The sequence below is a fragment of the Filifactor villosus genome (assembly GCF_042652965.1).
GTDB classification, from domain to species: Bacteria; Bacillota; Clostridia; order Peptostreptococcales; family Filifactoraceae; genus Filifactor; species Filifactor villosus.
Window position 1 is genome coordinate 57,672 of sequence record NZ_JBHSHL010000025.1, and the last position, 57,671, is coordinate 115,342.

Annotated in this window: 51 protein-coding genes and 1 other annotated feature; of the genes, 42 read left to right on the top strand and 9 right to left on the bottom strand. The window is 42.6% G+C overall.

What is annotated here, in order from left to right; all coding sequences use genetic code 11:
- Positions 1 to 83: 83 nt before the first annotated feature.
- The 15 genes from ACFO4R_RS07190 (at position 84) to ACFO4R_RS07260 (ending at position 16,424) form a co-directional block, all read left to right on the top strand.
- A complete protein-coding gene (locus ACFO4R_RS07190; protein WP_379788391.1) occupies positions 84 to 620 on the top strand; it encodes a heme-binding Shp domain-containing protein in 537 nt (178 codons plus the stop codon).
- A 166-nt stretch (positions 621 to 786) separates the two neighbouring features.
- A complete protein-coding gene (isdE, locus tag ACFO4R_RS07195) occupies positions 787 to 1,683 on the top strand; it encodes a heme ABC transporter substrate-binding protein IsdE (protein ID WP_379788392.1) in 897 nt (298 codons plus the stop codon).
- Between the two features lie 365 nt (positions 1,684 to 2,048).
- A complete protein-coding gene (gene yajC, locus ACFO4R_RS07200; RefSeq protein WP_379788393.1) occupies positions 2,049 to 2,321 on the top strand; it encodes a preprotein translocase subunit YajC in 273 nt (90 codons plus the stop codon).
- A gap of 372 nt (positions 2,322 to 2,693) precedes the next feature.
- A complete protein-coding gene (locus tag ACFO4R_RS07205) occupies positions 2,694 to 3,197 on the top strand; it encodes a gamma carbonic anhydrase family protein (protein WP_379788394.1) in 504 nt (167 codons plus the stop codon).
- Between the two features lie 23 nt (positions 3,198 to 3,220).
- Positions 3,221 to 5,359, top strand: coding sequence for a protein translocase subunit SecD (gene secD / locus ACFO4R_RS07210; RefSeq protein WP_379788395.1), 2,139 nt, complete (start codon positions 3,221 to 3,223; stop codon positions 5,357 to 5,359).
- A 5-nt stretch (positions 5,360 to 5,364) separates the two neighbouring features.
- Positions 5,365 to 5,505: a hypothetical protein gene (locus ACFO4R_RS07215; protein ID WP_379788396.1), complete on the top strand. Its 141-nt coding sequence runs from the start codon at positions 5,365 to 5,367 to the stop codon at positions 5,503 to 5,505.
- 697 nt (positions 5,506 to 6,202) lie between these two features.
- Entirely contained in the window at positions 6,203 to 6,757 is a 555-nt protein-coding gene (locus tag ACFO4R_RS07220) for a HutD/Ves family protein (protein ID WP_379788472.1), read from the top strand.
- A 193-nt stretch (positions 6,758 to 6,950) separates the two neighbouring features.
- Positions 6,951 to 8,219, top strand: a complete 1,269-nt coding sequence (locus ACFO4R_RS07225; RefSeq protein WP_379788397.1) for a biotin/lipoyl attachment domain-containing protein — start codon at positions 6,951 to 6,953, stop codon at positions 8,217 to 8,219.
- Complete coding sequence (locus ACFO4R_RS07230; protein ID WP_379788398.1) at positions 8,220 to 8,909, top strand: YggS family pyridoxal phosphate-dependent enzyme; 690 nt, start codon at positions 8,220 to 8,222, stop codon at positions 8,907 to 8,909. It begins immediately after the preceding gene.
- Positions 8,910 to 8,924: 15 nt separating this feature from the next.
- Positions 8,925 to 9,389, top strand: a complete 465-nt coding sequence (locus ACFO4R_RS07235) for a cell division protein SepF (protein WP_379788399.1) — start codon at positions 8,925 to 8,927, stop codon at positions 9,387 to 9,389.
- Positions 9,390 to 9,410: 21 nt separating this feature from the next.
- Entirely contained in the window at positions 9,411 to 9,683 is a 273-nt protein-coding gene (locus ACFO4R_RS07240) for a YggT family protein (RefSeq protein ID WP_379788401.1), read from the top strand.
- Between the two features lie 22 nt (positions 9,684 to 9,705).
- Positions 9,706 to 10,497, top strand: coding sequence for a YlmH family RNA-binding protein (locus ACFO4R_RS07245; RefSeq protein WP_379788402.1), 792 nt, complete (start codon positions 9,706 to 9,708; stop codon positions 10,495 to 10,497).
- Positions 10,498 to 10,863: 366 nt separating this feature from the next.
- Complete coding sequence (locus tag ACFO4R_RS07250) at positions 10,864 to 11,193, top strand: preprotein translocase subunit YajC (protein WP_379788403.1); 330 nt, start codon at positions 10,864 to 10,866, stop codon at positions 11,191 to 11,193.
- 993 nt (positions 11,194 to 12,186) lie between these two features.
- Positions 12,187 to 12,452: a binding site (T-box leader), on the top strand.
- Positions 12,453 to 12,490: 38 nt separating this feature from the next.
- Positions 12,491 to 15,604: an isoleucine--tRNA ligase gene (ileS, locus tag ACFO4R_RS07255; protein ID WP_379788404.1), complete on the top strand. Its 3,114-nt coding sequence runs from the start codon at positions 12,491 to 12,493 to the stop codon at positions 15,602 to 15,604.
- Positions 15,605 to 15,953: 349 nt separating this feature from the next.
- Complete coding sequence (locus ACFO4R_RS07260; RefSeq protein WP_379788405.1) at positions 15,954 to 16,424, top strand: glutathione peroxidase; 471 nt, start codon at positions 15,954 to 15,956, stop codon at positions 16,422 to 16,424.
- Between the two features lie 170 nt (positions 16,425 to 16,594).
- On the opposite strand, the gene ACFO4R_RS07265 is transcribed toward ACFO4R_RS07260, so the two are convergent.
- From ACFO4R_RS07265 to mutY, 3 genes are all read right to left on the bottom strand, one after another.
- Positions 16,595 to 17,110, bottom strand: a complete 516-nt coding sequence (locus ACFO4R_RS07265; RefSeq protein WP_379788406.1) for a YfbM family protein — start codon at positions 17,108 to 17,110, stop codon at positions 16,595 to 16,597.
- A 993-nt stretch (positions 17,111 to 18,103) separates the two neighbouring features.
- A complete protein-coding gene (locus ACFO4R_RS07270; RefSeq protein ID WP_379788407.1) occupies positions 18,104 to 18,658 on the bottom strand; it encodes an NUDIX hydrolase in 555 nt (184 codons plus the stop codon).
- Complete coding sequence (gene mutY, locus ACFO4R_RS07275) at positions 18,612 to 19,847, bottom strand: A/G-specific adenine glycosylase (RefSeq protein WP_379788408.1); 1,236 nt, start codon at positions 19,845 to 19,847, stop codon at positions 18,612 to 18,614. The genes ACFO4R_RS07270 and mutY overlap by 47 nt, the downstream gene beginning before the upstream one ends.
- Positions 19,848 to 20,038: 191 nt before the next feature.
- Here mutY and ACFO4R_RS07280 point away from each other — a divergent pair, with 191 nt between their 5' ends.
- From ACFO4R_RS07280 to ACFO4R_RS07340, 13 genes are all read left to right on the top strand, one after another.
- Entirely contained in the window at positions 20,039 to 20,431 is a 393-nt protein-coding gene (locus tag ACFO4R_RS07280; RefSeq protein WP_379788409.1) for a ferritin family protein, read from the top strand.
- A 34-nt stretch (positions 20,432 to 20,465) separates the two neighbouring features.
- Positions 20,466 to 21,263 (top strand): family 1 encapsulin nanocompartment shell protein, encoded by a 798-nt coding sequence (locus ACFO4R_RS07285; protein ID WP_379788410.1) that lies wholly within the window; start codon positions 20,466 to 20,468, stop codon positions 21,261 to 21,263.
- Positions 21,264 to 21,788: 525 nt separating this feature from the next.
- Entirely contained in the window at positions 21,789 to 23,147 is a 1,359-nt protein-coding gene (gene rsmB / locus ACFO4R_RS07290; RefSeq protein WP_379788411.1) for a 16S rRNA (cytosine(967)-C(5))-methyltransferase RsmB, read from the top strand.
- Positions 23,148 to 23,530: 383 nt separating this feature from the next.
- Entirely contained in the window at positions 23,531 to 24,565 is a 1,035-nt protein-coding gene (rlmN, locus tag ACFO4R_RS07295; protein ID WP_379788412.1) for a dual-specificity RNA methyltransferase RlmN, read from the top strand.
- A 6-nt stretch (positions 24,566 to 24,571) separates the two neighbouring features.
- Entirely contained in the window at positions 24,572 to 25,318 is a 747-nt protein-coding gene (locus tag ACFO4R_RS07300) for a Stp1/IreP family PP2C-type Ser/Thr phosphatase (protein ID WP_379788413.1), read from the top strand.
- Between the two features lie 23 nt (positions 25,319 to 25,341).
- On the top strand, positions 25,342 to 27,237 hold the full coding sequence (gene pknB, locus ACFO4R_RS07305; protein WP_379788414.1) for a Stk1 family PASTA domain-containing Ser/Thr kinase: 1,896 nt from the start codon (positions 25,342 to 25,344) through the stop codon (positions 27,235 to 27,237).
- A 15-nt stretch (positions 27,238 to 27,252) separates the two neighbouring features.
- Complete coding sequence (rsgA, locus tag ACFO4R_RS07310) at positions 27,253 to 28,140, top strand: ribosome small subunit-dependent GTPase A (protein WP_379788415.1); 888 nt, start codon at positions 27,253 to 27,255, stop codon at positions 28,138 to 28,140.
- A gap of 5 nt (positions 28,141 to 28,145) precedes the next feature.
- The gene (gene rpe, locus ACFO4R_RS07315; RefSeq protein ID WP_379788417.1) at positions 28,146 to 28,802 is read left to right on the top strand and encodes a ribulose-phosphate 3-epimerase; all 657 of its coding nucleotides are present in this window, start codon (positions 28,146 to 28,148) and stop codon (positions 28,800 to 28,802) included.
- Between the two features lie 483 nt (positions 28,803 to 29,285).
- On the top strand, positions 29,286 to 29,948 hold the full coding sequence (locus ACFO4R_RS07320) for a thiamine diphosphokinase (RefSeq protein ID WP_379788418.1): 663 nt from the start codon (positions 29,286 to 29,288) through the stop codon (positions 29,946 to 29,948).
- A gap of 275 nt (positions 29,949 to 30,223) precedes the next feature.
- Positions 30,224 to 31,657: a cryptochrome/photolyase family protein gene (locus ACFO4R_RS07325; RefSeq protein ID WP_379788419.1), complete on the top strand. Its 1,434-nt coding sequence runs from the start codon at positions 30,224 to 30,226 to the stop codon at positions 31,655 to 31,657.
- A 15-nt stretch (positions 31,658 to 31,672) separates the two neighbouring features.
- On the top strand, positions 31,673 to 32,620 hold the full coding sequence (locus ACFO4R_RS07330) for a YbgA family protein (protein ID WP_379788420.1): 948 nt from the start codon (positions 31,673 to 31,675) through the stop codon (positions 32,618 to 32,620).
- Positions 32,621 to 33,160: 540 nt separating this feature from the next.
- Positions 33,161 to 34,417 carry a homoserine dehydrogenase gene (locus ACFO4R_RS07335; protein ID WP_379788421.1) on the top strand — a complete coding sequence of 419 codons (1,257 nt, stop codon included), beginning with the start codon at positions 33,161 to 33,163 and terminating at the stop codon, positions 34,415 to 34,417.
- A 28-nt stretch (positions 34,418 to 34,445) separates the two neighbouring features.
- Complete coding sequence (locus ACFO4R_RS07340; RefSeq protein WP_379788422.1) at positions 34,446 to 35,633, top strand: M20 metallopeptidase family protein; 1,188 nt, start codon at positions 34,446 to 34,448, stop codon at positions 35,631 to 35,633.
- Between the two features lie 250 nt (positions 35,634 to 35,883).
- On the opposite strand, the gene ACFO4R_RS07345 is transcribed toward ACFO4R_RS07340, so the two are convergent.
- Positions 35,884 to 37,191 (bottom strand): NCS2 family permease, encoded by a 1,308-nt coding sequence (locus ACFO4R_RS07345; protein WP_379788423.1) that lies wholly within the window; start codon positions 37,189 to 37,191, stop codon positions 35,884 to 35,886.
- Positions 37,192 to 37,824: 633 nt separating this feature from the next.
- Between ACFO4R_RS07345 and ACFO4R_RS07350 the strand changes: the two genes are divergently transcribed.
- The gene (locus ACFO4R_RS07350) at positions 37,825 to 38,511 is read left to right on the top strand and encodes a YjjG family noncanonical pyrimidine nucleotidase (protein ID WP_379788424.1); all 687 of its coding nucleotides are present in this window, start codon (positions 37,825 to 37,827) and stop codon (positions 38,509 to 38,511) included.
- 227 nt (positions 38,512 to 38,738) lie between these two features.
- On the opposite strand, the gene ACFO4R_RS07355 is transcribed toward ACFO4R_RS07350, so the two are convergent.
- The 5 genes from ACFO4R_RS07355 to ACFO4R_RS07375 form a co-directional block, all read right to left on the bottom strand.
- A complete protein-coding gene (locus ACFO4R_RS07355) occupies positions 38,739 to 39,584 on the bottom strand; it encodes a hypothetical protein (protein WP_379788425.1) in 846 nt (281 codons plus the stop codon).
- Positions 39,585 to 39,794: 210 nt separating this feature from the next.
- Positions 39,795 to 40,349 (bottom strand): GNAT family N-acetyltransferase, encoded by a 555-nt coding sequence (locus tag ACFO4R_RS07360; protein WP_379788426.1) that lies wholly within the window; start codon positions 40,347 to 40,349, stop codon positions 39,795 to 39,797.
- Positions 40,350 to 40,596: 247 nt separating this feature from the next.
- On the bottom strand, positions 40,597 to 41,082 hold the full coding sequence (gene tpx / locus ACFO4R_RS07365) for a thiol peroxidase (protein ID WP_379788427.1): 486 nt from the start codon (positions 41,080 to 41,082) through the stop codon (positions 40,597 to 40,599).
- Positions 41,083 to 41,443: 361 nt separating this feature from the next.
- Complete coding sequence (locus ACFO4R_RS07370; protein ID WP_379788428.1) at positions 41,444 to 41,965, bottom strand: hypothetical protein; 522 nt, start codon at positions 41,963 to 41,965, stop codon at positions 41,444 to 41,446.
- Positions 41,966 to 42,316: 351 nt separating this feature from the next.
- Positions 42,317 to 43,936 (bottom strand): ATP-binding cassette domain-containing protein, encoded by a 1,620-nt coding sequence (locus ACFO4R_RS07375; protein WP_379788429.1) that lies wholly within the window; start codon positions 43,934 to 43,936, stop codon positions 42,317 to 42,319.
- Positions 43,937 to 44,331: 395 nt separating this feature from the next.
- Between ACFO4R_RS07375 and ACFO4R_RS07380 the strand changes: the two genes are divergently transcribed.
- From ACFO4R_RS07380 to ACFO4R_RS07440, 13 genes are all read left to right on the top strand, one after another.
- Positions 44,332 to 44,718, top strand: coding sequence for a BlaI/MecI/CopY family transcriptional regulator (locus tag ACFO4R_RS07380; RefSeq protein WP_379788430.1), 387 nt, complete (start codon positions 44,332 to 44,334; stop codon positions 44,716 to 44,718).
- Entirely contained in the window at positions 44,711 to 45,862 is a 1,152-nt protein-coding gene (locus ACFO4R_RS07385; protein WP_379788431.1) for a M56 family metallopeptidase, read from the top strand. Before ACFO4R_RS07380 ends, ACFO4R_RS07385 begins: the two co-directional genes overlap by 8 nt.
- Positions 45,863 to 46,029: 167 nt before the next feature.
- Positions 46,030 to 46,269, top strand: a complete 240-nt coding sequence (locus ACFO4R_RS07390; RefSeq protein WP_379788432.1) for a hypothetical protein — start codon at positions 46,030 to 46,032, stop codon at positions 46,267 to 46,269.
- A gap of 875 nt (positions 46,270 to 47,144) precedes the next feature.
- On the top strand, positions 47,145 to 48,896 hold the full coding sequence (gene pepF, locus ACFO4R_RS07395) for an oligoendopeptidase F (RefSeq protein ID WP_379788433.1): 1,752 nt from the start codon (positions 47,145 to 47,147) through the stop codon (positions 48,894 to 48,896).
- A gap of 235 nt (positions 48,897 to 49,131) precedes the next feature.
- Entirely contained in the window at positions 49,132 to 49,599 is a 468-nt protein-coding gene (locus ACFO4R_RS07400; RefSeq protein WP_379788434.1) for an ASCH domain-containing protein, read from the top strand.
- 186 nt (positions 49,600 to 49,785) lie between these two features.
- Positions 49,786 to 50,262 carry a QueT transporter family protein gene (locus ACFO4R_RS07405; RefSeq protein ID WP_379788435.1) on the top strand — a complete coding sequence of 159 codons (477 nt, stop codon included), beginning with the start codon at positions 49,786 to 49,788 and terminating at the stop codon, positions 50,260 to 50,262.
- Between the two features lie 469 nt (positions 50,263 to 50,731).
- Positions 50,732 to 51,148, top strand: a complete 417-nt coding sequence (locus ACFO4R_RS07410; RefSeq protein ID WP_379788436.1) for a hypothetical protein — start codon at positions 50,732 to 50,734, stop codon at positions 51,146 to 51,148.
- A 229-nt stretch (positions 51,149 to 51,377) separates the two neighbouring features.
- A complete protein-coding gene (locus tag ACFO4R_RS07415; RefSeq protein WP_379788437.1) occupies positions 51,378 to 51,716 on the top strand; it encodes a PadR family transcriptional regulator in 339 nt (112 codons plus the stop codon).
- The gene (locus tag ACFO4R_RS07420; protein WP_379788438.1) at positions 51,700 to 52,248 is read left to right on the top strand and encodes a DUF2812 domain-containing protein; all 549 of its coding nucleotides are present in this window, start codon (positions 51,700 to 51,702) and stop codon (positions 52,246 to 52,248) included. The genes ACFO4R_RS07415 and ACFO4R_RS07420 overlap by 17 nt, the downstream gene beginning before the upstream one ends.
- Positions 52,249 to 52,534: 286 nt before the next feature.
- Positions 52,535 to 53,074 carry a GNAT family N-acetyltransferase gene (locus ACFO4R_RS07425; RefSeq protein WP_379788439.1) on the top strand — a complete coding sequence of 180 codons (540 nt, stop codon included), beginning with the start codon at positions 52,535 to 52,537 and terminating at the stop codon, positions 53,072 to 53,074.
- Positions 53,075 to 53,577: 503 nt separating this feature from the next.
- Positions 53,578 to 54,339: a 3-hydroxybutyrate dehydrogenase gene (locus ACFO4R_RS07430; RefSeq protein ID WP_379788440.1), complete on the top strand. Its 762-nt coding sequence runs from the start codon at positions 53,578 to 53,580 to the stop codon at positions 54,337 to 54,339.
- Positions 54,340 to 54,932: 593 nt separating this feature from the next.
- On the top strand, positions 54,933 to 56,324 hold the full coding sequence (locus ACFO4R_RS07435) for a GntP family permease (protein ID WP_379788441.1): 1,392 nt from the start codon (positions 54,933 to 54,935) through the stop codon (positions 56,322 to 56,324).
- A 106-nt stretch (positions 56,325 to 56,430) separates the two neighbouring features.
- Positions 56,431 to 57,366: a 3-hydroxyacyl-CoA dehydrogenase family protein gene (locus ACFO4R_RS07440; RefSeq protein ID WP_379788442.1), complete on the top strand. Its 936-nt coding sequence runs from the start codon at positions 56,431 to 56,433 to the stop codon at positions 57,364 to 57,366.
- The last annotated feature ends 305 nt before the right edge of the window (positions 57,367 to 57,671 follow it).

The window sequence follows — 57,671 nt, forward strand, 5'->3', positions numbered from 1 at the left end:
TAACAGGATCCACGGAATAAACCGGGATCTATGTTGATGTGATATTTCTATAAAAAACAGAGAAAGAAGAGGAGGTTTGGAAGATGAAAAAGATAGCAATGAAAATGGTATCGGCGTTTCTTGTGCTTGCAGTCCTGTTTTCTTCAGCATCGTTTGCCTTAGACAAGGGAAGCTACAGTATGAAGAATGAGACGAGTTATGTTAATCCGGCTACGGGGAAGACCGAAGACGGAGGAACGCAGATAGCGATTGGAGACGGGATGTGTCGGACGGCTTTAGGAGAGTACTTCCTTCTGGATGTCAAGAGCAAAAAGCAGAAGTATTTGACCATCCGCATGGGGCTTCAACATTTCACGAAAGACCTTCATATTTTCGTGAAGAACAAAAAGGGAGAGTATAAGGAGGTCAAGTTCAAGGAGAAGGCGGAGGATAAGAAGAACCATACCAAGGACTACAAGTTTGCCGTCAACAGCGATTATCCCGAAATTAAGGTAAAGATGTATGTGGAACCGATGGGACGAGATGTTATCTTTTTTGCAAAAGGTCTTGAAGACGAAACCAAAAAAGGAGAGGACAAGTTTAAAAAGCAGGAAGTTGCTACAAAGATGAAGATAAAATAAGAAGGATGCGTTGAGATTGTTCAAAGGAACTGTATCTTTTGAAGAGAAAGATACAGTTCTTTTCTACATACAAGATAGGAATAAGCAATGGAAGGATTGTAAAGAAAAAGGTTTATATCGTCATATCGGCGAGGTAAAGAAGGAAATACAAAGGAGATGAAGTTCGGTGAAAAAGATATTGGCAAACCTGGTTATTGTGGGAACAATTGCCTCTGTCCTGTTAACGGGCTGTGTGAATCAGCACCCGCAGGAGGTCGAAGCAAAACAGAAACGTGAAGGAACAAGGATCATTGCCACCTCTGTAGCGGCTTCGCAAGTGGCGGACAGCTTAGGTCTTGACTTGGTCGGGATCGCAAAGAGTATGATATTTACCGTTCCGGAGAGATATAAGGATGTGGTACAGGTCGGCATGCCGATGAATCCCGATATGGAAGCAATCAAGGAGTTGGAGCCGACGGATATCCTGAGCCCGAAAACCTTGGAGCCTGATTTGAAACCGAGATATGAGCAGGTGGGTGTTCCCTATACATTTTTGGATCTGTCGAGCGTGGAGGGATTGTACCGATCGGTCGAAATGCTTGGCGAAAAGTATGGAAGGCAGAAGGAGTCTGCGGCTTTGGTTGAGGAATATCATGCAAAGCTCAAGGAGCTGGAGGAGAAACAGGAAGGCAAGGTACACCCGAAGGTGCTTATTCTTATGGGGCTTCCCGGATCTTATGTTATTGCGACCGACAAGTCTTATGTGGGAAATTTGATTGAAATGGCGGGAGGAGATAATCTGTATCGAGACGATGTGGAAGAGTTTTTGACCGTAAATACGGAAGACCTCGTCACAAGGGATCCCGATATGATCTTCTGCACAGTGCATGCCATGCCTGAAGAGGTCATTGAGCAGTTTAAGGAAGAGTTTGCCGGCAACGATATCTGGAAGCACTTCCGTGCGGTTAAAACAGGAAGGGTCTACTATCTCGATCACGAACTCTTTCATATGTCTGCAAACTTCAGGTGGAAGGAAGCGGTAGAATCGGTTGAAGGCTATATAAGTGAGACGGGGGCAAATTAAGATGGGATTGAAGAAGGGGCGGAAATTTGTTTTTCCAATTGTTGTTATCCGCTCCAATATCGAATATCGTTCGCGAAAAGATCACGAGTTGGCGCACAATTCGAACATCAGAATAAAATCCGCTTTCCACGGAGGATGAAACTTTTGAACGTCTCGGTTCGGCGAGTTCTCGCAGTTTATAAATTCAAAGAAAAATCAGGGGTTCGCCGTTGAACAATGTTTTGATAGAACTGCCTGAAACACTTGTTTGCCTATGTGATACAATTGTTTAAGGGGTTAAAATTCCGATTGTATAAAATAAGGTTTGAAATTCTTCTCAAAATGATGTATTATCAATCTATCGATAAACTTCTGGAGGTGAAGATATGCCGATTCAACAATTAAGCGGATTTATAGTTCCTGTGGGATTTTTGATTTTGTTTTACTTCCTATTGATTCGTCCTCAAAAGAAGAAGGAGAAGGAAATACAGGAGATGAGAAGTCGATTGAAGGTGGGAGACCACGTAACTACGATAGGAGCTATGACAGGTAAGATAATTAGGATAACCGAAGATACGGTTACCATTGAAACGGGAAGCGATAAGACCAGAATTACTCTTGAAAAATGGGGAGTAGGTAAGGTCAATACCGAGAAGTAGAGCGAAATCCTTTTGTTCCGTGTTTTCAAGTGGAATGGAAGGATTTTGTTTCGTAATACCGAGGCGTGAAGAGGCGGGTATAGCTACACTTTTATTGAAGAACAAGTATGAGTGACGGCCCGTATCAAGGGAGAGCTATGGCTGACAATGTAATAGACGGCAGAACTGCAAGAAAGAGGGAGAGTTTTATCTTACGGAATCTGCTCGATGAGGATAAATGATACAGGCAGATACAAGTCTCATGGTTTTGTATGGAAAAATTTGATTTTTGCATATTGTTTCGGTATAATAATAGAGTTAGAGATGATACGCCTTGAGAATTTTTTGTTGATGACAAACCGTTTTGAACGCTTTTTGAAGGGAGGGATAGACTTGATTTTGAACTATGGTAAAGAAAATCCGGATTTGTCCGCGTATTGTTTTATTGCGGACGGTTCGGACGTGGTAGGCAGAGTGTCGATTGAAGAGGACAGCAGCATATGGTTTCAGGCGGCGATCAGAGGGGATTTTGATACCGTGACTATCGGAGCAAGAACCTGTATTCAAGAGCAGTGTGCAATACACGTTTCAGAAGGTTCGCCCGTCGTGATCGGAAATGATGTCGTTGTGGAGCAGGGCTCGATTCTCCACGGATGTCACATTAAGGATGGAGCTTTGATCGGGCTCGGCAGTATTTTGATGAGCGGATGTGTTATCGGTGAGGGTGCGCTTATAGGAGCCGGGAGTCTCGTTACACAGGGAACGGTTATTCCGGATGGAATGGTCGCGTTCGGAAGACCGGCAAGAGTCGTTCGAGAAGTAACGGAAGAAGAAAAACAGGAAATGAGACGTTGTGTCCAACGTTACGTTGAACTTTCAAAACTATACATCAAATAAAATAAGTGGAGGAAAAAGAGACCATGAAAGAAAATAAGAATAAGAGCATAGCGGTCTTGTTGGTGATACTGTTATTGATAGCAAGCTTCGGAGTGCTCGGGATCACCGGATTTAAGGCCGGTACATTTGAAGTGAAGAACGTTCCTTCAAGAATCAGACAGGGTCTGGATTTAAAGGGAGGTTTTTATGTTGTGTATGAGGCGGATACGGATGCATCCGGAGATGAGCTCAACCGTATTATGGAGCAGACCATTGCGGTGTTTAGAAGAAGGGTAGATGCGATGGGACTTACCGAGCCTTCCATCACTCGTGAAGGTGAAAAGCGAATCCGCATTGAGCTTCCGGGGGTAAAAAATGCCGAAGAGGCGATTGCATCGATCGGAAAAACAGCACAACTTCAGTTTGTAAAGCAAGACGGAAGCGTTGTTTTGACAGGAAAAGAGGTCGTAGATTCTCAAGTGGTCATCAATTCTCAGACCAACACTCCCGTAGTAACTCTTCAGTTTAACGATGAGGGAACCAAGGCGTTTTCTGATGCAACCACCGAATTGGCACCGAGCAAGGGACAGATCTTCATCATTCTGGATGAAGAGATCATCTCCGCACCTTCGGTTCAAACTCCGATTACCAACGGAAATGCCGAGATTACCGGAAACTTTGACTTTGAGTCCGCATCGACTTTGTCGAGTTTGATTCGGGGAGGGGCGTTGCCTGTAAACTTCAATGAGATCGAAAGTTCTGTAACAACAGCTACGCTTGGAGAAAAAGCATTGCAGTACAGTATCCGAGGAGCACTGTTAGGAATTCTTCTGGTTATGCTGTTTATGCTTGTGATGTATCGAATTCCGGGAGTAGCGGCAGACATTGCTTTGCTCTGCTATATGCTGATTGTCATATACACCTACGCTGCCCTGCGTGCAACCTTAACCTTGCCGGGAATTGCAGCTGCGATCCTCTCCGTCGGTATGGCAGTTGATGCCAATGTCATTGTCTTTGAGAGAATCAAAGAAGAGATGAAAAAGGGTAAGTCGATTCGAGTTTCGATTGAAAACGGATTTTCAAAGGCTTTGTCCACCATCCTCGATTCTCAGATCACGACCTTTATTGCCGGTGTGGTTCTTTACTACTTTGGAACAGGTCCGATCAGGGGATTTGCACTGACTTTGATGATAGGTATTATTGCTTCTATTATTACAGCTGTATTTATTACGAAGGCATTGCTCAAAGCGATTGTCAACATCTTCCGTATTACAAGTGTGGAGAGTTTCGGCGTTAAAGTGCAGGAGAAAGAAAAGAAAGAGATCGATATTGTAGGAAAGAAAAAAATCTATTTCTCCGCCTCCGCGATTTTCATTGTGATCGGACTGCTGTTCGGACTTGTTGCAGGATTGAACTATGGAATCGACTTTACCGGTGGAACCACGATGGGAATCAATCTTGGAAAATATGTCGAAACCAAAGAAATCCGAACTCTTACCGATGAGGTGGACAAGGAGATGTCTATCAATTACTTGGGAGAAAACAAAGATTCTATTGAACTCAAGACGATAAAGGACTTGGAGAATGAAGAGCGTAAGGCACTGTTCGGCAAGTTTAAAGAGAAGTACGGTCTTCAAGACGATGCCTTCTACAAGTCTTCTCAGTTTGGGCCTTCGGTTGGGCAGGAAATCAAGAACAAGGCACTTATATCCGTTGCGATTGCAACCTTGTGTATGATGCTTTACATCTCCTTCCGTTTCCAACTCGCTTACGGCTTGGCGGCGATTATCGCCCTGTTGCATGACGTGTTGGTCGTATTTGCAGTCTACACCCTATTGAAGATACCTGTAAACTCACCCTTTGTTGCAGCGATGCTGACGGTTGTGGGTTACTCCATCAACGATACCATCGTTGTCTTTGACAGGGTAAGGGAGAATCTGGGCGGAAGACGAAGCAACTTGGAGCATGTAGTCAATAAGTCGGTCAACGAAACCATAAGAAGATCGATCAACACATCTGTAACCACATTGGTGGCGATACTGGCTTTGTATATTATGGGAGTGGATTCCATCAAAGAATTTACTCTGCCCCTACTTTGCGGTATTGCGGTGGGAACTTACTCCTCCATCTTTGTGGCGGGACCGCTTTGGGTCGTATTGAGCAAAAAATTAAGAAGAGCATAGAGAAGTTGGAAAGAGGATATGGAAGAAGAGGTTTGTTTACTTCCATATCCTCTCTTTTGTTTTCAGACAGGAGTGAAGAAAAAATGAAACTTGCTTTGAAAAAACCAAAAATAATGGGAGTCTCTATTGATAAGAAGGACGAATAGGACTAAAATAAAAGACATCGGAAGCTGTGCTTTTTGTAAAGAATACTGTTATCTGTTTGAATTACGGGGTTGCATAGAGTTGCAATTCATCAAACCTATACTTGTTTTAGCGAGGATATCGCTTATTCGGATGGGATTTTTATTGGGCAATAGTATAAAATATGGAACGAGGACATTCTTGGAATCCAAACCTGAATCGTGAACCATAGCATCTGAAGTTCTTAATTCTCAAACAGTTTAATTCCAATGATGTGTCACTCATTTGGATCGGATTATCCGCCTTGTGTAATTCACTGTGTCGCCCTTCGGGGTTGTACGCCGATCACAAGATCTGCTTACTCTTTAAGAAAGAAGTTATCATTTTTTGTTTTTTACTTTCTTCTTCTCCGTTCTTGTGTTAAAAAACACGGTGGTTGCAGGTCAAGTCCATGATCAAAGGACGATTCATTCAAACAAGTATCCGTATCATATCTGAATGTTGTTTCTTTGATGTTTCTTCAAGTAGGGTCCTTTCCTGAAACAAGTTAAGAGAATGTAGAAGAGCACGCACAATAATCAAGATATAGGTACAACTGTCTTTTTATAAGGGGTAACGGCGTGCTGTTTTGCTTTTGGAAGCGATGCACAGGAGTGAGCGCGATCGATATAAAAGACAAATATGGCTTTATTTTAGAGTGGAGTGTGAGAAAAATTGAGAGTGTTATCAGCTAAGAACTATATTACAACAAAGTGGTCGGGAGGGACGACAACGCAACTGTATATTTATCCTGAAGATGCGGATTATGGGGAGCGCAATTTTTTCTGGAGGGTCAGTACGGCACATATCGATGAGGAAACTTCCGTATTTACAGCTTTGCCGGGGATACAGAGATGGATCCTTCCTATTACGGGAGATCTGGATCTGGATATTGCAGGAGAACACGTCCATTTGACTCCTCTACAAACCTGTTGTTTTGACGGCGGTCTTCCTATCCGAAGTAGTGGAAGGATTCAAGATTTCAACCTGATGTTATCCGAAGGCTGGGAGGGTACCGTAGAAGTTCTGGAGGTGCAGAGGAACCTTCGGTTGAAGAGGGGATTTTACTATCTTCCGCCCGAACAGGGAGATGTGAGGGTCATCATGACGGATGACGAAGGAAGGGAAGTCATTGCGGTTCAGGGAAACTGTATCTATGTGGAAGAAGGAGAAAAGGAAGCGGTTTTTGACAAGCCCTGTAAGATTATTTTTATAGATGTAAATAAGAGATATTGAGAAAAGGAACATATCGGCGAGAAAACGATTTCGAATTGTAAGGTTGTTCCAAACAAAAACCTTATATTAAAAGTATGTGTCAGTTTCGAGGAAAAACATTGATTTTTTAAAAGATTGAATGTAAAATAAACCATAAGTATAGTTTTTTTCAAAATGAACTATATGCGTTGGGGAATCAAAAGGAATATGACACATGGAAAAAAGAACAAAAAAACGTCGAAGGAGAAGACTGAGGACGCAGTTCGGTTGGAGACTTGCGTTTCTTGCCGTCATTCCCTTTTTCGTCTATAACATCTTTGTTTCGATTAGGTTGATTTCAGTTCGAACACAGATTGTCGAATTAGGACAGGTTTTGAATGCAGCCGAAAAGAAGGCTGTTATCATCCGTGATGAAACAGTGATCACCTCTTCCTATGAGGGGTTTGTGGAATATATCATCAATCAGGGTGACAGGATTCGTAAGGGGACGGATGTGGCCGTTATAAAGAGCGGATATGATACGGAGGAACTTCACGGGAGACTGAGGTTGATCGATTATAAAATACAGAATTACTCCGGTGAAGACAATACCGCTAATATCGAGTCGGAAATCAACAAAAAAAACATGGAGCTTCAAGTCTTGTATGCAGATCTGCAAAAGAGGATACTGGCGGAGGAAGAGGAGTATCTTCCTTCTCTCAAAGAAGAGATCCTCAAGATCAACGAAGAAAAGAAGTTCTTGAGAGAGACAGGACGAGATGGGAAAAAATCTCTTGAAGAATTGAAGCTTGAGAAGGAAGGAGTCCTTGCTCAACTCAAAGGTACAAGTTACCGGATAAAGACACCCAAAAGCGGGGTCGTTTTGGCTTACTGTGACGGATACGAGGATGTCTTCACCTTTGAAAACAGGAATAAGCTGACGGTATCGGAGATCGAAAAGGTTTCGGACAAGAACAAAACAGATTTGAAAAAAAGCGTCTCTAAAGGGGATCCCATTGGAAAAACAGTCTATAACTTCAAGTACTACTTTGCCTGTCAGGTCGATAAGGAAGACATCCAACATATTCGTTCTTTTCAGCCCGTTCGTATCTATGTCGATTCGCATGAGTTGATCGGATATCTGGAAGACTTTCACAAGGGAGGAGACGGGAAGTTCCTAGGATTGTTCTGTGTAGAGGATGAGACCTTCCGATTTTATGAGAACAGAAGTTACAAAATAAGGGTGGAATACGATAACGAAAAAGGTTTGAAAATCCCCAGATCGGCTTTGGTCAAGAACGATGAAGGGGAAGAAGGTGTCTATATCGTTGACGAAGCGGGAACTGCAAACTTCAAGAAATTGAGTCCCGTGTTAACACAGGATGACAAGTACATTGTCTGCAAATATCATTTTGCAGGAGAAAAGCAGGAAGAAGAAGTGAATCTCTATGATGAGATCGTAGTGAATCCTTCCGGTGTGTATCAGGGACAGAGGGTGAAATAAGTGTCTGTTGAAAAAAACATAGCAGAGATCAAAAAGAAAATGGAAGAAGCCAAGCAACGGAGCCGCTATCATCAAGATGTGAAATTGATTGCCGTCACTAAAACCGTCGAGCATGAGAAGATGATACAGGCCTATCGAGCCGGAATTTTGGATTTTGGGGAGAATAGAGTTCAGGAGATTCAAAAAAAATATGAGTTGTTCCCGAAAGAGATTCGATGGCATTTGATTGGAACCCTACAAACCAATAAGGTAAAATATATTATCGACAAGGTGCATATGATCCACTCGCTTGATCGAGACTCCTTGGCAAAGGAGATCGATAAGAGGGCGAGGGAGAGGTCGAAAAGTATGGATTGTCTGGTTCAGGTCAATATCTCTCAGGAAGGCTCCAAACATGGTCAAACCAAGGAAGAGGCTCTTGACTTTGTGGAGCACATTTGTAGATCTTATCCCAATATTCGGATAAGGGGGTTGATGGGTATGGCGCCGTTTGAAGAAGACAGTGAGAAAACCAGGTGTTATTTCACGGATATGAAGCAGTTGTTTGAGGAAGCGAAAACGTTAAACCTCGGAAACTCGGAGATGAGCCATCTCTCCATAGGTATGACGAATGACTATGAAATTGCCATAGAAGAAGGTTCAACCATAGTTAGAGTGGGTACAGGTATATTTGGAAGAAGAAATTATTAGACGGGGGTAATGACAATGGCAGAAAAGTTCACGGATAAATTGAAGGGCTATTTTTCAATTAGTGCGGATGATGAATACGAGTATGGCGGTTATGATGAGTTTGATGTAGCACCTGAAGAGCCTGTGAGTCTTCCCAAGTTTTCGTCTTCGAATAAGGTTGTCAATATCAATACGGCGGGTTCAGCCACAACGGGACAACATAAGGTTATCATTTATGAACCTACGCAATACAATGAAGAGATCCCCGCCATCGTAGACAGTTTGAAAGCAAAGAAAGCTTGTGTCGTAAACTTGGAAAAAATAACGGATCCGGCTGTATCCGGTACGATATTTCATTTTTTGAATGGTGCGATTTATGCGATGAATGGAAGTGTAGCTAAGATTTCCACAGGTATTTTTATCTTTGCGCCTCCTTCCGTGGAGATTGACGGAACAGTGAAGAAAGCGTTGGAGAGCAAAGGGATATTTAAATGGCAGTAAAGGAAAGAAAAGAGGGAAGTAATGTTGGTGTATGAACTTATAGACACCCTGTTCAAAGTTATGTATTTCGGTATTTTTGCAAGGGTGTTACTCAGTTTTTTTCCTGATTTTGCAAGGCGTAATTATCAGTTGACGGAGTTCATATATCGTTTGAGCGACCCTATTATGGCTCCTATCGAGACTTTTACCTCGAAGTATATGAATTTGGGCATGATAGACATTTCACCCATGTTGGGACTTTTGTTGGTCTCCAGTTTGAGAAGGGTGTTGTTTGCCTTGTTCTTCCTTGCTTAAGATTGAGGATTGTGAAGAATAGATGAAAAGGGAAGAAAAAGTCATAAGGACTTCTCATATCAGTGATGAAGTGCTAAGAGAAAAGTTGTTTCGAATTTTGGATCTTGCTGAAAAAGTTCAACACACTTACCGCGCTTTACATACGGAGTTTTTGACTCCTTATGAGCAAAAGCAGGCGGAAGGTATTCTTGCGGGTTTGAATTCTGTCTCTTACCGTTTTCTCGGAGGTGTGGAGGAAGCGGAGCGAAAGATCGGTTATCTTTATCCTGATTATGAAGAAGATGAGGGTCAGGATTTTTTGTCATGTCTGAAAATAGTAGGGAATTTTAATTTTCGCAAGGTAAGCCATCGTGACTATCTCGGCAGTATCTTATCTTTGGGAATCAGAAGAGAAGCGATAGGGGATATTTTTGTCGGAGAAGATGCGACCTATATCATCTGTTTGAAGACGATGGAGGAGTATATTCGGTTGAATCTGGACAAGGTTGCAAACATAGGTGTAAAGGTAAAAAACGTTATGTGGGATGAGGTAAGTATCCCTAAGCCCGACTTGAAGGAACATACCTTTGTTGCAAGTTCACAGCGTCTCGATGCGATCGTTGCAGGAATGTTTAAACTCTCGCGTTCCGATGCCCAAAAACTCATTTCTTCCGAAAGGGTGCAGGCGGACTATCGGATAGTGACCAATCCCTCCAAGCAGATCGAGGCTCCCTGTGTGATATCTGTAAAAGGCTATGGCAAAGGAAGGTTCGAGCAAGCAGTAGGTCGAACGAAGAAAGATCGGCTCAGGTTGAAAGCGTTGATGTACCGATGAGGTTGTGAAGATAAACAAAAAGCGAAAGATCGTTGATAAGAAAACGGGTATTTCTATAATAAGCTTAATGCTGTTCGGTTGTGTGAGGCTGTAACATGTTATTTGTTTGTATAAGTGCGAGAGCCAAGAATGGAAGAAAGGGAAAAAAGACAGTTTTTTAAAGAAAATGACGTAAACGTTTACACTGTGCACACACGAAGGAGTGACGGATGTTTGATTATACAAACAACTCCGAAGACTTAATCACGGAGCAGTAGGATATGTCTTTGTGCAAGCAAACGGAAGACTTCGGTAAGGAGGATCCAAGGGTAATAAAAGCAAAGGTGTTGCTCTTTTGGTTTCAGTACGGATGGGATGTGAGAATCAATGAGGTCTTTTGAGGAAGTATTTTTTACCTATGTAGCAGTCTTTCTTATAGGATGGTATGTGTTTGTACACCTGCCCAAAAAGAACAAAAAAAAGAAGGAAGAGGAAGCTGAGAAGGCGAAAGAAGAAGAAAGTAAGAAGCAAAGGGAAGGGATGCTTAACGGACTGGCCGCGGGAGATGTGATCATGACCTCGGGAGGAGTTTCGGGCATAGTTAAGGAAAAGGGCGATGACTACATCATTCTTACAGTGGATGAGAAAAAAGAGGTGGCTATCAAGGTGTTTTTGAGTGCTGTCGCCAATGTTGTAAAGAAGGCACAGGACAAGTAAGGGAGGAAGAGAAAAAAGATTCTCCTTCTTATTATTGTCCTTCCCGCTTGTTTTTGATCTTATCTTGGCATAAAAATCGGGATGGAGCTATTTACATATTAAAAATACATATAATGCGCGGATTTGAGAACAGGTTTATTTTAAGTTACTGTTGCAAACAGGTAATACTGTTCGTCGATAGAAGTATGGATATATCTGTTTTAGATGACGAAACATCGTTTTATCTTCTATGGGTCACGGATCGTTTATATCTAAAGCTCAAAGAAATAGTAGTATAACACTAAAACCCAATTAATACTATTCTTCGATAGAAGTATGGTTATATCTGTTTTGCAACCACGAAAATTCGTGTTCTCTTCTATAGGAGTGCAAATCGTTGATATCCATTATTCAAAGGAATAGTAGTATAAAATGTCAGGTGTATGGGAGGTATGGAGATAAATCGGAATTGATAGTAAATGAAAGTGTAAACGGAACGAGGATGTTTTTGGAGCTGAAAAGCAAGTCGTGAACCATAGCATCGGAACTTTCTAAGGCTTAAACAGCTGATTTATATGTTTCATCCGTTCGCAACGGCTTAGCAAACTTCGTCATTCACTGCGTGCCCCCTCCTCTTCTACGCGATGCTCCTCTGTCCGCTTTTTCAATCGATCGCAAGCCTTGCCTGCTCTCGAGAGCAGAGTTATCGTTCTTTGTTTTTCACTTTCATATCCGAGTCCTGTGTTGAAACATACTCATATAGATAACGAGGCAATGCAACAGGTAATAGTATAAACATCTTGTGTATTTGGGGATTCGTTCTTAAATTGAAATCCTTGCAAAAAAAAGTTGCAAAATACCGAAATTTTGGATACAATCTATTATATGTTTCGAATACTATTCTCCGTTTGAAATGTCGGGTATGAAACATCTATCCTTGAAAAAACAATTTGAGGATGATATGCTTCAAAGTGTTTTACCTGTCAATTTTAATAGATAATAGTATAAATAAATGATTTTGCGTTGATGAGAACAGTTCCCTAAGGAAGTAAACACACAGAGAGTCTTTGGACGGTGAAAAAAGACAGGTTTATCTTATGGATGGATCCTCTCGGAGCAAAAAATTCGAACAGTAAAGTAGGATTTTTCGTTTGACCTCGTTATCGGTTGTAAGAGTGGCGGACACTTGGATTTGAAGGTTTTTTCAAAAAAGTATTTTTTTTGTGTGGTCTTCATTCAAACCGCAATAAGGGTGGTAACACGGAATCTTCGTCCCTGCACAGAGGTGCAGGGTTTTTTTATTACAGAGAAAGGGGAGATGATTTTGAGCAAATTTGAATCATTGAGAAACGGTACGATTGCCGAGAACGAAAAGGCGATCAGTGCATATTGGAACGAGATCGATCTGTTGCATAAATGTGTAACACAGAGAGAGGGCGCAGAGCAGTTTGTATTTTTTGAGGGGCCTCCTACTGCAAACGGAAAACCAGGGATTCATCATGTTATTGCACGAACCTTGAAAGACTATGTATGTCGCTATAAGACGATGCAGGGTTATCAGGTCAAGAGAAAGGCGGGTTGGGATACCCACGGGCTTCCTGTCGAGATCGAAGTGGAGAAGAGATTAGGCTTGAATGACAAAACGGAGATTGAGGGCTACGGGATAGAGGCCTTCAACAAAAAGTGTCGTGAGTCCGTCTTTGAGTACGAGGGGCTTTGGAGACAGATGACCGAAAGAATGGCGTATCTTATCGATCTTGACGATCCGTATATTACCTTGGAAGACAAATACATCGAGTCTGTGTGGCATATTTTGGATAAGATGCACAAGGAAGGCTATATCTATGAGGGGCACAAAATTCTTCCCTACTGTCCGCGTTGCGGAACGGGATTGGCTTCTCACGAGGTCGCTCAGGGCTACAAGGAAGTAAAAACCAATACCTTGATTGCCAAGTTCAAGTTGGTCGGCAAGGACAATGAGTACTTTCTCGCTTGGACAACAACGCCTTGGACGCTTGCTGCAAATGTGGCCCTGACGGTATCGCCGACGGAGGTCTATGTCAAGGTAAGGCAAAACGAAGAGATCTACTACCTCTCCAAAACGCTTGCACCTAAGGTGTTGGGTGAAGATTATGAGGTTTTGGAAGAGATTGCGGGGCCCGAGTTGGAGCACATCGAATATGAACAGCTCATGCCCTTCGTAACCGCAGATAAGAAGGCTTTCTTTGTCATAGTCGGGGACTTCGTAACAACGGAAGACGGTACCGGAATCGTTCATACTGCACCGGCTTTTGGAGAAGACGACTACAATGTAGGCAAGAAGTACAACCTTCCCGTGCTTCAACCTGTCGATGACGAAGGAAAGTACATCGGAACACCCTGGGCGGGCAGGTATGTCATGGAAGACGGTTTGGATGTCGAGATCATCAAATATCTTGCTTCCGAGAACAAAATCTACAGCAAGGAAAAGATTGTTCATAACTATCCCCACTGCTGGAGATGCTCGACACCGCTGCTCTACTATGCGAAACCGAGCTATTATATTGAAGTAACCAAGTTTAAAGATAAACTGATTGAAAACAACAATTCCGTGAATTGGTTCCCCGATTATGTGGGCGAAAAACGTTTCGGAAATTGGCTCGAAAACCTCAATGATTGGGCAATCTCGCGTTCAAGATACTGGGGAACTCCTCTGAATATCTGGAAATGTGAGTGCGGACATGAGGAGTCCGTCGGCTCCCGTAAGGAACTGGCGGAAAGGGCTCTTGAGAATATAGATGAAAACATCGAATTGCATCGTCCCTATGTGGATGATGTGCATATTGCCTGTGAAAAATGTGAGAAGCCCATGCAGAGAGTCAAGGATGTCGTCGATGTATGGTTCGATTCGGGTGCGATGCCTTTTGCACAACACCACTATCCCTTTGAACATAAGGACGATTTTGACGGACTGTTCCCGGCGGACTTCATCTGCGAAGGGATCGATCAGACAAGGGGATGGTTCTATTCCCTGCTCGCCATCTCGACCTTTATGACAGGCAAAAGCCCGTATAAGAACGTACTGGTAAACGATCTTATCTTGGATAAGGATGGCAAGAAGATGAGTAAGTCCAAGGGAAATACCGTTGATCCCTTTGAGATGTTCGACAAATACGGTGCAGATGTTCTGCGTTGGTATCTGCTTTATGTATCACCGCCTTGGGTACCGACTAAGTTTGACGTGGAGGGGCTCAAGGAGGTACAGAGCAAGTTCTTCGGAACCATCAAAAACGTATACAACTTCTTTGTCCTATATGCAAATACCGACGAGATCGATCCCAAAAGCTTCTTTATCGAGCCAAGCAAGCGTCCCGAACTCGACAGATGGATCCTCTCTAAGTTTAATCGCCTGAAAAAACAGGTGGAAGAGGATCTGGAGATCTTTGAGGTAACAAAAGTTGTTCGAGGCATCCAGGATTTTGTCAATGAGGATCTGTCGAACTGGTATATCCGAAGAAGTAGAAGAAGATTCTGGGATGCGGGACTGACTGACGACAAAAAATCCGTCTATAACACGACCTATGAGATTATGGTGGAGCTGGCACAACTTGTTGCTCCTTTTGCACCGTATCTCTCGGAAGAAATCTATCGCAACCTTACAGGAGAATTGTCCGTACATCTTTCCTTGTATCCGCGTTGTGACGAAAACCAACTCGATGATGTGCTTGAAGAGAAGATGGATCTTGTCAAAAACCTTGTGACCTTGGGAAGAGCATCGAGGGAAAAAGTTAAGATCAAGGTTCGTCAGCCGATCCAAAAGATTCTCGTGGACAAGGTGCATAAAGAGCTTATTGAAGACTTGGTGCCTTTGATGAAGGAGGAACTGAATGTCAAGGAAGTGATATTCTCCGACGATCTCCAGGAATATATCAACTATCAGCTCAAGCCCAACCTTCCCGTGCTTGGAAGACTGCTTGGAGCAAAGATGAAGTTCTTCCAACAGGCCTTGAGCAAACTGGATCCCAAAGATGCCGTAACTGCTATTCAGGGAGGAAGGGAAGTTAAGATGGATTTGGACGGACAGGAGTTTTTGCTTGAAAAGGACCATGTCCTGATCAATATCGAGTCCAAGGAAGGCTTCGATGTAGAAACAGGAAACAATCTCTTCTTGATCCTCGATACGTATCTGACGCAAGAGCTGATCGATGAAGGCTTTGTAAGAGAATTCATCTCAAGAATTCAGCAGATGAGAAAGAATAACGACTACGAGATGATGGATCATATCCGAATTTACTATCAGGGAACCGACAAGCTTAAAAACGCGATTGAGAACCATGCGGAGCTTATCAAGGAAGAAACCTTGGCCCAACTCCTCTCCTTTGAAGAAAAAGGCGAGATGAAGGAAGAAAAACTCAATGGAGAAGCTGCAAAACTCTTTGTTGAACGAGTATAGAGAATAAGGAAAGACAAACCGCCGGAATTGTTTCGGCGGTTTGTCCGTCCGGAACAATGCAGAAAAATATCACAGGATAGCGAGCAAAGCCGCACCGTCTTTTTGCCATTATTTTGAGTTGATATCGATTCTATGGGGGATAAAATAAATTTTTGCTCTATCGGAAACGGACCTATCGAAGAATGGTATGCACCGACAGTTTCAAAAATTTTATTGGCAATGTAAAGTTGATGTTATACGGATCTCTTGAACTGTTCGGTATTACTCCAAGTTGGAAGCGAACTGTGTAAAATATGTGAGGTGGGGTATGGATAAGAAGAATACTGATCAAAAGAAAGGGGAAGGTAGGATGATTTACGATATAAAGGTAAAAAATGCACAGTTGGAGGAGGTTTCTCTTTCCGACTACAAGGGTTATGTAATGCTTATCGTCAACACTGCGAGCAAGTGTGGATTTACTCCGCAGTTCAAGGAGTTGGAGGAGCTGTATCGCACCTACAAGGACAGGAAGTTCGTGGTACTGGGCTTTCCGTGCAACCAATTCGGGGGGCAGGATCCGGGGACAAATGAGGAGATCGTAGGTTTTTGTCAGTTGAACTACGGAGTATCGTTTCCGATGATGGACAAGGTCAAGGTCAACGGGGAAGGGCAGTCCGAACTGTTCGCCTACCTGAAGAAGCAGAGCGGAGGTCTGCTCGGAGATGCGATCAAGTGGAACTTTACCAAGTTCTTGGTTGACAGGGAAGGAAGGGTCGTAAGCCGTTTTGCACCTATGACGAAACCGAGCGAGATCGCCAAGGATATAGAGGGCTTGTTGTAAGTGTTTTTTGCTTATTAAACTTCCTTGAAAGTAGTCCGGATTTTTCAAATACAAGACATCTTCAGTTCCATATAGTTGTTATTGCAGCTCTCATCCGGTCAGGTTTGGACATAAAAATCTTTACACAAGAAAAGCGAGGGGATAGAAACATCTTCCCCTCGCTTCTTTATTTAGTAGATCGTGACCAAAACGTTGCCGTTGTTTTCCAAGACTTCTCTGTAGAAGTGTTTCATCTCTTCAAAGCAGTCCGTAATCTCTTCTTTGAGTTCTTCGACCTCTTCTTCGTCATCGTATTCCCAGATATTGGGATATAGCCCCGCCTGTTCACATTCTTTCATACGGAATTTTTCCATCGCCCGTTCTATGTCGAATTCTTCCAAGGCCTCAAGAATAGCAGGGATACGTTCTTTGGAAGTGTAGGAGATAAACTCTTCGACCTCATCCAAGACATGTTCTCCCAAGACCGCTTCGCTTAGAGGATTACCTTCCTTGGGCTCTGTAGCTCCGACTCCGTTCAGCACAAAGTGAAGTACGTCCCACATCTTGTCGATATCAAGCAGGATCTCCTCTTCTTCATTCCAGTCCTCGACCGCATCAAAGGCTGCTTCGAGATCCTCCGTTTCGAGATTCTTTAATTCGACGTATTGTTCATCGCTTAAAAACTGATAGTTGGCTCTCATTCCCATAATACTTCCTCCTTAACCATACTTGTTCTCCGGACATTTCCATCGGAGAATTGTGCTGTTTTATAGTTTGTTTCCATTTATTTTGGAGAAGGGCATATATTGTTGCAACCACAACTCCCTTGTTATTTCAATCGTTTTGCTTTAATGTCCCCTTGTATTTCAAACTGTATTTTATACTATTATTCTTTTGAGTTGTGGATATAAAAGAGCTGTGAACAATAGAAGATAAAACAATTTTTCGTAGTCAAAAAACAGATATATCCATACTTCTATTGGAGAATAGTATTAGCATAAGTTTATCGGAACGTTGGATCATGTTGAAATTTGATTCCGTTTGCCTTACCTCTGTGAACTCGTAGATGACAATGGAATAATCGATATAAATTCTCGTATTGCAATATCTTTATCCAACCATTTCTTAACCGATGGGATATCCGTTATGAAGTTTTTATCTTTATCCACAATCAAAATCCACAATCAAAGTTATACCGCTGGGCTCCTTGAGTTTTTTTGATTCAATTTCCCATTGGTAAAATGAGATTTCTTTCTCAAGATAGAATTCAATCCCCAAAAAACTTTTAGATGTTGGAAGAATTTTGGAAGCTTTCGATACAAAAATTCTGTGAAGAGTCCGTTCCGTTGTCGACTTCCATTTGTTGAACCTGTTTCCTCAATAACGAGTTTAAGGAGTACAAGTTTTTTGTCTCAATGTTTATCGTATCTCAGGATTGCATTGTGTAGCGTTTTTCTATAGAAGAGTGAATATGTCCGCTTTATATAAATACAGAGAACTATTTGAGCAAGCATAGAACAGAGAACTTTGATATCAACGGCTTCAATGAAGAAGAGTGTTCCAACCCTCCTTGGACTCAATTCGTAATGCAAATCCCGATAGTGTTCTTCGGACCTTTCTGTGCAAATACCGAATATAGATAACAGGATCTCTGTGGATATCAAAAAAACCGGAAGCGTGTACAAGAAGATATCCGTGCTTCATAGGTCCAATTTTTGAAGCATATGGCGGTAGACGACCTTCATATGTTCTTCGCGGCAGAGCCGGTCGAGTTCGCGAAGAGGAATCCAACGAACGGCCTTATTCTCATCTTCCTTATGACGAAGTTCATCCTTGGAGCTTCCTTCCACGAGATAACCTACCGAGAGGTGGAGATGGGCGGGAACATAGGCCCCCTTCTTCCAATGTCCCTCGATCGCGAGCATCCTAAGCGAGGCGATCTGTTCAAAGATAGGACGAAGGTTTTTTGCACCCGTCTCCTCCCTGACCTCTCTCAAGGCAACGGAGAGAAAGTCGGGATCTGCGTCAACGTGGCCTCCGGGCCACGACCAAGCTTGGAATTGATTGTGAAAGACCATAAGGGTGGCATCCCGTGTTTCGTTGAGCACGAGGGCGGAGGAAGTAAAGTGCATAAGGAGGTTGTCGCGTACAAGGAGGTCGTCGTGTTTCTCGATATAGTTCAAGATCAACTCCCTATCCTTTTTTTCTTCAACGCTTGTCGGTCGGTAGTTTTTGATCTGCTCGATCCAATTCATCTTTTATAAGTCCTTTCTCGATAGAAGTCAGGTAGGCCTTGAAGGCAGTGGGGATACCATAGGTTTTTTTCATTGTATCGAAGTTACACCAAACCTGCTCTTGTCGGAAGGACAGGTCGGAGAGGAGAGATTCTTCGCTTTCTCTTATTACCAATCCTTCTGCGGAGAGGTCGATCTTACAGGGGTAGACAACATCGGCGGATGACGTAACGGGTTTGGTGTAAGAGGTCTGGATCAGATAGCCATGCATCCTCCATTCGATATGGCTGAAAATATGTTTGGCATCTTCGATCTTTGTTATGGAGCTGAAGGAAAGTCCTTTTCGTTTGAGCAGGAACTCGAGGTCGCGGGTACAGACCTCGCCTTCCACCGAAACAAACTCCCACAAGCCGGACAACAGGCCCGTTTCCTCCCGTTTTTGGATTAGGAACTCGTTTTTTTCGTTGACAAAGACGAGGATACTACGGTGCCGGATCACCCGTTTCTTCTTTTCCTTCTTGACGGGGAGGGTGTTCTGTGCTCCTGTCTTATAGGCATAGCAAATGTTGTTTACGGGGCAGTCCGTACACTTCGGAGAACCGTTGGGAATACAGACAAGAGCACCAAGTTCCATCAGTGCCTGGTTAAAATGATGAACCTCATCGGTAGGGATGAGATTTCGGACGACTTCCTCCATCGCCTTGCGGGTCGACTGCTGCATAATGTCCCGGTCATCTCCCGTCAGGCGGGAAATCACGCGCATCACGTTTCCGTCAACCGCGGGCACCGGCTGTTTGAAGGCGATAGAGGCGATGGCTCCCGCCGTATAAGGACCTATGCCGTGGAGTTTGAGAAGTTCCTCGAAGGTTGAGGGAAGTTCCCCGTTGTATTCCCGTACAAGGAGTTGGGCGGTCTTTTTCAGGTTTTTGGCACGGTTGTAGTAGCCCAGTCCTTCCCAAAGTTTGTGCAGCTCATCATCATCGACATCGGCAAGGCTTTGGATGTCGGGAAGTCGTTTTATAAATCGAAGATAGTAACTCCGTACAGCATCGACCCTTGTCTGCTGGAGCATGATCTCCGATATCCACACATGGTAAGGGGTGGGATCATCTCTCCAGGGCATACTTCGCTTGTTCTTGTGATACCATTCCAAGAGCTTGCTTTGGAAGTAGCTTGCTTCAATTGTTCGGGGAGTGGGATTTTGGGTCAAAACAACGACTCTCCTCTCTTTCTTCCAAGGTCAAAATACATATAAGTTATTATACACAGAGATGAAGGAAAGAACAAGGCGAGTTTTAAGCAGAGATATTTTTTTGATAAAAAATTATCAAAATTATTTGAATAATCGGCGTAAGTTTGGTATGATAGAAGTAAATAAATTAGGGATCAAGGAGGTCAATTATGCAATATATAGAACCTGTTGAGTTACTGAACGAAAAAGACAAAGCGATTGTGAGAGCTTTGAACAGTTTGGTGGAAGAAGTCGAGGCGGTGGGGTACTATCATCAGAGGGCGAGCGTAACCGATGATAAGGAACTCAAGGAGATTTTTTTGCACAGTCGCAACGAAGAGATTGAGCATGTTGCCATGCTTTTGGAGTGGCTTAGACGAAATGTCGATGTGTTTGACAAAGAGCTCAAAACTTATCTGTTCTCGCAGCAGAATCTTCTGCAGAAAGAGAAAGAGGAGATGAAGGAAATAAAACAAATGAAAGAAGAAATCGTGCCTTTGGAAGCTACGTTGGGAATCGGAGATATGAGACAGTTCGATCCCGAGCATCCGATGGATAAGTAACAATAGAAGATAGAGTGATAAGGAGGATATGTATATGAATATATTGAAAAGATCGATGGCACCGCTTTCTGAAAGAATATGGAAGCTGATCGATGAGACAGCGGTCAATGTGCTTGCAACCAACCTTTCGGCGAGAAAGTCGGTCCATATTAAAGGACCCTACGGGATGGATTGTGTAGTTGTTCCGGAAGGACGTTTGGAGTTGATTCAGGACAAGGGATTGGTTCGTACAGGTAAGCACGCGGTCAAGCCTCTTGTTGAGGCACGTGCAAGTTTCGAGTTGAATCGTTGGGAGTTGGATAATATTTTCCGCGGGGCGAGGGACATCAACTTTGATAAGTTGGAAGAAGCAGTCAAGGCGATTGCCCTTTTTGAAGAAAATGCGGTTTATAACGGTTATAAAGAGGCGAAGATCGAAGGATTGCAGGCTGCTGCGGCTCATTCTCTCGACTATGGAAAGAAGGCATCGGATATTTTGGCTGCGATCACCGAAGCTAAGTATATTCTCAAAAGCTTCGGCTATAACGGTCCGTATGATCTTGTAGTGGGTAGGGATGCGTATAAGAGACTCAACAGCGTGTTTGAAGGTTATCCTCTGTATCGAACTGTCCGAGATATTATCAATGGAAGGATTATCTTGAGTGAGGCGGTTAAGGGTGCTTTCTTGTTCCCGACCAGACATAAGGATTTGGAGCTTACTGTGGGTCAAGACTTCGCAATCGGTTACGAAAACCACGATTCTCAGTCTATCAAGCTTTTTATAACGGAATCCTTTACCTTCCGTCTACTCAATGAGAATGCAGTAGTTCGTTTTTACGTAGAGAAAGAGTAAGAAGAGCGAATGTAGGTGTAACCTCCTTTTTCTAAAAAGGAGGTTCTCTTTTTTTGTTCACAAAACCAAAAGAAACAAGCCCGTTATTCTCACTGATATTAGTATCTGTTAGAATTGACAGGTTACATGCTTTGAAACATAGAATCATCCAAATTGTTTTTTGGTAATGATATATTCTGTACACTCGGCATTTTAAACGGAGAATAGTATGAAATTCAAGCGGGTTCGTGTTTTTGAAACGAGTTTCGGGAACGTTCTTTGTGCAGAAGTTCGTTCGAGGATAGAAACAGACCGATTATAGATACCGATATAGGGATATAATTGTAAGATAAAAGAATATATGGTATTTTTGCAAAGGAGTTGGTTTCTTGGACGGAAGTCTTGTTTTCGAAGAAAGGATGATATGCTAACCGGGACAGGGAACTACAAACTTTCCTTGTCTTATCTTTCGCAGGGAAACGAACACAGAAGACCAAAAATATGGTATGATAAGAAGATAAGACAATGCATAAAAAAGGAGTTGCTATGGGCGATCAAATTCAAACTAAACGTGAGAATCAAAAAAAGCCGTCCGTCAGGATGCTTGCTTATCAGACGATTTTGAGGGTAAAAACAGGGGGAGCCTATTCCAATGTGTTGGTATCTCAAGTGATCAATCGTTATATCCCCGATGAGAGAGACCGGGGATTCTATACGGAGCTGGTCTATGGAACATTGGAGAATTTGATCTTTCTCGATTATGTCATCCAAAAATTCATTAAGACCAAACTTGATAAACTTGAGCCTGCTCGAAGAATCATACTGGAGATGGGTCTGTATCAAATTCGATATATGGATTCTGTCGAGGACTTTGCAGCGGTCTTTGAAATGGTCGAACTCATGAAGAAGATTGAGCCCAAGACTAAGGCCTATTCGTTTATCAACGGTGTGCTCAGGAGCGTTTTGCGTGATAAGAAGGCCTTCGAGATCGATGTAAAGGATCCTGTCAAAAGACTCAGCGTTCGCTACTGCGTATCGACATGGATTGCTACAACCTTGGTACAGCAGTATGGACACCGAAAGGCGGAATCAATCCTTGAGAGCCTTCAAAAACATCCCACGATGTTTTTGCGTGTCAATCCTTTGAAGACTTCGACTGAAGATTTGAAAAAAGAATTGGAGGTAAAGGGAGTTGCCTGCGATGAGGTAAAGGGTTTTCCTTCCATGCTTAAGGTAAGCAGACTTAAGAGCATTGAGAAGAACGAGGAGTATCTCAAGGGTCTCTATACGGTTCAGGATCTGAGTTCTCAAGTTTGTATCAAGGCCCTCGGAGTCAAAGAGGCAGATCGGGTACTCGATGTGTGTGCCGCTCCGGGAGGAAAGACGACGGCGATCGGAGAGGAGTTAAAAAACTCCGGAGAGATTGTGTCTTCCGATGCCGCCTCCAACAAGCTGGATTTGATCCGAAGAGCGGCAAAAAGGCTCGGAATTGAGAATGTAACGGTTAGAGCTCACGATGCGACCGTCTATGAGGAACAATGGGATCAGGCCTTTGACAAGGTGTTGGTCGATGCTCCCTGTTCGGGCATAGGTATTATACGAAGAAAGCCGGAAATTCGTTATAAGTCCAAGCAGGACTTTCGAATGATCACAACATTACAGGGAAAGATCCTCAAACAGAGCAGTCGTTATGTAAAGGTGGGAGGAGTTCTCATCTACAGTACCTGTACGCTCAACCGTGAGGAAAATCAGGAAGTGGTCAAAGAGTTTTTGAAAAAGAACAAAGATTTTACCTTGGAGGAATTTGAAGTTGAAGGTTTGAATATGAGGGCGACTATGGCGGAGTTGCTTCCCGATGAAGGAGAATGGGACGGTTTCTTTGTTGCGAAAATGAGAAGAAATTAGCGTGATTACACACCGATAAGCACACTCGTGTTACATCTTGGTTATCAAGTTAGGACGGTTTATGGATAAGATGTGATATATGTAGGATGCAAGGGGTGCCGGTCGCAGTTCTTCGACTCTTTGAAACCGGGATTATGTTCGTTTATGGGAACGTTCATTTCGGTATCATTATGAAACGGCTTTCCATAGCAAGGATGGAAAGGTTAGTGCTATTGTCTGTTGGAATCGGTTAGATCAATGATGTTTTCCCCCTCTAAGGACTATACAACAGAGTGTAGGAAAGGTATTTTGGCACTTCGATCAGCCTTTGGTATCAACTGTGTGGCAGTACAGCTTTAAAAAATACCGGTGTAAGGTTAAGGAAATGGAGAGAACGAAGATATATGTTGGATTTGAGAAGTTTGGAATATGTGGAAGTGGAAGAGTTGGTGCTGGGTCTTGGCGGAAAAAAATACAGAGCAAAACAGATATATAACTATCTGGCGAGGGGTTGTACCTCCATTGATGATATGCTTCAGTTGCCGCAGGACTTTCGGGAAAAGCTCAAGGAAGAAGCCTACATCTGTAAAACCGATATCTACCGCAAGTTTGAATCAAAGGTCGATTCTACAAGAAAGTATCTGATTGAGTTGGAGGACGGAAATCTGATTGAGACCGTCCTTATGATCTACAAGAACGGGCCGTCGGTCTGTATATCCACACAGGTCGGTTGCAGGATGGGATGCAAGTTCTGTGCATCCACGGTGGACGGCCTGATCCGCAATCTTACTCCGGGCGAAATCTTGGGACAGTTAATCACGGTCCAAAAAGACTTGGGAGAGAGGGTTGCCAACATCGTCATCATGGGTTCGGGAGAGCCTTTTGATAATTATAATAATTTGATCAAGTTTTTGAAAGTGGTCCATGAAGAACAGGGAATGCAGTTGGGTTATCGACATATCACTGTGTCGACCTGCGGTCTCGTTCCCAAAATCAAGGAACTTCAGGCATGGAACATTCCCATCAATCTGGCGATCTCGCTCCATCAAGTCGATCAGGCAAAGAGAGAGAAGATCATGCCTATTGCCCGAACATACTCTGTGGAAGAGGTTGTGGCTGCAGGAAAAGAATATGCGGAGTTTACCAAGAGAAGGGTTACCTATGAGTATGCTCTCATAGAAGATGTGACCGATTCGCTTGAAGAAGCACATAAACTCGGCAAGATGCTGAAGGGAAGCCTGTCTATGGTGAACTTGATACCGATCAATCCGATCAAGGAGAACAGTTTCAAGAAGCCGAATATCTTTAGGATCAAAGCGTTTCAAACGGTATTATTAAACTATCACGTTATCACGACCGTCCGGAGAGAGCTTGGCGCGGACATCAATGGAGCTTGCGGACAATTGAGGCGGGATGTGATTCGAAAAGAACAGAGGTGATTGTACTTGAAGTATGGTCTGTTAACTGACAGAGGAATCGTCAGAAAGAAAAATGAGGATTATGTAGATAATTTTAAGGTATCGGAGAATGGGCATCTCTTTGTGTTGGCCGACGGAATGGGAGGACATACCAAAGGGGATGTGGCGAGTGAGACCGCTGTAACGACCGTCATCGAATACTTTAAAAAACACATTGCCGTCATCGAAAAACTCTACAAAGCCGAAGATGTGGACAAGGTCAAGGAGTTTTTTAAGCGCGCCATTGCAAATGCGAACGAAAAGGTCTATCAACTTTCGCAAAAGGAAGAGAAGGGCGGTATGGGTACCACCCTTGTGATGACCTACGTCATGCAGGACAAGGCATTGATAGCCAATATCGGTGACAGCAGGGTCTACCTTCACAGACAGGAGGAGTTGAATCAGCTTACGACCGATCATTCCTATGTTCAGGAACTTGTTAAGATGGGTGTTATTACCCGAGAAGAAGCCAAGAGCCATGAGAGGAAAAACGTCGTTACCAGAGCAATCGGCAGCTCCGCCGAGATACAGGTGGACTTCTACGACTTGGATCTTCAAAAGAGAGATGTTCTTTTGATGTGTAGTGACGGTTTATCCAACATGGTGGACGAAAAAGAGATAGAAGAAGTCTTATCTGCGCGTTATCTCCCCTTGTTTTCCTGCGAGAAACTCATCGCCATTGCAAAACAACGAGGAGGATATGACAATATTTCCAGTATTTTGATATATTATTAGACAGATGGGTAGGTGGAATTACTTTGATAGGAAAAATCTTAGGAAATAGATATGAACTTCTCGAAAAAATAGGAGAAGGCGGGATGTCCGTCGTCTATAAAGCACAATGCCATATACTCAACCGTATTGTTGCGGTAAAAGTGTTGAAGGAAGAATATGCAAACAACGAGGAATTTTTGAAAAAATTCAAGAATGAGGCACTTTCGGTTGCAAAGCTCAACCATGCCAACATCATCAACGTATTTGATGTCGGGCAGGATGAGAGTACTTCCTACATTGTTATGGAGTATGTGGAAGGAAAGAATCTCAAAGAGGTGCTTAAGACGCAGAAGAAGTTTTCGACCCCTACAATGCTCGATATAGCAAGGCAGATTGCAATGGCATTGGAAGAAGCTCATCAAAAAGGCATTGTCCACAGAGATATTAAAGCACAAAATATTATGCTCAGTTCTCGAGGAGTCGTCAAGGTAGGAGACTTCGGAATTGCCAAGGCCGTCAGCAACTCTACCATCACGGCATCAGGAGCCATCATGGGATCGGTGCATTATTTTTCACCGGAGCAGGCAAGGGGAGGTTATGTCGATGAACGATCGGATTTATACTCCTTGGGTATTATTATGTATGAGATGGCTACGGGCCGGCTTCCTTTTGACGGAGACAGTCCGGTCAATATCGCTCTCAAGCATATTCAGGATAAGCTTGAGTTCAAAGACAGTGATGAGCTTTCTTCGGATTGCAAGGATATGATCATCAAGTTGACACAGAAGCTTCCCGACAAGCGTTATGTCAATGCGAGGGCCTTGATCGAGGACATCGATTATCTCAAAAACGGAAAACGTAACTTTGTATCCAATGAGGAAGAGGACTATGCCACCAGGATGGTCAAGCTCCCCGACAGGAAGAAAATACAGAGGTATGTGGAAGAAGAGGAGGAGCAGGAGGACTATCGCCCGACACATAAGAAGATCAACGAAAAAAACGGAAATTTTTCCACCTTTTTTGCAGTCTTTCTCGGTATCATTGTAGTCGGAGCGGGAGCACTCTTCCTTTTGAAATCCTCCTCCTTCTTTGTTCCGAAACAGGAGATCGTAGTAATCCCCGAAATTGTCGGAAGGACCGAGGCGGAAGCCAAAGCCCTTCTTGAAGAACAGGGACTTCAGATGAATGTCAGAGGAAGTGAGAAGAACAACAAATATCTTCCCGGACAGATTACGGACAGTGATCCCGATGTAGGCATCAAGGTACAGAAGGGAAGTATCGTCCATGTAATCTTGGCTGAAGAGCAGACGGAAACGGTTTTGATTACAGATTTTAAAAACAGGCTTTTAAGCGAGATCGAAAAACAATATGCGGGAAAACTCAAATTTAAGGTGGAATATATTCCGAGCAACGAGCCGACCGATACCGTTATTCAGCAGCAACCTGAGGAAGGAACAATTGTGGATGTGGGAAGTGAAGTGATGTTGATCTTGAGTAAGAACAAGAATGACATTCCTATTCCTGTACCTAATGTCTTGGGAAAAACTCTTGAAGAAGCTAAGGGCCTTCTGTCCGACTTCAAGGTCAGTGAGAGTTATAAGGAAGATAAGAACAAACTTGAAGGGGTAGTCTTGTCGCAGAACCCTTCGGAAGGGGGCATGGCCAAGCCAAAGTCTACGGTAAGTGTTGTTATCAACAAGTATGAACAGCCCAAGGTGCTCAGTAAACGTATTGCGATTACACTCCCTCAAGAAAAAGAAACTATGCATGTCAAGGTATTCAAAACCTCAAACGGAGCGGTGGTCTATGACAAGCAGGTATCGTCCACGGAAGGAGACGGAGTTCTCGTCGTCAATGTGGAAGAAAAAGAAGGGGAGGTCGTCAACTATACAATCGAGATCGATGAAGAGTATTATGAGAGTGTAGAAATCAGTTTTTAGAAGGAGAGAGGGAGTATGAATCTGCAAGGGATCGTTGTAAAATCGATTTCTTCCTTTTACACCGTAGACACTCCTGTAGGGAGATATGTCTGTAAAGCGAGAGGAATTTTCAAGAAAGATAAGACCCTCCTCCTGGTCGGAGATAAGGTCGAGATCCGTGTGACGGATGAGGAAGAGAAGGAGGGTATCATTGAGGAACTTTTTCCTCGTACAAACCTTTTGGTAAGGCCTCCGATTGCGAATGTGACCAAAGCCCTTCTGTTTTTTTCTATCAAAGATCCCGAACCGAACCGATCTTTGATTGATCGTTTCATCGTCTTAGCTTCAGAGCAGAACTTGGAAGTGAGCCTGTGTTTTTCCAAGACGGATTTGGATGAAGATGGAAGGCTGGATGCACTTGCACAGATCTATAAGGGTTTGGGTTATCCCTTCTTTGATATCAGCACCTATGAAGGAAGGAATATACAGGAGCTTAAAAACGATCTCAAGGGGCATATCACAGTGATCGCAGGTCCTTCAGGAGCGGGAAAGAGTTCATTTATCAACACCTTGAACGAGGATTTTGAGATCAAGACGGGAGAAGTCAGCGAAAAAATCGGAAGGGGAAGGCATACGACCAGGCATACCGAGCTTCTCAAGATTGATGAAGACTCGTGGATAGCCGATACGCCGGGATTCAGTTCTCTATCGTTGGAACACATCCCTTCAAAGGAGCTTAAGGAGTATTTTGTAGAGTTTCATGACTATGATATCGACTGTAAGTTCGGTTATGATTGTATTCATGACAAGGAGCCGGACTGTCGGGTCAGAGAGGCCTTGGAGCAGGGGCGGATCGGAGCGGAACGCTACGAGAGCTATAAACAGTTATTAAAAGAAATTCAGGAACAGGAAAAAAGGAGATAAAACCTATGATAAAATTGGCACCTTCTATTTTGTCGGCGGATTTCAGTCGACTTGCCGAAAGTGTTAGGGAAGTGGAGGAAGCGGGATGTGAGTACCTCCATATTGATGTGATGGATGGACACTTTGTACCCAACCTGACCTTCGGTCCCGTTGTCATCAAGAGTATTCGTAAGAAGTCCGAAATGGTATTTGACTGTCATCTTATGATAGAGAACGCCGACCTCTACTTGGAGGAGTTTGCAAAGGCGGGAGCCGATATTATTACCGTTCATCAGGAAGCCTGTACCCATCTTCATCGGACTATACACCGGATTAAGGAACTGGGATGTAAGGCGGGCGTGTCACTTAACCCGGCGACCGACCTCTCCACCTTGGAATACATCCTTCCCGATATCGACATGGTTTTGATTATGAGCGTCAATCCCGGCTTCGGAGGGCAGAGTTTTATCCCTCAAAGTATTCAAAAAATAAAGCGTTTGAAAGAGAACATCGAGGAGAAGGGCTATAAGATCGACATCCAAGTCGACGGAGGAGTGACTGCTCAAAACATTGCAGAAATCGTTGATGCGGGAGCAAATATTCTGGTAGCGGGTTCTTCCATCTTCGGCAAAGAGGATGTCGGGGTAGCGGTAAGGCAACTGAGAGCGGCGGTTGTTCGTTAGGCAAATATCATCGATTTCTGTGAGGTGTTTTTCAGACTTTCTTCTATTCTTTCAAAAGAATCGAAAGCGTTTGAGAAGCACAGGGTAAAGAAGATGAAAAGCTTTGTATCAAAAGATACAGGGCTTTTTTTCTAATATTGTTGAGCTTGGTGCGAATGAATACCGTTGTTCGATAAAAAAATGCGGGTATTACCTATTTTGTAACTACAAAAGTTTATTGTATCTTTTATGGAGTACAGCTCGTCAATAAGCACAATTTATACTAATACTATTTTTCAATAGAAGTATGGATATATCTATTTATCGATGACGAAAAACCATGTTGTCTTCTATGGCTCACAGATTGTTTAGATTCACTATTCAAAAGAATAGTAGTATAAAATGACAGTTCAAAACATCGAAGCGATGAATTCGAATAGAGAATAGTAGTATACTGTTATCCGATTGAAATTTCTGTAATGGAAATGTTGCAAAGGAGGAAGCATGAAAGAACAGGCAAAAAAAAGAGCACTCCTTCTCTTAAACGGGGAACTTCCGACACCGGAGGAGATAAGGGAAGAAAGCGTGGGGTATGAATTCCTCGTCAGTGCGGACGGGGCAAGCGACATTTTATGGCAGGCAGGAGTGATCCCCGACTTGATCGTCGGAGATCTGGATTCCATTTCCAAGAAAGCGAGGAGGATTTTTGAAGAAAAATCCGTGCGTTTTTTGAGATTTTCTCCCGAAAAAGACAAGACGGACGGTCATTTGGCAGTGGAGACTCTGATCGAAGAAGGAATGAAGGAAATCTTCGTCTACGGGGCGATGGGAGGGCGATGGGATCAGAGTTTGGGAAATCTGGGACTTCTTTCACAGGCTTTGAAGCATGATATCGATCTTGTCTTCCTCTCTTCAAACAATCGAATGACCTGTAAGAAGCCGGGAAAGTATATATTTCCTTATAGGCGGGGGTGGTATTTTTCGCTCCTCGCTTATAGCGACAGGGTTGAGGAGATTGATCTGAAAGGGGCACGCTATGAGCTTCGACAAGCTGTGATCAAAAAAGGGGACACCATCGGCATATCCAACGAATATCGAGGAGATATCAAGCTTTCGTTCAAAAAGGGGGATCTCTTGATTATAGAGAGCAGGTTCGACCGCCATTGATACACAGCATTGACTAAGTTCCGTTTCGAACAGGATATTCAGGGTTTCCTCCCATCATGAGGATGACAATACGCTTGGAATACTGCCGCAGCATTCGAAAAAATCGACATCAAATCGATGTTATAGGCAGGGTGACATGGTTGAAAGTATTGATCTTACAAACTTTGTTTTTTGCAAATGCATGCAAAAATTTGCGATATTTCCTTGTCAAAATAATAGTAAAGGCATTAAGAAAGAAATCTTAAAATACAGAGTTGCCAAAGGCGACGCAAAACATGGAGGGAAGTGATACCTTGAGCATTTCGATTGTATGGATACGAAACGATTTGAGATTGGAAGATAATACGGCTCTTATTGAGGCCGTAAACAACACCGGCAAAGATGAAAAAATATTGCTCGTTTTCTACTTGGATCCAAAACAATTAAAGAGAGGTACGTATAGCCATGACTATTTTTTCTCCGCCTTAAATACCTTTTATCAACGCTGTTTGGAGCAAACGTTGGACATGTATTTTTTGTATGGCGACTTGGAAGAGTGTTTTTCCAAACTGATAAGAGAATTTTATACTGTAAATAAGATATATTTCAATATTGATGATTCCGGTTACGGGGAAATGAGAGACAATCAGGTCAAAAAAATCTTGAAAAAGAGTAATGTAGGTATTATGGACTACTATGACCGTCATATCCATTCGGCAAAGGAGATATTGAAGGGGGACGGATCGCATTATAAAGTATTTACACCCTATTATAATAAGTGGAGCCAACGCCTTGTTCGTCAGGTTCAAGAGGTGGACTATGATAAACTCGGTAAAATCATTCTAAATGATTTTTCGGGCAGAGATCGAGAGGGCAGGGAGAAGTTCCATGAGATTGTAGCAGGAATAGACAAGGATCTCTCTTTACTTACGGGCGAGACAGTAGCCGAAGAAGTTCTTCAGGAGTTTGTTCATCACAGACTTGCTGATTATGATGAAAGCAGAGACTATCCATATATAGACGCTACAAGTCGACTTTCAAAGTTTCTAAGCACGGGACAATTATCCGTCAGAAAGGCACATCAAAGCCTTCTTGAAGCACCGAATTCAAAAGGGAAGGAAACCTTTATCAAAGAGCTTGCCTGGAGAGATTTTTATAACATGATATACCACTTTTATCCCAATCAAAAAGAGGAAGAGGTTGTGGAAAGATATAGGACTATACGTTGGGACCATGATGAAAGAAAGTTTGAAATATGGAAAGAAGGAAAGACCGGATTTCCTATTGTGGATGCAGCCATGAGGCAGTTGAAAGAAGAAGGTTGGATGCATAACAGACTTAGAATGATCGTTGCATCCTTCTTTACCAAAGATCTTCTTATGGACTGGCGGATGGGAGAGAACTATTTTTCACAAATGCTCACAGATTACGACAGTGCATCCAATATTGGAGGTTGGCAGTGGGCAGCCTCTGTAGGAACGGATGCGGTTCCGTATTTTAGAATTTTTAATCCAAGTACACAAAGCAAAAAATTTGATCCGGAAGGAACATTCATAAAAAAATATGTACGAGAGTTAAAAGACATCCCGACCAAATATATACACGAGCCTTTCAGATATGCAAAGCAGATTGATAGAGAGTGTGGAATAGATATAGAAAAAATATACTTTGAACCGATCGTTGATCATAAAGAGCAAAGGCTCAAGGCATTGGAACTGTTTGGTGTATAGGAATGGAGAAACTGTATGAAACCGAAAATAATGATAAGCAGATGTTTGGGGTTTGACTTCTGTAGATATGACGGTCAAACGATACGATTTGAGCTTTTAGAAGTAATGAAGGATGAAATTGAATTCATATCGGTATGTCCGGAAGAAGGTATCGGGCTGGGGACGCCGAGAGAGAGCTTAAGACTTATTAAGGAAAAGGATGAGGTTGAGCTGGTTCAGACGAAAAGCAAAAAATACCTGACAAAAGAGATGAGGGATTACTCAAAAGAAACCCTAAATCGTTTCAGGGATATCGACGGGTTCATATTAAAAAGTCGATCTCCGTCTTGTGGAATTAAGGATGTCAAAGTCTATTCCGGCATGGAGAAGGCTCCTGTCATCGAAAAGAGTGCAGGGATCTTCGCACGAGAAATTGAGAGAACATATCCCTACCTGCCTGTCGAGGATGAAGGAAGGCTTATGAATCTTAGAATCAGAGAGCACTTTTTTACGAAGTTATATACGATGTTTCATTTCAAAAACATCGCAAAGAAGAAATCTATATCGGATTTAAGTAAGTTTCATGCTCGAAATAAATACTTATATTTTGCCTATAGCCAAGTTCAAAAAAACAAGCTCGGAGCCATCGTTGGAAATTACAACAAGACGAATATCGAACAGGTATTGGATGAGTACTTTTTGGAAATGGTCAAGCTGTTCTCCAAGATACCTACCACGAAAAACTATATCAATGCATTTCATCATATATTCGGATATTTTTCAAAAGAAATGGGAAGAGAAGAAAAAGCTTTTATTTTGGATCTTATTGACAAGTACAGGAATGATAAAATAGAAAAATCATCAATCACAAGTGTTCTCAAGATCTATTCCATAAAATATAATATGGAATATCTATTGCATCAAACGATATTTGAACCCTTCCCGGAAAAATTGCTACTGCTCAACAATAGCGGAAAAGATTAGCGTTATGAGCGGATATTCTTATTAAGGAAACACCGCATAATTCAAAAAATCATTGTAACATCACTTTTAAAGGGAGGCTGAATTTCTTAAAAACATTGATTTGACAGAATTCTATTTTTTGCAAATCCATAAGAAAATCAAAATTTTTCCTTTGTGCGGTATTGCCTTAATTTCAAAGGTGCTATGAATTTTTTTGCATTGTTAATGAGGACGTTGTGCAAGATAAACTTTCAATATGTCAACACATCGGCTTGGGGGAAGCATATGCTTGGGTATCTTGTATCATAATTGGCCGTTTGTACTTCAGGTAACAGGACATCGATTCTTGGATAAAGCTGAAATAAAGGTCGCTTACTCCGATGAATCGAACGGATAAAGAACCATGATAAAGTTGAAATTCTTTGTTTATCAAGGATCTTTAAATATCAACAGCTTGATTTTTTTGAGGGTTCTCCTTTCGGTACGGAGTTACGATAAGGCGGGTAAAATAATGGAAACAAAAACGGAGGAACAGGGCGTTATAAGAGAAGGAGGGCAATCGTGAAGAAGATAGGGATAGGACTTCTCGGTTTCGGCACGGTAGGAACCGGAGTAGCACGAATTTTAGAGCGGAACTCCGCTTTGATAGAGCGAAAAACGGGGCTGCATATTCAGGTGGAAAAGGTGCTTGTAAGAGATTTGAACAAGGAGAGGGCCCTTCTTTCCAAAGAGTTTTTTACGATGGAGATCGAAGAGGTTGTAAAAAATCCTCGGATTGATATCGTTGTTGAACTGATGGGAGGAATCTCGCCGGCAAAGGACTATATTTTGAAAGCGTTCGCCGAGGGCAAGCATGTAGTCAGTGCAAATAAAGAACTGATTGCCTCCGATTTTGCGGATTTGATGACAATGGCACAGAGGCACCGAAGCACTTTCCTCTTTGAGGGGGCCGTAGGAGGGGCCGTTCCCGTACTTCGGACGATAAGGGATTCGATGTCTTCAGACAGGATTGAGCAGATAAGAGGAATTATCAACGGAACCACCAACTACATTCTCTCGAAGATGACGGAGGAAGGTGTAGACTTTGAGACGGTCTTGGAGGAGGTACAAAACTCCGGATATCTGGAAGCGGATCCGAGTGCGGATATTGACGGGTATGATGCGGCACGAAAAATAGCTATTTTGGCAACCGTAGCCTTTGGGAGTCTTGTAAGTCCCGAACAAGTCTATACGGAAGGGATCGGAGACATTACACAAAGAGATATCGAGATTGCCGAAAAACTCGGAAAAAAGATAAAACTTATCGCCTGTGCACAGGATCGTGATGGGATAAGGGTAAGCGTCTATCCCTGTATGGTCAACAAACATTCTTTTTTTGCAAAGACGGAGAGCTCCTTCAATGCGATCTCTCTTTTTTCGGACACCTTCGGAGAGACTCTTCTGTACGGGAGGGGAGCAGGCGAGCTTCCTACCGCAAGTGCCGTGATGGCAGACATTATTGAGATTGGATGCTTAAAAGGTCGAGAAGACCTCTTTCAAAACAGGTATGCCGAATTTTACAAGGGGGAAGTACTACATTTTGATAAAGTTAGGACGAAGGCTCTTCTCTATTGGAAGAGATCCGATGAAAAGGCGGACATCTCGACAATAAAAGAAGTATTGAGAGAAGAAGGGATAGATCTGTTTGCAGATATCGAGGATGACAGGCAAAGAATTCTTCTGGTCGAAAGCCTGGAAAAATATAGAGAGATAGCTGTTGAAAGGCTTCAGAAGGAAGGTCTTGTGGGTAAGAAGGTTACAGCGATAAGGATGGAATAGGAATGGAGTTGAGAGGAAGGTCTTTCATATGAGGGATAAGATATTTACAGAAGTAGACAGGATTAGTGAGGAACTTATCTTACATCGGCGACACTTACACCAAAATCCGGAAACAGGGTTTGAGACCTTGGAAACGGAGGCATATATCAGAGAATTTCTGCTTTCGGAGGGGATCGAAGTGCTCGATTCGACGATTGGAGTGCTGGGTGTGATAAGAAGCGGTAAGGAAGAAAATTTTATCGCTTTGAGAGCAGACATCGATGCCCTTGAACTTGATGAAAGGACACAAGCGGAGTACAGTTCAAAAAAGAAGGGGAAGATGCACGCATGTGGACATGACGGTCATACCGCCATGCTTATGGGCTGTGCAAAGGTATTGCAAAAATACAGAAAGAGCTTAAAATATAACGTGTTGCTTCTTTTTCAGCCTGCAGAAGAAGGCCCTAACCTCGGAGGGGCGAGGATTATGCTGATGGATTTGGAGGCCTTGGAACTTTTGCCCAAAATAAAGGCAGTATATGCCCTTCATTTGAATTGCGAGCTCAATACAGGAGTTTTCGGACTGAAGTATGGAAGTTCCATGGCTTCGACGGATGAGTTTTCGATTGATATCATAGGTAAGGGAGGACATCCGGGAGAGCCGCAGTACAATGTGGATGCAATCTCGGTTGCCTCAAAGTTTATTGAAGGAATTGAGAGTTTTTTGGCAAAAAACAAAGACCCCTTGGAGCCTGCGGTGTTTTCAATCGGTATGATAAGAGGAGGAAGTGCACGCAATGTGGTGTCTGAGCACTGCAACCTCCAGGGAACCATTCGTTGCCAATCGGAAGAGACGAGACAGCAGTTGTTGGATTATATGGAGAAACTTCTTCAAGGAATCTGTTTCTATTCGAAAGCGAGGTATGAACTGGACCTTCTCCACGGTCTTCCCGTTCTTCACAACGATAAAAAGCTTATGTCCTTTGTGGAAGAGGAGATTGATAACTGTTTCGGGAGGGAAGCAAAACATATCTACGAGAAACCGAGGATGGGTGCGGAAGATTTTTCCTACTTTGCACAGAAACTTCCCGTAGCCTTCATATGGGTGGGAGCGAGAAACGAAGAACTCGGCTGTATCTACAACATGCACAATCCGAAGTTCAATATAGACGAAAAAGCTCTTGCCTATGGATCGAAGCTACTTTCTATGCTGGCAATGGACAGCAGGGAATTATGAACCGATCAAAATGTCGAAATTATTGGCCAAGGACACAGAAAACCTTGTACTCTTTGGAGTACAAGGTTTTTGAATTGCGAAATTCTCCGTGTAATACTATTCTCCGTTTGCGGTATGGTTACAGTAACATCTGCAAACACGGAAACCTGTTTTATCAGCCATAGAATAGAGGGCGTTAATATCATGAGTTGAATAATAACAGTGCAAAATAACAACACAGGGTGTGTAGGAGAAGCTCTTGCCTCTGTCTTTAAACATGGTACACAAGTTTTAAAATAAACAGTACTGCCAGTATATAGACGATGGGAGATGCTTCTTTTACTCGTCCTGTCAAGAGCTTCAAGAAAGCATAAGCGATGATTCCGAACACGATTCCTTGAGCAATGGAATATGCCAGAGGCATCATAATAATCGTCAAAAAGGCGGGTAGAGCCTCTGTCCAGTCGTCAAAGTCGATGCTTTTGATCGGACTCATCATAAATAAGCCTACTGCAATCAGAGCCGGTGCAGTGGCAGCCGAAGGAATGGCGAGAAAGATCGGTGAAAGCAGCAAGGAAATCAGGAAAAAGATGGCTGCAACTAAGGCAGTCAATCCTGTACGTCCGCCTTCCGCCACACCTGCAGCGCTTTCCACGTAAGTTGTGACTGTCGAGGTTCCAAGGATTGCGCCGAAGGTCGTACCGACTGCATCGGCGAACAGAGCCTTTTTCGCTCCGGGGAGGTTTCCTTCTTCATCGACAAGATTTGCTTTTGTAGCAACACCTACAAGAGTTCCGATTGTATCGAACATATCTACGAAGAGAAAGGTAATCATAATGATCAACATATCCAAGCTGAGGATATTGTTCCACTCGAATTTCATAAATATTGGTGCCAAGGAAGGCGGTGTGGAAAGAAAACCGGATTCGGGAAGCTTTGTAACACCCAAAAAATAACCCAAGATCGTACTGCATAAAATCCCGATCAGAATGGCACCTCGCACCTTCTTAACCAAGAGAACTCCAATGATAATGAGACCGAATAGGCAGACGATGGCGGAAGGAGAAGTTACATCACCCAAATCCAGAGGAATGCCTTGACCTTGAACGACGATGCCTGCACCGCTGAGTCCGATAAAGGCGATGAATAATCCTATCCCTACGGATATGGCTTGTTTGATATTCTTGGGAATACTTCGAACAATGGCTTCTCTTACATTGGTAAAAGTTAAAATGATGAAGATGATACCTTCAAGAAAGACCGCAGTCAGTGCAAATTGCCAAGTATGCCCCATTCCCAGTACGACCGAGAAGGCAAAAAAGGCATTAAGACCCATACCGGGTGCCAATGCAAAAGGATAGTTGGCAAAAAACGCCATGACCAAGGTTGCAATAAATGCGGAGATCGCAGTTGCCGTAAAAACCGCTCCGCTATCCATTCCTGTCTCACCCAAGATTCCCGGGTTGACAGCCAGGATATAGGCCATTGTCATAAAGGTTGTAAATCCTGCGATGATCTCTGTCTTTGCAGAGGTTTTGTGCTCCTTGAGATGAAAGGATTTTTCCAAAAAGTTTTCCATAAAGACCTCCAAAATAGTATGATAGTTAAAACATCGATCTTTGATCGAAGAAACAAACAATCCGAGTTTCATTTGTTTTTCGAAAATAAGATAGGACTATTATAGGATAATAAATTTTTTCATTTCTGTATAGGGGAAAATCAAAAAAAGTTGAAAATTATTCGAAATTGAAGGCATATCATCTTAATAAAACAGAACAAAATGAAGAGATTTTTATTATAATATTCGGGAATATAATTTGAATAAACAGATGGAGAACACGAGAGGAGCAGATTTTTTCATCGGATGTTTATTTAAAGAGACGTATACTGCTATCTCTTGCATTGCCGATCATCTGTATAAGCGTGAGACTCAAGCTTGAACGTAAAAAGCCGGGAACGATAAGTATATTCTCGAGAGAAGTCAGGACTTACGACAGTTCAAAACGTGAGGTGGGGTAGCTCTGAGGGGCAAGTGCGGTATTTGTTGTGTTTTTTATATTGTTTTCCGTCTGAAAGGCTATATTCAATTAGGGTTTAGTATAGTATTAAACAATCAGAGTATTTTTGCTATACTGATATGCGACAGTCTGTACTAAAAATTGGGACATAAGCGTACAGAAAAAAGATAGGAGTAAGGGAGAAGTGCAAAGAGATGAAGAAAACCTATAAAATCTTGTTGATCGATGCCGATATGACTCTTCTGGATTTTCAGCGTTCGGAGAAGAAGGCTCTAAAAAAGACGTTTGAACACTTCGGTATAGTGCCCGCCAAGGAGGCGACCGCCCTCTATCACAAGATCAATTCGGGATACTGGGAGATGTTGGAGCAAGGGAGAGTCAGCAAGGAGGAGCTGGTGTATTTGAGATATAAGGATCTTATAGAGAAGATGGGGTTGGATATCGACCACAGGGAGTGTGAGGACTACTATCAATATTCTCTGGGGCAGGAGGCCTATACGATGAAGGATGCAAAAGAGGTCTGTCATTATCTCGGAGAACGATATTCCCTCTACATTGTGACCAACGGGATATCCTCGACGCAGTATTCGAGGATGAAAAAGTCGGGCCTCGATGTCTACTTCAAGGATATCTTCGTATCGGAAGATACCGGCTATCAAAAGCCGATGGTCGAATATTTCAATTATGTTTTTGACAAAATCGGAGAGGTCGATAAGGACGAAGTGCTTATCATAGGAGATTCGCTGTCTTCGGATATTCAAGGCGGAATCAATGCAGGGGTGGATACCTGTTGGTTCAATTACAAGAAGGAAGAAAGGAAAATCGATATCGAGCCCGACTATGTAATTACCGAATTAAAGGAATTGGAACTATTTTTGTAGAGGGGCTTGATGCAGCCCCTCTTTTTGAATTGAAATTATTTTTGTAATGGAGAAGTACATAGGTATGCAAGAACTTCCATCTTCGATTTTGCAATATAGATAGAAGGGTTTGCTATGCGATTATCTCCTGAAACCGACAGGTTGAGTACTTTGAAATATAGGAGCTTCCAAGACGTTGTTTGCTAAGGATATATTCTGTGCCTTGGCAGTTCAAATGAAAAATAGAATCAATCTTCGTTAAACAAGATCTTCAGCACTTCTTTGGCGGTTTTGGAGGAGAGCTCTTCCCTGTCCTGTAAGACGAACTCTTTTCCGAGATACCATCTCATCTGTGAGTATGAAGTAAGGTAGGATTTGTCCAAGACCTTGGTCCCGTATTTGGCATACCACTTGGGATAGTAGGTCTTCATATAGTGCTTGGCAAGACGGGCGGCTTCGCTGTTCTTTCGCCCTTTGGACGAAACGGTCCCGTTGATCTGCACTCCGGGAGGCGAGGCGTGAAGCAGGACAACGCTGCCGTCCTTGCAGGCACCGATCACGATGTAGACATGGGTCTTGTTGCTCATAAGATCGCCGGCTCGAAAGTCTTTGACGGACTTGGATGGAACAAACCTTCCCCAGCCCTTGGAAGAGAAGGTCTTCGTCATATCTCTCGCCTTCATCACATAGCCTTCTTCCCCGTCGCGGGAGTGAAACAGGTTGTAGAGGCTCCAGCCTACATAGCCCGAACAATCGAGGCCGTCGTGAATCTGATACCTTGTCTTTTTGTAGTTGTAGGAAGAGTTCTGCTTGTCCGCGAAGTTCTTCCAGCCTTCACTAAGGCCGATCGTCCTCGCTTCTATACCGGCGGCGGTATCTTCTTCGTTCCAGCCTCCTCCCCAGACATACATCGTCTTACCGACGGGTTGGAGGGAGATCTTCAGAAAGTGCAGAAGAGATGTTTCTTCCTGTCTTGCTTCCTCCGCCCGCTCGAAGAAAATCCCTCTCTCGCCTTCCGCAAAAGACAGCGAAGGCGGTAGGGAGAGACCGATCCATAGGGCGAGAAGGAGGAGGGCGGTTTGTTTGTATCTCATCATCCTTACCTTCTTTCTTGTTATTCTTACAGGCTATCATAACATAAGAAGGTTACAGTTGTGTTTCAGCAGTTTGGAGATTATTCGGAAAAAACCGTCTTGTATCGAAACCCGTCCGAAGTGTGGCGATATCTTCTGTGCGAATACGGAAGATTGTTTCGGGGTTAATATACAAGTCATTGATGTCAAAGGCTCAAATAAATAATGATCTTATTCGTAAAGACTCTTATACATCAGAAGTTCATCTCGATAGGACCCGTCTTCCAGTTTAAAGGCCCGGGGGATGGTTCCGTATGTTTTGAACCCTAAACTTTTATAGAGGGAGATGGCCCGCATATTATCCGAAAACACACCGAGTTCAAGTTGCTCGTAGCCCAGAGATCGGGCACAGGCAACGGCTTCATACATCAATAATCTGCCCAGCCCCTTCCCCCAATAGTCTTGGAGCACAGTAATTCCCATTTGGGCACGATGATGTACTTTTCTCCGGAGAGAAGTAGGGGAAATATGACAAAACCCTACGATTTTTTCGTCGATGATTGAAAGTAAGTTTATTTTGTCTACGGCATTTGCAAAGTCAAGAAGAGAAGAGGTTTCTTCCTCGATATTTGTTGAAACCTCATCCGGATAGCGTGTCAAAAAATAAGTTTCGGATGCTGCCTTGTACTTGTATACTAGGATGTCTTGTGCATCCTCGGGCAAGGCACTTCTTAAGATACAAGTTATGTTGTTCTTGAGTTCAAACGCTGTTTTGTGATACTTCATAGGATCTTCCCCCTTTACAGAAATAGGTTCATATCATTTTTTATACTATTATCTATTAACATTGACAGATGGAACGCTTTGAAGCATATGGTCATCCAAATTGTTTTTTGGGAAGGATATATGTTCCATACTCGGAGTTTCAAATGGAGAATAGTATTACATTACTTCAATACACATAAGCATAAGAGTACTATTATAAAAAAAGAGACCGATGTCAAGGGGACATCGATCTCTTAAGATTCGGATCTTATCGATACAGATCCAAGACAGCATCGTAGTTGGGCTCGTCGGTCACTTCGTCGCAGTACTCCACATAGATGATCTTATTGTTTTCATCCAAACCGAAGACTGCTCTTGTAAGAAGTCCCAGCTCCTTGATATAACAGCCGTAGGCTTGAGAGAATTCCCTGTCTTTAAAGTCGGAAGCCGTGATCACGTTTTTGATGCCGTTGTTTCCGCACCAGCGCGCCTGAGCGAAGGGGAGGTCCATCGAGATCGTGTATACCGTCACGTCGTTCAATTTTTCGGCTTCCTCATTGAATCTTCTCGTCTCCAAGTCGCAGACTCCCGTATCCAGAGAGGGAACTGCGGAAATGATTTTTTTGCCCGGCATATCCTTGAGCGAAAGAGGGCTCAGATCATTTTTTAAGACGGTAAAATCGGGAGCCTTGTCTCCGACCTTAACCTGTGTACCTTCCAGTGTCAATGGATTTCCTTGAAATGTTACCTGCATGCTTCATCTTCCTTTCCTGTTCTTACGATCGGGTTCAAGACCTTAAGGGTTGAACCTGTCACTACCTACTGATAATGATACCCGAAACGGACAACTTAAACACCCTTTGATACAAAACTTTAGAAAATAGGTACAAAGTGTCGAACGCTTCTTCCTGTCTTCCTACGAAATACAGAAACCCTATCAAATCAGTAATTTCGACAAGGTTTTATTCAGATACGGTTTTCTGATAAAAGAGCGAAATGATCCGCTTCCACAAACATGAAAAAATATTTCGGAAGTTACAGAGTGGAAGATGTTGGTATAAACAGACAGCGGTGATATACATTTTTTCAAACGATGAGGTGTTGCCTAAGTTGTATCAATGATGATGACTATGATAGATCTTGATCCCTCTGCTCTCCATCTCCTTTTTGACAGAGTCCGGCATATTCTCAAAATCAAGGGTCAACTCCTGATCACCGGAAGATGAATACTGCACCCCTTCCTGTGAAAAGGCGATCGATAAGTGTTGTTTCATATTTTCCCATTCCTTATCGGAGGCGGTCTCCTTCCATCCGACCAAAAACGCATTGGATCCGGAGTCGACGATGTCCGCGAGCAGAGCCTGCACATCTCCCTCCTTGTACTTCTCCTTGTCTTTCAGGAGAAGGATCTCATCGGTCAGCTCGCTGCAAAATTTTTCGATCTCCTCCGCGGACTTGTTGCCGAAGATCAGGGTCTCATACTCTGCGGGGTAGGAGACGGACACGACATCGTTTTTGGGAATGTCGTTCGAACTCCTGTAGTAGGGAGATCCTCCCTCCAAACCTTTGGAGATAAGGAAACCTGCACAGATGCCGATGAGAAAAACAGTAAAAAACTTTAAGGATGTGGACTTCATAGCAAATTCCTCCTTATTAGTATTAATACAAAAAAACAATTAACTTACTCTATAAATTATAGAATATAAGATTAAAAATTTCAAGAGATTCTTAAGGGGATCTTGCAGGAAAAATGTAGAGGAGGTCCGAATAAATTGCTTTCATACTGTTATTCCTTTGATTTGTGGATATAAAGGATCTGTGACCCATAGAAGGCAAGACAATTTTTCGTGATTGAAAAATAGATATATCCATACTTCTATTGGAGAATAGTATTATCCGTTGGAAGGATTGAGGGCAAAAAACTTGATATCTGCATTACTGACGGAAGTTTCGTTGAAGGGATCGAGAAACAAACCTTCCGCACCATCCTACTTCTTTTGAGAAAGATCAAGGACCCGATCCGCAATCTCTGTCAACTTCGGATCGTGTGTTACTGCGAGAATAATACGGTTTCTTTTATAGGTTTGAAGAAGGGTCAAAAAAATATCGATCCCTTCTTTATCCAATGCCGACGTGGGTTCATCGAAGATCATGAGATCCGCAGAGGTCTTTGAGAAACATCGGCTAAGAGCGATACGCTGTCTTTGACCTCCCGAAAGATTGCTTGCATCGAAAGATATTTCCGTGTCGAAACCTCGAGGCAATCGATGGACGAAGTCGAGCAGAGGATTATTGAGAGCGGAAGGATCGCTCTCTTTTTGCCCGTAATCGAGATTTTCGAAAATCGTACCCTCGACGAGATAGGGTTGCTGTTCGCAAAAACTGATTTTTTCCGACCGGAGGGCTTTGAGGTCGTACCGTCTCAAAGAGGAGCCGTTGATTTGAATACTGCCGCAAGACGGATCCAAAAGTCCCAAGAGAAGATTCAAGAAGGTCGATTTTCCGCTTCCGTTATGACCTGTAACAAGGTAGATGTTCCCGGGCTCAAATGAAAGGTTGAGGTTCCTAAGGATGGGAGCCGGATCCTTTTCGTAGCGGAAGGTCATTTCATTTGAAGCAAGCGAAAGGATCCGAGGTACGGTGTCTTTGCCCCAAACTTCCTTTGGAAGCGCAAGAATATGGGAGAGACGTTTTTGGGCGACCAGATATTGACTCCGAAATTTGAACAGTTCCATCGTTTCTTCCAAGGCGGGAAAATATAGTTGGATCAGGGTCACGGCGGTAAAGAGTCCTGCCACTTGTCTTGAGCCCGTCAACAAAAGAATTGCAGGCAATATAAGAGTACAGACGATTGAAAAGGATCGGGCAAGGTTGGTCAGCAGAAAGTCAAAGTCCAAAAATCGAACCGACTTTGTTACAAATACCGATCCGGCGGAGTTAAACTTTTCCGAGGTACGTTCATACCAACTGTTGACCTTGACTAAGAACACACTTAAAAGTTCCCCGCCGAGGACACGAAAATATTCGCTTTGAGCGCTGATCATCTCATGATCCAACTCTTCGTACTTCTTTTGGCACCCTAAGTACAAAAGTATGAAGAGGAGGGATATACCTAGTAGGACCAAGGATACAAGGCCGGAATAAACGGAGAAAACAAGAAGGATGAGCACCAGCTTAAAAACGGTTACAACAAAAGAAGGAAGTTTTGATATACGATAGTCCAGTGCGGTTACACAGTCATTGTTGATCTGTTGAGCAAGCCGGATCTTATCGTAATCCATAAGGGTCCGGTAATCCGTATGCATCAAGTTGTCCAGTATTTCTCCTTCGACGTAGATCAAACCGCGGTTCGAAAGAGTAAAATCGAGATGTTTGATAAGAAACCCCAAGGTGATCGGAATAAAGGACAGTCCCAAGACAAAGAGGGAAGCGCTCATCCATTCAAAATCGGCAGTACTTGCAGAGAGGGCTTTCTCAAGGAAGGAACCCATACGATCAAAGAGGAAAATAAGGCTGCCTTCCGACAAGAACATCAGGCTCGTCAGCAGGAGATAAGAAGATCTGTTTCGTCTGAGAAATGTAGTTATGATGAGCTTGAATTCTTTCATTTTCGACCTCCAAGAACTGTTTGATACAAATTGACCATAAGGGACACGGAGATTTTTTCTGTTCACTCCGGATGCGATCGCCCTCAAAACTCAAAGAAATAATATACATAACAGATTACGAAATAAATACTATTATAAAATATCGAAGTTGTAAAGCGAGTTATAAAAAATAAATGTTTTTTCACATTAAAATTTTGAGATAATCCATAATTTACAATTTTGAACTATGTGGAATCTAAAAGTATAAAAAATTTTTATTTCCTTGTATTTGCAGTACTTTAAAGGCAATTTTAGGGCGGGATTTTTACAATATTATTTTTAAGCGATTGACACTTTAAAACAATATTGATATAATTGGATATAATAAAATTGTACAGAAAGGTAAGGTGGATTGCATGAACGCAAAGTTTGCAAAGTTAAGTGATAAGGAAAAAGAGGTTATGAATGTATTGTGGCATTACAACGAGTCTCTCACAGCTTCGGGAATCACGGAGAAGAGCGACAGCCTCAATATCAATACGGTCCAAAATGTATTGAAGAAACTGGTAAACAAGAACTACATTGAGGTTGCGGAGATCGTCTACAGCGGGACCGTTCTCTCAAGGAGTTACAGGTACCTTGTCAGTCCTGAAGCCTATGCGGCAGATCAGTTGCAGGCGATGAAGAAGACGGCCCTCAGTTTCTCCGTGATGAATTTTGTGGATTACCTCTCTCAGGATGATAGTGATGAAATACTTGCTGAATTGGAGGAGGCGATCAAACAGAAGAGGGAGGATGAGTAACTTGTCCATCTTTCTGTTTCTCACCAATCTTCTTTTCTGCAGTATGGGGATGTTGTTCCTTATTTATGCGGTCAAGAAGAACAATGTACAGGTGTTGAACTTTATGTATGGAAGATCCGGCTTGTTATTTGTTCTCACGGTTCTGGTGTTGTTTCGTATTCTGGTTCCTATGGAGTTTCGGTTTACGACTACAATCAGGTCGCAACACATTCTTGTTGCCTTGCGCAAGGTGGAGATGATGAGTTTGGCGGGAGGGTTTACCGTCCGACATCTCTACCTCTGTATCTGGCTCTTTGTAATGGCGGGACTTTTTCTAAGGATGTTCCGTGATTATTGGAGGTTGAAGTCGCTCGTTCAACTTCTTCCTCCGACAAAGAATGAGGACATCATGAATCTTACGGAAGAGATCAAGACAAGTGGAAATTTGATGTCGATGCCTAAGGTGGTAGAAGTTGAGGCGGAGATCGGTCCCTTTATTGTAGGAGGCCTTCATCCGGTCATCGTCCTGCCCAAGCACTTGTCCGAGGAACAGAGAAGGCATGCCTTCCTGCATGAACTTGAGCATTTTAGAAACCGCCACACATGGATAAAGCTCTGGATGGAGGTGCTTAGCCTTTTCTACTGGTGGTTTCTCCCTCTTCACTTTTTGAAGAGGGAGGTGCTTGCAATCATGGAATTGCAGGCGGATACTTATGTGTTGAAACGTTATTCGAAGAGGGAGAAACTCTCTTATTGCAAGAGTATTATTGATGTTGCAAAGAAACAGGAAATTCATTCTTCTCGGTTCTGTCTGTCTTTTGCGACAGAAAAAAGCGTAACAAAGAGAAGGCTTGGGCATATTTTGGATTCCTGCCGGGGGAGAAAGAAGAATTCAAAGACGGGGGCGGTCTTGTTTTTGTTTTCACTCTTGTTCTTCCTCCTGCCCTTCTTCTATACCTTTGAGGCCTACAGTGATGATTGGGAGAGCTTGAGGGAGTTCAGGAACTCGGAGGGGAGCATCGATGTCAATGAGGACAACAGTTATTTCCTGGTGGATGAAGAGGGAAACTATCTTCTCTATACCGATGGAGAACGCTTGGATAAGTTCGATTCCATTCCGGAGGGTTTCATTGAGTTTGAAATAAGAAGCTTGGAAGGGAAGTAGGCTTTACGATTATATTTGTAACAAGAAAACGCCTCAGTTTTTAGGAGATGCTAAAGAAAAGAAAGACTCTGTATAATCGGGGTCATTCTTTCTGTCAGTAAATAGAAGATGGGGCACTTTGTGTTATATCCGGTTCAAAAAATATGATATAGATAAGGAGAATTTATATGAAAAGACGGTATTTCAGTGTAGCGGTGTTATCTGTGCTTATGGCCGGTCTTGTGTTGTCGGATGTCCACGCGCAGGCGGGAGGATTTGACTTCAGGTCGCCATCTTTTTCACAGATCGTCATGCCTTTAAAGAGGTCTGTCGGATGGAAGTACAAGAGGGTCAAGGGTAAGATCTACAGAAGATTATACGATTATTCCAGCGGAACGTGGATCGGAGAATGGGAACTTGCCTCCTAGTGTAATGCCATACCGATAGTCACGCTATTATGCTTGGAGTCGGGACAAATACAATGTGTCAGCATGCCGGAGAAAGTGCGAGGGCACTCTGCAAACGGTCGCTGATGTTACTGTTGTTCTGAACGGGAGCTTGCTAAGATGACCGGAGGGAAGGATCCTTCCGGTTTTTTGATTTTATTTTGAGGTTTAATACTATTCTCCAATAGAAGCATGGATATATCCTTTTTTCAACTTACGAAAAATCGGTTTATCTTCTATGGTCACAGATTATTTATATCCACAACTCAAAGGAAGAATAGTATAAGACAAAATTTTAAATTCGATGAGAAATGTCTTGTTGTACTTTAGGAAAATATTGCATGGTTCGAAAAACAAAAGCCGGATCGAGTACGTTTTTTGGATAGATATATTTTCAAAAGGATTTGTTTCGAAGCTTTTCTGTATTCAGTGAAACAACGGGAAACCGTTTTGTATCTTTGTTTCGTGTTCCCTGTGAATTTCGGATCACGGGTTTTATTACGGAAAATTTGAATAAAAAGAGATATTCTATTGAAAAAATATTTTCTTTGTTTCATAATAAAGTGGAGCGCATTGAAGTTTGTCAAACGACATCGATGTGCGAGCCTTATGCGGTGTTGCATAAGGGGTCATTGCCATTGCTCCTGTCGAAGTGCTCGAACACATGAAGTAAGAAGGTCTTCGTTCTACAATCGGATTGAAGCGGCTGCGGGAAAGGTACTCGATCACTTGCAGAAGAAGCTTTGAACGCGGAAGTTTGAAAGGAAAACAGTATAAACGCTCAGCCATACCGCCAAGCAGTTCGGGAGGTTCGGAGGACGGGAAATGACCGTATTGAAAAGAAGGGAGAAGATAAGATGGATAAAACCATGACTTGGGACTTGGAGAGGATGTTTGCAAGCGAGGAAGAGATAGAGAGCTGTATTGCAGAGGTAAGGGAAGGCTTGGAGCGGGTCGAGGAGCTCAAAGCGGATATGAAGAAGAACCTCTATCCCCTGTTTGACTTGGAGGAAGAGCTCGGAAGAAAGATGGAGAAACTCTACGTCTATGCTTCGATGAAGAAGGATGAGGACAGCACCGTATCAAAGAGCCAAAAGAGGATCCTTGAGATGGAGATTCTGTTGTCGAAGTTTCAGGCGATTTTTTCCTTTGTTTCGCCCTACCTCTTATCTTTGAGCGACGAAGAGGTCGAGGAGCTCAAGAAACACGAGAGGTATGAACACTATAAGCTGATGCTTGAAAGGGTATTTCGAAACAAGGAACATATGCTGAGCAAAGAGCAGGAGTACATCCTTTCTTCCTTGCAGGAGGTTATGGGAGCGACCGAGAATACCTATGATATGCTTTCCTATGCGGATATGGAGTTTCCTATTATTGAGAGTACGCCGGATAAGGAGAGGTTGACCCACACCAACTATGTCAAGATGCTGACCGATAAGGGCAGAGAGATCCGAAAGGAAGCTTTTGAGAAGATGTACGAGACCTACGGAAGGTTTGAGAACACCTTCGCCTCGACCTTGTACGGCTCCGTCAAAGCGAACTCGACAACGGCACGGCTTCGACACTTCGAGTCGGCAAGGGCGATGGCACTGTTTGCCGACGATATCGACGAGAAGGTCTACGATACCTTATTGGAGTGTATCCACGAGAATCTGCCCACCTTGTATCGCTACTATGAGATTAAGAGAAGGGGACTTGGCTTAGATGAGTACCATCTCTATGACATCTATGCGAGTGCAATTGAGAGCTATGATCGAAAGATCCCCTTTGAAGAGGCGAAGGAGATTATATTGAAGGCTGTTGAACCAATGGGCGAAGAATATTGCTCCGTCGTTCGAAGGGCCTTTGACGAGAGATGGATCGATGTCTATCCCAAGAAGGGAAAACGTGCAGGAGCTTATTCTTCGGGATGTTATGACAGTGTGCCCTATATTCTGATGAACTACAACGACAATATCGAATCCCTCTTTACCTTGATCCATGAATTGGGACATTCGGTCCACAGCCATTATTCGAGAACGAGCAATCCTTATATTTACTCGGATTACACCATCTTCGTTGCCGAGGTGGCATCGACGACCAACGAGATGCTCCTGATCAACTATCTGCTCAAGGAGAGTACGAGCGTGGAAGAGAAGATTTATCTGCTCAACTATTTTGCCGATATGTTCAAGTCCACCATCTTCAGACAGACGATGTTTGCCGAGTTTGAGAAGATCACCCACGAGAAGGTGGACAGGGGTGAGGCCTTGACTGCCGAAGAACTCAAGAAGAGTTACTACGAGCTGAACAAACTCTACTTCGGAGAGAAGGTCGTTGTAGATGAGCAGATCGCTTTGGAATGGGCGAGGATTCCTCACTTTTACAGCGATTTCTATGTTTATAAATACGCTACGGGACTTTCGGCAGCGGTCCTACTGTCCGAAAAGATCCTTCAAAAAGAGGAAGGAGCCTTGGAGAATTATCTGAACTTCCTCAAAAACGGAAGTAGAGAGTTCCCGATCGAACAGCTGAGAAGAGCGGGAGCGGATATGGCCAAGAAGGAGTCGGTCCAAAGAGCTCTCGATGTCTTCAAGCAAAAGGTTGATGAACTTGAGGAGCTTCTCTAGGGAGGTAGCGTACAATTCCAAAAAACAGAGTGAAGGCGGCTCCATACAAAAACGGAACTGTTCGAAGGCTTTACTTCACAAGATTTCTGTGTTTTGTAAAACAACATAAAAATCAAGATATCGTTTTGTGCGGTGTCGTCCCGGTGTTGTGAGTGATATAAGGTGCGATCTCGTCTTCAGGGGGGATTGAAGCGAATTGTAATCAAGGTCTTTTGGGAATATGGAGGTGAAGAGGATGAAGGCAGCTACGATGTGGAAGGAGTTTAAGAAGGAGTGTCCCGAGATCAATTGCGACTATGAGGCATGGGCCTTCGGCGAAGATGCAAACAATCTTGCGAAGTTGGTGCTTCAGGGCAAAAAGACAGCCACGAGTTCACTCTATGACGCTTACAAAGATGAGAGGGAGCCCCTTCCTCAGGTAGGGGAGTACAGTGTTCTTCTTTTGGATAATGAAGAAGCCGTCTGTATCCTGCGAAACATCAAGGTCAGCGTGATGCCCTTTTCGGAAGTGGGAGAAGATCATGCACGAAAGGAAGGCGAGGGCGACTTGAGCCTTGACTATTGGAGGAAGGTGCATAAGGATTTTTTCGAGAAGCAGATGTTGGAGCTCGGCAAGGTGTTCAGCCCGCGTTGTAATGTGGTCTGCGAGGAATTCGAGATCGTCTATCCTTCGATTTTTGTCAAAAAAACTCTTAAAAAATAAGGAAAACTTCCATACCATATGTCAAAAACCTCAAGTTCCGATATGGAGTTTGGGGTTTTTTGATCTCCTGTCAAAGAAAAGGTTGACAAAACAAGGAGCTGTATTTATACTGTATCAAGTGCGAAAGCACGAGAAATGTTTTCTTGGTAACCCATTTCTATAAAAAAACAAGAGGAGGAATTCAAGATGAAACCACAGGTAAGGAACTTGGTATTCAATGCGATGATCGCGGCTCTATATGCCGTGTTGACCGTTGCTTTGGAGCCGATAAGCTATGGAGCGGTTCAGTTTAGGCTGGCGGAGGTTATGACGCTTCTCGCCTTTGTCAATCCGGTATTTGCTCCGGGGCTGGTACTCGGTTGTCTGATCGCCAACCTGTTCAGCCCGCTGGGTATGGTCGATGTCGTTGTCGGTACCTTTGCGACCTTCTTGGCAGTCTATCCGATGAGATACTGCAAGAGTGTTTGGACGGCTTCCCTATTACCGGTAATTTCCAACGGTCTTCTTGTAGGGGTCGAATTGACACTGCTGTTTCAACTGCCCTTGTTTGCAACGATTCTTTCCGTTGCGGCGGGAGAGTTTGTCGTTGTATCCGTCATCGGGGTCGCTTTGTACTACATCCTGATCCGAGGAAGATTGAAAGAACTGCAATCGTTTCAATAAACGAAACAGCAAGAAGAGTAGGTAGATGCCTGCTCTTTTTTATTTATACTAAAATCCAATTAAAATGTGAGGTGTAGGGGAGAGGGATAAAACGGAATTGATCGTAAAGGAAGAGTTGAATAACGGAGCAACAAGAAGCACAGACCAACAAAGAATGAGCCACACCCTCAAAGCCGAACGGCATTGTGATAAAAAAGAGTAAGGGAAAGACCTTTGTAGCCGAGATATATTTTGACAAAAACATCAAAAAATCCTTTCAAGATAATCTGCTAAAGACAGTATAAGTGGAATAGAAAGAATAAGGATAAACAGACGTGTTTTGGATTTGTTCCTTCGTTTATTTTGCCATCTATTCCGACAAAAACCTTGACAGGGAATAGGAAATCCGATGGTGGGAAAAATGCTTTAAAAGTGGTATAATGTTTGTTGTTATAGAACAAATATGTGTGATTTTATGAGGACAAGATACGTGAAAAAATTTCTTTTTGTCATAATGTTGATTTTTTTTATTGTGCTCGACGCCTACACGGCTTTGTTGGTTTTAGGGGATGTGATAATTCCTACAACCACAATGGAAATTACAAATCAAAATGAGTATATTGTTGAAATTGTCAAAGAACATTTTGATTTGGATTATGAAATACAAAAAATTGTATTTAGTCCGGGGTTCCCTGATGGGTATGGATTAGATATATATGACTATGATGGAATGAAGCATAGTGAATCTGAAGATAATCACGAAGATAGTGAAATATTTGAATACTTTCAAAAAATGAAAATAGATACTCCTAAATATTTGAAGGTTCTTATTTTAGAAATTCTTCTCGAAATCATTGTAATTGTAGTAGTAATTAGAAAGAATAAAATCAAGCAACGAAACCCGTAAAACCCGAGTTTGCGACACTAATAACGAAATAAAGACTAATAAGGAAACAGTAAATCAAATCGGTTTGCTGTTTTTTATTGCTCAAAATTAAAGAGAAAGATCAAGAAAAATGGAAAACATAGAAGAAAGAACTTAAAAAATATGTTCTACTTTGTCATTGACAGATATTACGAATTGTGATATAGTACATATAACGATATATCGAAATTCGTAATAGAAAGGAGAAATCATGGGTAGAACAGCAAACAGCGGAGCTCTTACGGAATCTGTCTTTTATATTCTGCTACTACTTCATAAACCGGCTCACGGCTATGCTCTGATGAAAGACATTGTGGAAATGACAGGCGGGCGGGTAAAACTGGGAGCGGGTTCTCTTTACGGAGCATTCGACACATTGCAAAAAAAAGGCTGGATTGAGCCACTGGACGAGAATCCGCAGGATAGAAGGATTGAATATATTATCACAAGTACAGGAAAACAGTTTTTTGAAAAAGAGCTTATCCGTCTGGAAGAATTGTTGCAAAATGCAAAAAAAATGAAGGAGGATACAAATGAAAACGAGAGTTAAAAAGACTTTTTTGGACATATCCAAGGAAGAACAATGGCTGAATGAGCAAGGGGAACATGGATTGATGCTTATAGGTTATCATAGTGGAGAATATGAGTTTGAAGATGTTTCCCCGGTGAAGTATCAGTATAAGATTGATATACCTGATTATACAGGAGGAAAGAAAAAGGAATATCTTGATTTCTTAGAACAGACCGGTATTTCTGTGGTGGCACAGTATGGTGGGAGAGTATATCTTAGAAAGAATGTAGCTGACGGTCCTCTGGATTTGTATACCGAAAAGAAGGAGGTCACAAAGCAAATGAACAAACGATATTCTCATTTCTTCTCCATCGCTATATCGCAGTTCATGTTGGGGCTTATTATGTTGATTCAAACACTGTACAATGTGCAGCCAAAAGGTGTTGCGTTTTGGATCGCAATTGTTATCGACACAGGCTTAATTGTTTCCGGAATCATCTTCTTCATTCTGGGTGTCCGAAAGCATAGGAAATATTCTTTGCCAAAAGACGAAAAGGATATTTGGGAATAGATTTCGATTTGTATAAGTTGCAAAAGAGAATACATCTCTTTTATAGAGAGTGGAATAAACCTCGTTCATCATCGTGGCAAAAAGCAGTCGGTCTGAAAAGATTTGCTGCTTTTTGTTGCCTTGGAAGAGTAGGTCTTTTTAAGGAAGTTTTTCTTTATAGAGATCTATCATCCGGAGTGTGTCTATATAGATTAAACGAGGAATCTTAGACACATAAAAATAATCTGAAATATGGTATAATACAATAAAATTGAGTGAAGGAATTAGAATCTGTGGAGGAGGTTATATGAGTTTAAATGGGAAAATAATAATAGAAACGGAAAGACTAATATTAAGAGAGATGACTTTACGTGATTTTGATAATTTAAAAAGAGTTATCGGAGATAAAAATAACATGAAATATTTCTCTGATGTATTTGATGATGATAGAGTTAAACTTTGGATTGAAAAAAGTATTGAAACATATAAAACATTTGGATTTGGATTTTGGGCAATATGTTTAAAGGAAACCGGTGAAATGATTGGTGACTGTGGAGTGACTATGCAAAATATTAATGGGTTTATTAGACCGGAAATAGGTTATCATTTACGAGCAGATATGCAAGGCAATGGGTATGTTAAAGAGTCTGCTATTGCTACAAGGGATTGGATATTTAATAACACACCTTTTAATCAGGTATTCTCATATATGACGAAAGAAAATATTCCCTCAGTGAAAACAGCAATTTCTTATGGATGCAAATTACTAGAAGAATATACCGAAGAAAACAAAACTATTCAAGTTTATGGCATATCAAGGAAAGATTGGGAAAAATTAGATAGGTAGACCCCGGTTTGTCTAAATGAATATCATAGTTTGAGAAACAGTAGACCAAGCAGGTTTACTGTTTTTTGTTCCTCGGATTTTAAAAGAGAGCGACCATAAATCAAAAAGGTAGATGACAAAAAGTTCTATGATGGAAATAATGATACTTCTATCGGTAAATAGGATGAAATGGATAAGTGCGTAATAGGTTGTTCGAAAATCAGAACAGTATTTTCTTCGAAAATCGAGGAAATAGCATTGATTTTGTCTCACATAAGGTTTGGAAGAGAAAAGATGTAAACAAAATAATACAAAAATAGAAAAAAACAGACAAGAATGTTATGAAAAAAATACATTTTTAGAATTTTTGAACGAAAAAAGAAAAGAAAATCATTATTTTTTTGATAATGGAAAATAAAAAAGTTTGAAAATAAAGATGTTGGAGAACTGTTTGATAAATATGGTATAAAATTTGCTTTTATCCTAGACGGTAAGAATATCATGTTGAGACAGGAGGAAGAAAAATGCTGAAAGACAAGGTTGCTGTTGTTACAGGTGCGGCGAGCGGGATCGGTTATGCGATTGCAAAAGAACTTGCCGAGAAAAATGCAAAGGTGGTAATGGCCGATGTCAATGAAGAAGGATTGAAGGAGGCTGCCAAAACGATCGGGGGAGAGTACTTTGTAGCAGACTTGAGCAAAAGGGATGCTTGCAAGAGTTTGATCGATTTTGCGAAAGAAAAGTTTTCTCGAGTGGATATCTTGGTAAATGTCGCGGGAATCCAGACAGTTTCTCCAATCGAGGAGTTTCCGGAAGACCGTTGGGATTTTATGATGTCGTTGATGTTGACAGCTCCCTTCCTTTTGACCAAATATGTATGGAGTTCTATGAAGGAGAACGGTTGGGGAAGAATTATCAACTTGAGTTCTATTCACGGTTTGGTAGCATCCGAGTTTAAGTCCGCCTATGTATCGGCAAAGCACGGTTTGGTGGGTCTGACCAAGACGGCGGGAATGGAAGGAGGTCCCTTCGGGATTACGGTCAATGCCATTTGTCCGGCTTATGTACGAACACCTCTGGTGGATAATCAAATTGCCGCACAGGCGAAGACACACAATATCTCCGAGGAAGAGGTCGTGAGCAAGATTATGCTTCAAAAAGCTGCGATTAAGACAATGCTTGAGCCTAAGACGGTAGCGGATATGGTCGTCTTCCTATGCTCGGACTCGGCGGCCAATATCACAGGAAGTGCGATCACCATAGATGGAGGATGGACAGCGAATTAGTGTAAGGCAGATCGGAAGTTCGCCTTATTTTCAACCCTGTGTTAGAAGGAAAAAGTTCTGACAGAATAGTTGAAATCAATAGGGCTATCTATGTGTCAACACACCGGGTAAGAACGGCAAAAACCAAGAGGACATAAAGATGAGATTATCTGCAGTTGAACAAGGTTCAGTGAGCTTTACGAAGGTAGGTATATCGATGTATGAATACGTTTTACGGAGAGAGGACATGATCGCTTGAAGAACGATTCGCAGTCATCTTTATACAAACCATAAAATCTTTGAGAGTATTTTTTCAGTCTATTTGTATCTTTATCACATCTGTTCAAGCTATTGGGGAAAGGGTATGTATCATTGCTGAAAATCGTATAAGTGATGACCGTGCTCAAACCACATGGCTGATCGATAACAAGGATAGTATTATCAAAGAGGGTGATATCTCTTTGAGGTACTCCCGTAAGCTTATTCAGGGATGAAAGTCCGGCGTGTACCACTGTTTGTTATGTGAGGCTAGGTATATTAAGGAAGGTTTTATGTGAAGCAACTTGGAGCAAAAGGACGGGTCTTCTGCAGATCACATTAAGGGAGGAAACATTATGATAGGTATATTCGGTATTATTTTGTCACTCGCATTGTTGATGTATTTGGCTTATCGGGGATGGTCGGTTATTATATTGGCGCCGCTTCTGTCGCTTCTCGCAGTCATTTTTGCAGGGTTTGCGGGAGAGGATGTTCATTTGCTTGCGACCTATACCGAGAGATTTATGGTAAGTTTGGCAGGTTATGTAAAGAGTTATTTCCCTGTGTTCCTTCTCGGAGCATTGTTCGGAAAGGTAATGGATGATACGGGGGCAGCGAAGTCGATTGCGACAGTTATTTCCGAAAAAGTAGGTAAAGGAAAAGAGATATGGGCGGTCGTACTTTCGTGTGCGGTTATTACTTACGGAGGGGTATCCCTTTTTGTTGCAGCATTTGCCATTTATCCGATCGGTGCAGCTCTGTTCAAAAAGGCGGATATTCCTAAAAGGCTTCTTCCTCCGGCAATCGCTTTGGGAGCATTTACGTTTACGATGACGGCGGTTCCGGGAACTCCCCAGATCCAAAATGCGATCCCGATGAAGTTTTTTGAAACGGATCTCTTTGCAGCTCCTATTTTGGGTATCGTTGCGACAGCGATTATGATGTTCGGCGGGGTGTTTTGGCTCAACAGCAGAGCGAAGAAGGCGAGAGCTATGGGCGAAGGATATGGAGATCACGCAGATAGTCATCTGCATGGAGAAGACAAGGATAAGCTGCCGAGTTTCGGAGCATCGATTCTTCCGATTTTGGTTGTATTGATCGGCAACTTTGTGTTTACAAAATTCGTTTTTGCACATACGGATGCAGCTTATTTGGAAGAACAGTACAATACGACTTTGGGAGCGGTGTTGGGCAACTGGAGTTTGATCACGGCGTTGATCTGCGGTGTTTTGTTAGCGATTGTTCTAAATCTCAAGAGATTTGAAAAAGGGGTTATGACAACGATCAAGGAAGGGGTTCAAGGTTCGTTTCTGGCAGTAATGAATACGGCATCGGAGGTAGGATACGGAAACGTTATCAAATCTTTGGGAGCCTTTGCTTTGGTTGCGGCCTTTATGACGGATGTATCCTCCAATCCTCTGGTAGGAGAGGCCATTTCATCTTCGGTTCTGGCAGGTATAACAGGTTCGGCATCGGGAGGTTTGTCGATTGCTCTGGAGACTTTTGGAGAAACCTTCCTCCAGAGAGCGATGGATTCCGGGATCAGCCCTGAGGTACTACACAGGGTCGCGGCGATCGCCTGCGGCGGTCTCGATACGCTTCCGCATAACGGTGCGGTCATTACCTTGTTGGGAATTACGGGTATGACACATAAGGAATGCTATGTAAATATCGGAATGTGTACAGTTGTAATCCCGACAATAGCGGTAATCGTAATTATTCTGCTCGGAACCGTCGGTATTGTATAAAGAAGGATCGTGCGGTAGAATATATAAGGTAGAAAAAGGTTGAGGGTTGTAGAGGATACAACCCTTGTAACCGTAGCTTGTAGGAGTCAATGAGGGGAGAAATAAGATGCGAGAGATAAAAACAATTGTAATTGCAGGTTCGGGTACGATGGGTTCTTCTATGGGAGAAACCTTTGCAAAATTTGGATATGAAGTTGTGTTGTACGATATTTTCGAGGAAGCCTTGGAGAAGGCAAAGAAACTGATTTCATTGAATCAGGAAACGGAAATTAACGAAGGGGTCATAAGTGCCGAAGAGTCTCGGAAGCTCCTTGGACGAATACAATATACCGGAGATATCAATGTGTTCAAAAAAGCGGACTTCGTTGTAGAGGCAATCCTTGAGAATTTGGATATCAAACACAAGTTTTGGTCTGAAGTATCCGAGATTGTCGACGAAGACATCGTGCTTTGCAGTAATACTTCCGGTTTGAGTATTACCAAGATTGCAAAGGTCGTCAAGAATCCGGAGAGATTTTGCGGAATGCACTGGATCAATCCTCCTCATATCATTCCTTTGATAGAAGTGATCAAGGGGGAGAAGACGACGGAGGAAAATGCACAGATTGTCAAGGAGTTGTCCCTGAAGGTCAATAAGAAACCTGTCGTCGTTCGTGATGCTCCGGGCTTTGTGCTCAATCGAATCCAGTTTGCGATTATGAGAGAGTGTCTTCATATCGTTGAGCAGGGGATTGCTTCGGCGGAGTCGGTTGATGATGTAATGAAGTACGGTTTAGGACTTCGATATGCGTGCTTGGGACCCTTCCAGGTTGCAGATCTCGGCGGGCTTGATATCTTCTACAATATCTCATCTTATCTTTTTGAAGACCTGTGTGATAAAAAGGAAGTCTTCGGTCTTTTGAAGGAGTGCTTTGAAAACGATGCACTCGGAGTCAAGAATCAAAAAGGGTTCTATGATTACAGCAACGGAAAGGATGAGGAATTGATTCGTTATCGTGACAAAATGTTTACCAAGGTAGCAAGTACCCTGTATGAAAAGTAAGGGAAATTTCTCTTGTTCCTCTCTTTTTTAGGTATTTGTGAATGAAATGGGAGAAAGTCTCTTGCAAACGCTTCTTCGTTGTATTATGATTAAAGAAAGGTCTACGGTTGATATCGGACCGTTGTCTTGACAACTCTAAAAAATGAATAGCATAAGTGTTGCTATGGAACAACTTGTAAGAAAGGGCGGCAGTATAACTGTACCGCTCTTTTTTTAACCGAAGACCGAGTGCGGATATGTGCAAAGAGACGTTTCATTCCTATTGTTTTCCACATGAAATCTCAGGGTTGCAAACTGTTTTCGGG

Excerpts from the sequence above, each read along its gene's own strand:
- ACFO4R_RS07235 (WP_379788399.1), top strand. The coding sequence starts at position 8,925 with ATGGCAGAAAAGTTCACGGATAAATTGAAGGGCTATTTTTCAATTAGT.
- ACFO4R_RS07380 (WP_379788430.1), top strand. The coding sequence starts at position 44,332 with ATGAACGCAAAGTTTGCAAAGTTAAGTGATAAGGAAAAAGAGGTTATG.
- tpx (WP_379788427.1), bottom strand. The coding sequence starts at position 41,082 with ATGCAGGTAACATTTCAAGGAAATCCATTGACACTGGAAGGTACACAG.
- ACFO4R_RS07375 (WP_379788429.1), bottom strand. The coding sequence starts at position 43,936 with ATGAAAGAATTCAAGCTCATCATAACTACATTTCTCAGACGAAACAGA.
- ACFO4R_RS07250 (WP_379788403.1), top strand. The coding sequence starts at position 10,864 with ATGAGGTCTTTTGAGGAAGTATTTTTTACCTATGTAGCAGTCTTTCTT.
- ACFO4R_RS07385 (WP_379788431.1), top strand. The coding sequence starts at position 44,711 with ATGAGTAACTTGTCCATCTTTCTGTTTCTCACCAATCTTCTTTTCTGC.
- ACFO4R_RS07425 (WP_379788439.1), top strand. The coding sequence starts at position 52,535 with ATGAGTTTAAATGGGAAAATAATAATAGAAACGGAAAGACTAATATTA.
- ACFO4R_RS07345 (WP_379788423.1), bottom strand. The coding sequence starts at position 37,191 with ATGGAAAACTTTTTGGAAAAATCCTTTCATCTCAAGGAGCACAAAACC.
- ACFO4R_RS07245 (WP_379788402.1), top strand. The coding sequence starts at position 9,706 with ATGAAAAGGGAAGAAAAAGTCATAAGGACTTCTCATATCAGTGATGAA.
- secD (WP_379788395.1), top strand. The coding sequence starts at position 3,221 with ATGAAAGAAAATAAGAATAAGAGCATAGCGGTCTTGTTGGTGATACTG.
- ACFO4R_RS07190 (WP_379788391.1), top strand. The coding sequence starts at position 84 with ATGAAAAAGATAGCAATGAAAATGGTATCGGCGTTTCTTGTGCTTGCA.
- ACFO4R_RS07240 (WP_379788401.1), top strand. The coding sequence starts at position 9,411 with ATGTTGGTGTATGAACTTATAGACACCCTGTTCAAAGTTATGTATTTC.
- ACFO4R_RS07340 (WP_379788422.1), top strand. The coding sequence starts at position 34,446 with ATGAGGGATAAGATATTTACAGAAGTAGACAGGATTAGTGAGGAACTT.
- ACFO4R_RS07440 (WP_379788442.1), top strand. The coding sequence starts at position 56,431 with ATGCGAGAGATAAAAACAATTGTAATTGCAGGTTCGGGTACGATGGGT.
- ACFO4R_RS07330 (WP_379788420.1), top strand. The coding sequence starts at position 31,673 with ATGAAACCGAAAATAATGATAAGCAGATGTTTGGGGTTTGACTTCTGT.
- ACFO4R_RS07355 (WP_379788425.1), bottom strand. The coding sequence starts at position 39,584 with ATGAGATACAAACAAACCGCCCTCCTCCTTCTCGCCCTATGGATCGGT.
- ileS (WP_379788404.1), top strand. The coding sequence starts at position 12,491 with ATGATTTTGAGCAAATTTGAATCATTGAGAAACGGTACGATTGCCGAG.
- rsgA (WP_379788415.1), top strand. The coding sequence starts at position 27,253 with ATGAATCTGCAAGGGATCGTTGTAAAATCGATTTCTTCCTTTTACACC.
- ACFO4R_RS07270 (WP_379788407.1), bottom strand. The coding sequence starts at position 18,658 with ATGAATTGGATCGAGCAGATCAAAAACTACCGACCGACAAGCGTTGAA.
- ACFO4R_RS07285 (WP_379788410.1), top strand. The coding sequence starts at position 20,466 with ATGAATATATTGAAAAGATCGATGGCACCGCTTTCTGAAAGAATATGG.
- ACFO4R_RS07415 (WP_379788437.1), top strand. The coding sequence starts at position 51,378 with ATGGGTAGAACAGCAAACAGCGGAGCTCTTACGGAATCTGTCTTTTAT.
- rsmB (WP_379788411.1), top strand. The coding sequence starts at position 21,789 with ATGGGCGATCAAATTCAAACTAAACGTGAGAATCAAAAAAAGCCGTCC.
- ACFO4R_RS07400 (WP_379788434.1), top strand. The coding sequence starts at position 49,132 with ATGAAGGCAGCTACGATGTGGAAGGAGTTTAAGAAGGAGTGTCCCGAG.
- rpe (WP_379788417.1), top strand. The coding sequence starts at position 28,146 with ATGATAAAATTGGCACCTTCTATTTTGTCGGCGGATTTCAGTCGACTT.
- yajC (WP_379788393.1), top strand. The coding sequence starts at position 2,049 with ATGCCGATTCAACAATTAAGCGGATTTATAGTTCCTGTGGGATTTTTG.
- ACFO4R_RS07350 (WP_379788424.1), top strand. The coding sequence starts at position 37,825 with ATGAAGAAAACCTATAAAATCTTGTTGATCGATGCCGATATGACTCTT.
- ACFO4R_RS07360 (WP_379788426.1), bottom strand. The coding sequence starts at position 40,349 with ATGAAGTATCACAAAACAGCGTTTGAACTCAAGAACAACATAACTTGT.
- rlmN (WP_379788412.1), top strand. The coding sequence starts at position 23,531 with ATGTTGGATTTGAGAAGTTTGGAATATGTGGAAGTGGAAGAGTTGGTG.
- ACFO4R_RS07320 (WP_379788418.1), top strand. The coding sequence starts at position 29,286 with ATGAAAGAACAGGCAAAAAAAAGAGCACTCCTTCTCTTAAACGGGGAA.
- ACFO4R_RS07370 (WP_379788428.1), bottom strand. The coding sequence starts at position 41,965 with ATGAAGTCCACATCCTTAAAGTTTTTTACTGTTTTTCTCATCGGCATC.
- ACFO4R_RS07265 (WP_379788406.1), bottom strand. The coding sequence starts at position 17,110 with ATGGGAATGAGAGCCAACTATCAGTTTTTAAGCGATGAACAATACGTC.
- ACFO4R_RS07260 (WP_379788405.1), top strand. The coding sequence starts at position 15,954 with ATGATTTACGATATAAAGGTAAAAAATGCACAGTTGGAGGAGGTTTCT.
- ACFO4R_RS07435 (WP_379788441.1), top strand. The coding sequence starts at position 54,933 with ATGATAGGTATATTCGGTATTATTTTGTCACTCGCATTGTTGATGTAT.
- ACFO4R_RS07420 (WP_379788438.1), top strand. The coding sequence starts at position 51,700 with ATGAAAACGAGAGTTAAAAAGACTTTTTTGGACATATCCAAGGAAGAA.
- ACFO4R_RS07390 (WP_379788432.1), top strand. The coding sequence starts at position 46,030 with ATGAAAAGACGGTATTTCAGTGTAGCGGTGTTATCTGTGCTTATGGCC.
- ACFO4R_RS07225 (WP_379788397.1), top strand. The coding sequence starts at position 6,951 with ATGGAAAAAAGAACAAAAAAACGTCGAAGGAGAAGACTGAGGACGCAG.
- ACFO4R_RS07430 (WP_379788440.1), top strand. The coding sequence starts at position 53,578 with ATGCTGAAAGACAAGGTTGCTGTTGTTACAGGTGCGGCGAGCGGGATC.
- pepF (WP_379788433.1), top strand. The coding sequence starts at position 47,145 with ATGGATAAAACCATGACTTGGGACTTGGAGAGGATGTTTGCAAGCGAG.
- ACFO4R_RS07280 (WP_379788409.1), top strand. The coding sequence starts at position 20,039 with ATGCAATATATAGAACCTGTTGAGTTACTGAACGAAAAAGACAAAGCG.
- ACFO4R_RS07405 (WP_379788435.1), top strand. The coding sequence starts at position 49,786 with ATGAAACCACAGGTAAGGAACTTGGTATTCAATGCGATGATCGCGGCT.
- ACFO4R_RS07325 (WP_379788419.1), top strand. The coding sequence starts at position 30,224 with ATGGAGGGAAGTGATACCTTGAGCATTTCGATTGTATGGATACGAAAC.